Origin of the sequence: Stenotrophomonas sp. PUT21 (assembly GCF_052232875.1) — a bacterium.
Lineage (GTDB): Bacteria > Pseudomonadota > Gammaproteobacteria > Xanthomonadales > Xanthomonadaceae > Stenotrophomonas > Stenotrophomonas maltophilia_N.
On the sequence record NZ_CP197645.1, the window covers coordinates 2209228 to 2266011 of the forward strand.

The 56784-nt window shown below is 60.4% G+C and carries 51 protein-coding genes and 2 pseudogenes (1 of these 53 only partly in view); 22 read left to right on the plus strand and 31 right to left on the minus strand.

What is annotated here, in order from left to right; genetic code table 11:
• Window positions 1-28 precede the first annotated feature (28 nt).
• Complete coding sequence (locus ACTT2I_RS10185) at window positions 29-1147, plus strand: alpha/beta fold hydrolase (protein WP_421100717.1); 1119 nt, start codon at window positions 29-31, stop codon at window positions 1145-1147.
• Between the two features lie 883 nt (window positions 1148-2030).
• On the opposite strand, the gene ACTT2I_RS10190 is transcribed toward ACTT2I_RS10185, so the two are convergent.
• The 4 genes from ACTT2I_RS10190 to ACTT2I_RS10205 all read right to left on the minus strand — a co-directional run bounded on the left by ACTT2I_RS10190 (window position 2031) and on the right by ACTT2I_RS10205 (window position 6119).
• Window positions 2031-3329: an alpha/beta hydrolase gene (locus ACTT2I_RS10190; RefSeq protein ID WP_421100718.1), complete on the minus strand. Its 1299-nt coding sequence runs from the start codon at window positions 3327-3329 to the stop codon at window positions 2031-2033.
• A 351-nt stretch (window positions 3330-3680) separates the two neighbouring features.
• Entirely contained in the window at window positions 3681-4379 is a 699-nt protein-coding gene (locus ACTT2I_RS10195) for a hypothetical protein (RefSeq protein ID WP_088434056.1), read from the minus strand.
• A 58-nt stretch (window positions 4380-4437) separates the two neighbouring features.
• Window positions 4438-5298 (minus strand): MBL fold metallo-hydrolase, encoded by an 861-nt coding sequence (locus ACTT2I_RS10200; RefSeq protein ID WP_421100719.1) that lies wholly within the window; start codon window positions 5296-5298, stop codon window positions 4438-4440.
• On the minus strand, window positions 5295-6119 hold the full coding sequence (locus ACTT2I_RS10205) for an MBL fold metallo-hydrolase (protein ID WP_421100720.1): 825 nt from the start codon (window positions 6117-6119) through the stop codon (window positions 5295-5297). Before ACTT2I_RS10205 ends, ACTT2I_RS10200 begins: the two co-directional genes overlap by 4 nt.
• A 130-nt stretch (window positions 6120-6249) precedes the next feature.
• Between ACTT2I_RS10205 and gcvA the strand changes: the two genes are divergently transcribed.
• The 4 genes from gcvA (at window position 6250) to ACTT2I_RS10225 (ending at window position 10928) form a co-directional block, all read left to right on the plus strand.
• Window positions 6250-7194 (plus strand): transcriptional regulator GcvA, encoded by a 945-nt coding sequence (gene gcvA, locus ACTT2I_RS10210; protein ID WP_421100721.1) that lies wholly within the window; start codon window positions 6250-6252, stop codon window positions 7192-7194.
• An 824-nt stretch (window positions 7195-8018) separates the two neighbouring features.
• The gene (locus ACTT2I_RS10215; protein ID WP_421100722.1) at window positions 8019-8822 is read left to right on the plus strand and encodes a MipA/OmpV family protein; all 804 of its coding nucleotides are present in this window, start codon (window positions 8019-8021) and stop codon (window positions 8820-8822) included.
• Window positions 8823-8848: 26 nt separating this feature from the next.
• Entirely contained in the window at window positions 8849-9565 is a 717-nt protein-coding gene (locus tag ACTT2I_RS10220) for a response regulator transcription factor (RefSeq protein ID WP_421100723.1), read from the plus strand.
• The gene (locus ACTT2I_RS10225; RefSeq protein ID WP_443096630.1) at window positions 9552-10928 is read left to right on the plus strand and encodes a sensor histidine kinase; all 1377 of its coding nucleotides are present in this window, start codon (window positions 9552-9554) and stop codon (window positions 10926-10928) included. Before ACTT2I_RS10220 ends, ACTT2I_RS10225 begins: the two co-directional genes overlap by 14 nt.
• A 360-nt stretch (window positions 10929-11288) precedes the next feature.
• Here ACTT2I_RS10225 and ACTT2I_RS10230 read toward each other — a convergent pair whose 3' ends face one another.
• The 7 genes and pseudogenes from ACTT2I_RS10230 to ku all read right to left on the minus strand — a co-directional run bounded on the left by ACTT2I_RS10230 (window position 11289) and on the right by ku (window position 18472).
• Window positions 11289-11567, minus strand: coding sequence for a hypothetical protein (locus ACTT2I_RS10230; protein WP_253247729.1), 279 nt, complete (start codon window positions 11565-11567; stop codon window positions 11289-11291).
• A 181-nt stretch (window positions 11568-11748) separates the two neighbouring features.
• A complete protein-coding gene (locus ACTT2I_RS10235; RefSeq protein WP_421100725.1) occupies window positions 11749-13524 on the minus strand; it encodes a YbhB/YbcL family Raf kinase inhibitor-like protein in 1776 nt (591 codons plus the stop codon).
• A 138-nt stretch (window positions 13525-13662) separates the two neighbouring features.
• Window positions 13663-14472 (minus strand): OBAP family protein, encoded by an 810-nt coding sequence (locus ACTT2I_RS10240; RefSeq protein WP_421100726.1) that lies wholly within the window; start codon window positions 14470-14472, stop codon window positions 13663-13665.
• A 41-nt stretch (window positions 14473-14513) separates the two neighbouring features.
• Window positions 14514-16496 carry a DNA ligase D gene (ligD, locus tag ACTT2I_RS10245; RefSeq protein ID WP_421100736.1) on the minus strand — a complete coding sequence of 661 codons (1983 nt, stop codon included), beginning with the start codon at window positions 16494-16496 and terminating at the stop codon, window positions 14514-14516.
• A 198-nt stretch (window positions 16497-16694) separates the two neighbouring features.
• Window positions 16695-17108: pseudogene (locus ACTT2I_RS10250) on the minus strand (DNA polymerase ligase N-terminal domain-containing protein); the annotation flags it as partial.
• A gap of 12 nt (window positions 17109-17120) precedes the next feature.
• On the minus strand, window positions 17121-17297 hold the full coding sequence (locus ACTT2I_RS10255) for a DUF3606 domain-containing protein (protein WP_088434045.1): 177 nt from the start codon (window positions 17295-17297) through the stop codon (window positions 17121-17123).
• A gap of 212 nt (window positions 17298-17509) precedes the next feature.
• Entirely contained in the window at window positions 17510-18472 is a 963-nt protein-coding gene (gene ku, locus ACTT2I_RS10260) for a non-homologous end joining protein Ku (protein WP_421100727.1), read from the minus strand.
• A gap of 684 nt (window positions 18473-19156) precedes the next feature.
• Between ku and ACTT2I_RS10265 the strand changes: the two genes are divergently transcribed.
• The 3 genes from ACTT2I_RS10265 to ACTT2I_RS10275 all read left to right on the plus strand — a co-directional run bounded on the left by ACTT2I_RS10265 (window position 19157) and on the right by ACTT2I_RS10275 (window position 20802).
• Window positions 19157-19591, plus strand: a complete 435-nt coding sequence (locus ACTT2I_RS10265) for a low affinity iron permease family protein (RefSeq protein WP_421100728.1) — start codon at window positions 19157-19159, stop codon at window positions 19589-19591.
• An 80-nt stretch (window positions 19592-19671) separates the two neighbouring features.
• Complete coding sequence (locus tag ACTT2I_RS10270) at window positions 19672-20163, plus strand: YciE/YciF ferroxidase family protein (RefSeq protein ID WP_088434343.1); 492 nt, start codon at window positions 19672-19674, stop codon at window positions 20161-20163.
• A 525-nt stretch (window positions 20164-20688) separates the two neighbouring features.
• On the plus strand, window positions 20689-20802 hold the full coding sequence (locus tag ACTT2I_RS10275; protein WP_443096631.1) for a DUF6766 family protein: 114 nt from the start codon (window positions 20689-20691) through the stop codon (window positions 20800-20802).
• Window positions 20803-20809: 7 nt separating this feature from the next.
• On the opposite strand, the gene ACTT2I_RS10280 is transcribed toward ACTT2I_RS10275, so the two are convergent.
• Window positions 20810-21951 (minus strand): IS3-like element ISStma9 family transposase gene (locus ACTT2I_RS10280; RefSeq protein WP_087986239.1). Its coding sequence is split into 2 segments (ribosomal slippage): window positions 20810-21714 and window positions 21714-21951, totalling 1143 coding nucleotides; the frame shifts between segments, so codons are not numbered across the junction.
• 19 nt (window positions 21952-21970) lie between these two features.
• Here ACTT2I_RS10280 and ACTT2I_RS10285 point away from each other — a divergent pair.
• The 4 genes from ACTT2I_RS10285 to ACTT2I_RS10300 all read left to right on the plus strand — a co-directional run bounded on the left by ACTT2I_RS10285 (window position 21971) and on the right by ACTT2I_RS10300 (window position 24470).
• Window positions 21971-22564 carry a DUF6766 family protein gene (locus tag ACTT2I_RS10285; protein ID WP_443096857.1) on the plus strand — a complete coding sequence of 198 codons (594 nt, stop codon included), beginning with the start codon at window positions 21971-21973 and terminating at the stop codon, window positions 22562-22564.
• A gap of 19 nt (window positions 22565-22583) precedes the next feature.
• Window positions 22584-23129: a cysteine hydrolase family protein gene (locus ACTT2I_RS10290; protein ID WP_088434341.1), complete on the plus strand. Its 546-nt coding sequence runs from the start codon at window positions 22584-22586 to the stop codon at window positions 23127-23129.
• A gap of 137 nt (window positions 23130-23266) precedes the next feature.
• Entirely contained in the window at window positions 23267-23722 is a 456-nt protein-coding gene (locus ACTT2I_RS10295) for a hypothetical protein (protein WP_421100730.1), read from the plus strand.
• A gap of 94 nt (window positions 23723-23816) precedes the next feature.
• Window positions 23817-24470: a LuxR C-terminal-related transcriptional regulator gene (locus ACTT2I_RS10300; protein ID WP_246864034.1), complete on the plus strand. Its 654-nt coding sequence runs from the start codon at window positions 23817-23819 to the stop codon at window positions 24468-24470.
• A 68-nt stretch (window positions 24471-24538) separates the two neighbouring features.
• On the opposite strand, the gene ACTT2I_RS10305 is transcribed toward ACTT2I_RS10300, so the two are convergent.
• On the minus strand, window positions 24539-24718 hold the full coding sequence (locus tag ACTT2I_RS10305) for a hypothetical protein (RefSeq protein WP_210433878.1): 180 nt from the start codon (window positions 24716-24718) through the stop codon (window positions 24539-24541).
• 145 nt (window positions 24719-24863) lie between these two features.
• Window positions 24864-25310, minus strand: coding sequence for a BLUF domain-containing protein (locus ACTT2I_RS10310; protein WP_088434337.1), 447 nt, complete (start codon window positions 25308-25310; stop codon window positions 24864-24866).
• A gap of 557 nt (window positions 25311-25867) precedes the next feature.
• Here ACTT2I_RS10310 and ACTT2I_RS10315 point away from each other — a divergent pair.
• Window positions 25868-27667 (plus strand): sensor domain-containing phosphodiesterase, encoded by a 1800-nt coding sequence (locus tag ACTT2I_RS10315; protein WP_443096632.1) that lies wholly within the window; start codon window positions 25868-25870, stop codon window positions 27665-27667.
• 64 nt (window positions 27668-27731) lie between these two features.
• On the opposite strand, the gene ACTT2I_RS10320 is transcribed toward ACTT2I_RS10315, so the two are convergent.
• From ACTT2I_RS10320 to ACTT2I_RS10330, 3 genes and pseudogenes are all read right to left on the minus strand, one after another.
• Window positions 27732-28118, minus strand: coding sequence for a hypothetical protein (locus tag ACTT2I_RS10320; RefSeq protein ID WP_421100732.1), 387 nt, complete (start codon window positions 28116-28118; stop codon window positions 27732-27734).
• 121 nt (window positions 28119-28239) lie between these two features.
• Window positions 28240-28899 (minus strand): LysR substrate-binding domain-containing protein, encoded by a 660-nt coding sequence (locus ACTT2I_RS10325; RefSeq protein WP_354286412.1) that lies wholly within the window; start codon window positions 28897-28899, stop codon window positions 28240-28242.
• A 51-nt stretch (window positions 28900-28950) separates the two neighbouring features.
• Window positions 28951-29130 (minus strand): annotated as a pseudogene (locus ACTT2I_RS10330) (helix-turn-helix domain-containing protein); the annotation flags it as partial.
• Window positions 29131-29213: 83 nt separating this feature from the next.
• Between ACTT2I_RS10330 and ACTT2I_RS10335 the strand changes: the two are divergent.
• Window positions 29214-29798, plus strand: a complete 585-nt coding sequence (locus tag ACTT2I_RS10335; RefSeq protein ID WP_421100733.1) for a LysE family translocator — start codon at window positions 29214-29216, stop codon at window positions 29796-29798.
• 18 nt (window positions 29799-29816) lie between these two features.
• Window positions 29817-30539 carry an NADPH-dependent FMN reductase gene (locus ACTT2I_RS10340; protein ID WP_421100734.1) on the plus strand — a complete coding sequence of 241 codons (723 nt, stop codon included), beginning with the start codon at window positions 29817-29819 and terminating at the stop codon, window positions 30537-30539.
• A gap of 400 nt (window positions 30540-30939) precedes the next feature.
• On the opposite strand, the gene ACTT2I_RS10345 is transcribed toward ACTT2I_RS10340, so the two are convergent.
• Complete coding sequence (locus ACTT2I_RS10345; protein WP_088434332.1) at window positions 30940-31545, minus strand: hypothetical protein; 606 nt, start codon at window positions 31543-31545, stop codon at window positions 30940-30942.
• Window positions 31546-32288: 743 nt separating this feature from the next.
• The gene (locus ACTT2I_RS10350; RefSeq protein WP_293980111.1) at window positions 32289-32834 is read right to left on the minus strand and encodes a hypothetical protein; all 546 of its coding nucleotides are present in this window, start codon (window positions 32832-32834) and stop codon (window positions 32289-32291) included.
• A 284-nt stretch (window positions 32835-33118) separates the two neighbouring features.
• On the opposite strand from ACTT2I_RS10350, the gene ACTT2I_RS10355 reads away from it, so the two are divergent.
• Window positions 33119-34660 (plus strand): EAL domain-containing protein, encoded by a 1542-nt coding sequence (locus ACTT2I_RS10355; protein WP_443096633.1) that lies wholly within the window; start codon window positions 33119-33121, stop codon window positions 34658-34660.
• A gap of 443 nt (window positions 34661-35103) precedes the next feature.
• Window positions 35104-36684, plus strand: coding sequence for a sensor domain-containing diguanylate cyclase (locus ACTT2I_RS10360; protein ID WP_088434119.1), 1581 nt, complete (start codon window positions 35104-35106; stop codon window positions 36682-36684).
• Window positions 36685-36889: 205 nt separating this feature from the next.
• Here the strand turns inward: ACTT2I_RS10360 and ACTT2I_RS10365 are convergent, their stop codons facing one another.
• Window positions 36890-37324, minus strand: coding sequence for an ankyrin repeat domain-containing protein (locus ACTT2I_RS10365; RefSeq protein ID WP_088434120.1), 435 nt, complete (start codon window positions 37322-37324; stop codon window positions 36890-36892).
• A gap of 244 nt (window positions 37325-37568) precedes the next feature.
• Window positions 37569-37907 carry a helix-turn-helix domain-containing protein gene (locus ACTT2I_RS10370; protein ID WP_088434121.1) on the minus strand — a complete coding sequence of 113 codons (339 nt, stop codon included), beginning with the start codon at window positions 37905-37907 and terminating at the stop codon, window positions 37569-37571.
• A 111-nt stretch (window positions 37908-38018) separates the two neighbouring features.
• On the opposite strand from ACTT2I_RS10370, the gene ACTT2I_RS10375 reads away from it, so the two are divergent.
• The 3 genes from ACTT2I_RS10375 to ACTT2I_RS10385 are packed head-to-tail and all read left to right on the plus strand — an operon-like array spanning window position 38019 to window position 39492.
• On the plus strand, window positions 38019-38792 hold the full coding sequence (locus tag ACTT2I_RS10375) for a hypothetical protein (RefSeq protein ID WP_443096634.1): 774 nt from the start codon (window positions 38019-38021) through the stop codon (window positions 38790-38792).
• A 41-nt stretch (window positions 38793-38833) separates the two neighbouring features.
• Complete coding sequence (locus tag ACTT2I_RS10380; RefSeq protein ID WP_399622516.1) at window positions 38834-39139, plus strand: hypothetical protein; 306 nt, start codon at window positions 38834-38836, stop codon at window positions 39137-39139.
• Window positions 39136-39492 carry a hypothetical protein gene (locus tag ACTT2I_RS10385; RefSeq protein ID WP_443096635.1) on the plus strand — a complete coding sequence of 119 codons (357 nt, stop codon included), beginning with the start codon at window positions 39136-39138 and terminating at the stop codon, window positions 39490-39492. The genes ACTT2I_RS10380 and ACTT2I_RS10385 overlap by 4 nt, the downstream gene beginning before the upstream one ends.
• A 703-nt stretch (window positions 39493-40195) precedes the next feature.
• Here the strand turns inward: ACTT2I_RS10385 and ACTT2I_RS10390 are convergent.
• The 4 genes from ACTT2I_RS10390 to ACTT2I_RS10405 all read right to left on the minus strand — a co-directional run bounded on the left by ACTT2I_RS10390 (window position 40196) and on the right by ACTT2I_RS10405 (window position 46357).
• Window positions 40196-40774 carry a hypothetical protein gene (locus ACTT2I_RS10390; protein WP_443096636.1) on the minus strand — a complete coding sequence of 193 codons (579 nt, stop codon included), beginning with the start codon at window positions 40772-40774 and terminating at the stop codon, window positions 40196-40198.
• Between the two features lie 2207 nt (window positions 40775-42981).
• On the minus strand, window positions 42982-43200 hold the full coding sequence (locus tag ACTT2I_RS10395) for a hypothetical protein (protein ID WP_443096637.1): 219 nt from the start codon (window positions 43198-43200) through the stop codon (window positions 42982-42984).
• A 757-nt stretch (window positions 43201-43957) separates the two neighbouring features.
• Window positions 43958-45073 (minus strand): hypothetical protein, encoded by a 1116-nt coding sequence (locus tag ACTT2I_RS10400; RefSeq protein WP_443096638.1) that lies wholly within the window; start codon window positions 45071-45073, stop codon window positions 43958-43960.
• A gap of 142 nt (window positions 45074-45215) precedes the next feature.
• Window positions 45216-46357 (minus strand): IS3-like element ISStma9 family transposase gene (locus ACTT2I_RS10405; RefSeq protein WP_087986239.1). Its coding sequence is split into 2 segments (ribosomal slippage): window positions 45216-46120 and window positions 46120-46357, totalling 1143 coding nucleotides; the frame shifts between segments, so codons are not numbered across the junction.
• 68 nt (window positions 46358-46425) lie between these two features.
• Between ACTT2I_RS10405 and ACTT2I_RS10410 the strand changes: the two genes are divergently transcribed.
• Window positions 46426-46905: a GIY-YIG nuclease family protein gene (locus ACTT2I_RS10410; protein WP_443096639.1), complete on the plus strand. Its 480-nt coding sequence runs from the start codon at window positions 46426-46428 to the stop codon at window positions 46903-46905.
• A 74-nt stretch (window positions 46906-46979) separates the two neighbouring features.
• Here ACTT2I_RS10410 and ACTT2I_RS10415 read toward each other — a convergent pair whose 3' ends face one another.
• Window positions 46980-47822 carry a DUF5677 domain-containing protein gene (locus tag ACTT2I_RS10415; RefSeq protein ID WP_443096640.1) on the minus strand — a complete coding sequence of 281 codons (843 nt, stop codon included), beginning with the start codon at window positions 47820-47822 and terminating at the stop codon, window positions 46980-46982.
• Window positions 47823-47951: 129 nt separating this feature from the next.
• Window positions 47952-50867 (minus strand): MobF family relaxase, encoded by a 2916-nt coding sequence (gene mobF / locus ACTT2I_RS10420; RefSeq protein ID WP_443096641.1) that lies wholly within the window; start codon window positions 50865-50867, stop codon window positions 47952-47954.
• 74 nt (window positions 50868-50941) lie between these two features.
• On the opposite strand from mobF, the gene ACTT2I_RS10425 reads away from it, so the two are divergent.
• A complete protein-coding gene (locus ACTT2I_RS10425; protein WP_443096642.1) occupies window positions 50942-51445 on the plus strand; it encodes a GIY-YIG nuclease family protein in 504 nt (167 codons plus the stop codon).
• 1 nt (window position 51446) lies between these two features.
• Here ACTT2I_RS10425 and ACTT2I_RS10430 read toward each other — a convergent pair whose 3' ends face one another.
• From ACTT2I_RS10430 to ACTT2I_RS10445, 4 genes are all read right to left on the minus strand, one after another.
• Entirely contained in the window at window positions 51447-53174 is a 1728-nt protein-coding gene (locus tag ACTT2I_RS10430) for a type IV secretion system DNA-binding domain-containing protein (protein WP_443096643.1), read from the minus strand.
• A 456-nt stretch (window positions 53175-53630) separates the two neighbouring features.
• Entirely contained in the window at window positions 53631-53753 is a 123-nt protein-coding gene (locus tag ACTT2I_RS10435; protein ID WP_443096644.1) for a hypothetical protein, read from the minus strand.
• A gap of 441 nt (window positions 53754-54194) precedes the next feature.
• Entirely contained in the window at window positions 54195-54899 is a 705-nt protein-coding gene (locus ACTT2I_RS10440) for a hypothetical protein (protein ID WP_443096645.1), read from the minus strand.
• Between the two features lie 40 nt (window positions 54900-54939).
• Window positions 54940-56784 carry the 3' portion of a hypothetical protein gene (locus tag ACTT2I_RS10445; protein ID WP_443096646.1) on the minus strand. The gene runs 1047 nt beyond the window's last position, so only the last 1845 of its 2892 coding nucleotides appear in the window; its start codon lies off the right edge, out of view; the stop codon is at window positions 54940-54942.

Here is a 56784-nt window from a genome sequence, read left to right on the forward strand (position 1 = left end):
CTCTGTTCCCAAACGCTCTTCCATTCCAATGAGCAATCGAATCCTCTGGCTCCTCACTCTGACAGTCGCCGGGCTTGCGAGTCTCGACTCATCCGCCGCCCCTTGGCCTCAAAGCCGTAGCGATGCCGTAAAAGTGGTCGCGGAGATCCGCCGGGTGGTTGCGGACGAAGGCCTGGAGCGGCTGGAGAAAGTCCGTATTGGCGGCATCGACCAGTGGGTATCGATCCGCGGGTCGGATCGCCGCAATCCAGTGCTTCTCATGCTCCACGGCGGGCCAGGCTGGGTATCAATGCCCACCAGTTGGTATTTTCAACGCGGCTGGGAGGAGTATTTCACGGTCGTCCAGTGGGACCAGCGGGGCGCCGGCAAGACTTACGCCGCTAACGAGCCGTCCGTGATAGCACCCTCGATGACGCGCGAGCAGATGGTCGCCGACTCGGAGGAGATGGTTGCATGGCTACGGCGGGAGTTCGGAAAGGAGAAGATCTTCCTGCTGGGCCACTCTTGGGGCAGCTACCTCGGCTTGGAGGTTGCACAGCGCCATCCTGAGTGGCTGCATGCCTACATCGGTATCGGACAGATATCCAATGCCCCGGAGAGCGAGCGGCGCGGGTGGGCATGGACCCTTCAACAAGCGCAGGAAGACGGCAATGCGAAAGCGGTGGCCGAGCTCCAAGAGTTAGCCCCGTATGCCAAGGGCACTGCCCCGGTGCCCTTGCAAAGTCTCTTCAAACAGCGCAAGTGGCTTAATTACTACGGCGGCATGGTTCATAATCGCCGTGGCGGCGACGCGGAAGCTGCAGCAATAAAGCTCTCGCCAGAGTATTCCGATGCCGACGTGGCGGCGGTCTGGAACGGTAACGATTTCTCGATGGAACATTTGTTGTCAGAGGTCTTATCGCTGGACATGTCTTCGGTGCGACGCGTCGACACTCCCGTGTTCCTGTTCCTAGGCCGGCATGACCACAATGTTTCTTCGGAACTGGCCGCCGAATGGGCCGATAATCTTACGGCCCCGGAAAAGCAAATTATCTGGTTTGAACAGTCGGCGCACGAGGTCATGATTGAAGAGCCGGGCAAGACACTGCTTACCCTCGTCCAACAGGTGCGCCCCATTGCAGAGCGTGCAGGCGATATCGCACCTTAAAATGAGGGAACCTGCCCAAGAGCAAGTTCCACGCGCTTTTATCCCCCCAAAATCAGCCAGGGAAGGGTAACCAACCCTTGCGCGATCGCGTGGAGTTTGGCCGACAGCTCAGGCCGATCGACGCTAACAGTGAATTCCTGAAGATCCAACGCGGGACCAATGAACGCCGATGTCAGACGAGCGCCGTCCAAGTCCAAATGAATCCACGAGCCCACGCGATTGATGGAAAAAGCGCGTAGGGCGGCCCGCCCGCTTTCCGAGAGCCCGACCCTGAACTGCGGGTGCCCACTGGCCGCGTAGCCAAGAAATCGAATCGCGCTGAGCTCGACACAAGGTGGTATCAACTGCTGGGCCTTCTATTGCTTGGATGGGCCCGCCTCTTCCCGATGCGCCTCCCCGCCTCAAACGAATTTGCCCGTGTGTCTCCTGCCACGGACCGCTCAGAATCATCGCCCGTCAGTTTACGTTGAGCTCATCCGTGCACCATCTAACTTGCCGACTGATTCATTGACCGGATGCAAGTGAGCCGCGACGTGGGTAGGGAGAGGGGCCAAAGAGAAAGTGGCAGAGCGGTGCCATTTCACAGCCGAACGCAGGCGCGCGGTCGGTATCGGTGGCCAAGCAGCACGCCTTGCTTCGGTCGCTCAGAAATTTCCTGGACTGGAAGCTGGGCAAGCTGCAGCCCCAGCCTAGGTGGGCCCCGACATTGCCAGCACCGAGAATGGCAAGGCGAAGCCGTGGCCACGGGGGGTGGCGCTGCGTCGATTGCATACCAGCGGCAATCATCGCCGGCATGCCCAACGCCGGGACCTACAAAACCACAGCAGCCGCTATGCAGGTGGGCGAGCTACGGCAAAATCCACGATCGCCGTTTCACCAATCCTCATCGCTGCGCCTCAATCCAGCGCGCCACATCGTCGACCAACTGCGGAAGCACCTCGCCGGGCGTGTTGTACTCCTGCAGCGAACTCGGACCTTCGCCCGGGATCCCTAAGTGGTTGAGCGCCGGATATCGCTCGAAACTGGCTCGGCGCTGTCCAGCAAGGCTGCGCTTCCAAAGCTGCCAGTCGGTATCCACAACTTGAAAGTCGCGCCCTCCCTGAAGCAGCAGGATCGGGAGCGCGGAGGCCTTGGCGTCGGCGACGGGATCAATGTTCTCGAACGCGCGCCAGTAGGTTGCTGGCACGCCCAGCGGCAGGTCCTTGGCAGCAACCGGCTCGGTGCCGCGTGCGGCGGCGATCTGCGCGTCCAGCTTGTCCAAGAAGGCTTGGTCATCGGCGCTGATGCTGCCATCCAGGCCCAGCAGGTAGCGGTTCTGTTCTGGCAACACGGTGAGCAGCGAACGGGCCGGCGCCGACCACATGACCAGTCCGGCCACCTTGCCCGAGCGCTGGGCGATGCGAGGCGCCAGCATGCCCCCTTGGCTGTGGCCCATTACGTAGACGTGCTGCGGATCAATGCCGGTGGTCTGGACCAAGCTGGCGACGGCAGCTACTGCATCGTCAGTGGTTTCGTCATCCACCGTGTAATTGTCGCGATTGAACTCCTCTGGACGTGCTTTGGTGCGCTTTTCGTAGCGGAGCACCGCGATGCCGTGCGCGGCCAGGCCGCGCGCCACGTCCAGGAACGGTCGATTCGGCCCAATGGTTTCGTCGCGGTCTTGGGGACCCGAGCCGTGCACCAACACTGCCGCGCGGAACGGCCCTTTGCCCTTGGGCAGCGCCAACGTGCCTGGAAGGTTACCCTTGCCAGACACCACGTTGAAAGGCAGCTCCTTGAAGCTCGCATCGGCCGGCACGGACGGCGCCGGCGGCGCTTGGGCAGCCGCCGGTTTGAAATTCAGACCGGCCACGCGGCCACTGGCATCTACCGCCACTTGGGTGTCGATGTCGCCCACCGCGAACCTCAGCCGCTGCGTCACCAAGCTTATGTCTCCGCGCGCACTAACCTGCGCAGCGCCGCGCTCTTGAAGCCCGCCGAACGAATTCCATAAGTCCTGTAGCTGCGCTGCCGGCACAGCCTTGGACATCTCCGGGGTGAACATCTCCTCAGCTGCGCTCACGTCACCGGCCTGCAGGCGATCAAGGAGAGTGGCAGCCGTCTGCGCTGGCTGGGCAGCATGAGCCAGCGTGGCGGCGAAAGAGAGCATCAGGCTCATACCCCAACGTGTCAGCGCGCGCATGTCACTCTCCTTTCCCAAAGATCACCACCACCGACGGAACGGCCGGTTGATCGCGCTCACCGCTTGCCAGGCCAGCCCGCCCAGCCCGTTCCGTTCGTCCAAACTCAGCTTTCGCTTCGCGTGTCAGATTCGTTTCGACTCCAATAGTTGGGCAGCTCCAGCGTGTGACCACGGCTTGATCTCCATTTCGAGGTTGAGATGGGGCAGGCAAGCTGCCCAGCGCTGTTGATCTCTGATCATCAGTCATGTGGATTTACAGCGGAAGGCCAACCAGAGCCGGCGCAGCGTCCCCCGACGGCCTTTACCCCAAGCCCCAATCAGTCTGTCACCGGCCACGCTACGCTGCTCGACCTATTGGGCCTTTGCCAGCTCCGGCTCCGCCTCTGGCGCCAAAGTGTGAATCACGTCCCCTTTTGCATTGAGAAACTCAATGGCGCCATAACCTTCTTCGGTTACCGTCAGACGCAAACGTGGCTTGTCAGCCTTGTCACTCAAGGCGATTGCCGGCGTGCCATCAGCGCCCACCACCATTCGTATACGCGTGGACGTCTTAACCCCGGGAACCAAGCGATTCCCGAGGGCCGGTTCGCGCAGCAGCGGCGGGGCTTGGTTGATCGAGAACGCAACCTCGCCGTCCGGCGAGACACGCCAGCCGATGGCATCCATGGCCGGGTGGTCCAGGGCCAGAACCGCCATTCCCCCGGCCACATCGGCGGTGCCGAATCCACCCCGCTCGCTGCCTTTGTCATCGTAAAGCACCAGCCCGGCGACGTTAAACGCCCGTCGGTATTGAAGCCCATCGATGATCGGAGCGGGCGTTCGGCCCGAAAGAGTCATCCGGATGACGCCGTTCTCGTCGACAATATCGATGCGTTTCGTCGTTATTCGGTCATGGTCGGGCCTAGTAACTTTTGTTTCAGGACTTTGCGACTCAATGATGCGCTGCAGCGCATCCAGCGATGGCCGAGACGGGCTGGAATTTTCCGCCGCTTGCGACAGAGGGCAGGCCAACATGGAAGCGAGGAGAAAAGCAAAGGCAAGTATCTTCATGCAGGTTCCCGTGTGGTTAGTGGCTTTTCGCTGGACGCATTGACGCTGCTGCCGGATCTTACCGCCACGTCACCCACGCCCCTGGATGCACTGACTGGACGTCGATAGCGGTTCCCCGCGCCGCCCTGACCAGCGCGCCAAGAGGATCGTCCACTTCCTGATACTCATCAACTCCCGAGACGCCGTAGTGGATCGGGACGACAGACCGCGCGCCTAGGACGGTGGCGGCCGCGATGGCCTGCTCGGGGGTCAACACGCCCGGCTGTCCGCTGACGGGCTTGCGCCATCCGAACCTGGCGCCGTTGATCGGCAGGAACGCCACGTCGAAGGGCCCGAACTGGCGACCGATCTTCCACCAGTGACCGTGCCACATCGTGTCTCCGCCATGGAAGATCCGCCGGCCCGCGGCCGATACCACCCAGGAAACCTGCGTGTCGCCATAGCCATCCGAGGCCGGCACCGCCGTGGCAGTGAAGTCACCCAGCAGCTGGGGCTCCCAAAGGTGTGCGGGACGCGCCCGTGCACCCACAGGAACGGGAAGCGGATGCGTGCCCTCGGGGTAGATCAAGCTGCCACCGTTCCGGAGCGCCTGCGCCACAGCCCCAGCGTCGAAGTGGTCCGAGTGGACGTGCGTCAGCAGGACCGTGGCGTCCCCCACCCCACCCTCAACGGGAACCAGGATGTCCGGCAGTGCTTTGCCCCACTCTGCGGCATTGGTCAGCGGATCGATGAACAAGCTTGCGTCCGGCAACTGCAGGCGAATGCCGGCCCAGGCAAGCCGCTGAATCCGGACGCCCTCCGACGCGGGCCGAGCGGTGGCGTCGGAGACCGGCAAAAGCGCGGCCGTGGCGCCAGCGGCGAGCCCGGAAAGAAAGGCACGGCGGCCCATCCGCGCGCCATCGGGCAAGTAGCCGCTCATGCGACCTCCGCCGAATGGGCCAGGTAGGTGTCCAGCTCAAAGATGCCCTGGACTTCAATGGCCTCCAGATTGCGCAGATGCCATTCCCTTTCGAACGCGCTTGCCTCGACGCCGGGTGCGAGGCAGTCCTCGATCCGAATGGCGGCCAACCGTGACGCCAGCGATTCACCCTTTTCTTTCGCGCGCATCGCCACCACGTTCTGGCAAATTCGATCCAGATAGTGCAGCGCGTTGTCGAGCACGGCGGCGTCGAAGCGCCCCATGTGACCGCCAATGACGGTGCCGCGCCCGAACTGCTTCGCCCGGCCAATCGCCGTTCGAATCTGGACGGGGTCGGACTTGGAGAGGTAGACGATGTTCCCCACGATGTTGTCGCCAATGCAGACCAAGTCGGCGGTGGGAACATCCACGCTGATGTGATCCATCGTCTTGCCGGGGTTGTGCAGCAGCCGGAGCTCATGGCGGCCCCAGCGGATGCGCATCGCGCTGTCGAACACCACCTGCGGTTCGCGGTAGAACGCGTCGATACGGCGGTTCTGTGACAGGAAGGTTTGCCGGTAATTGCGATGCGCGATGGCCAGGGCGTCGGGAAAGGTCGAAAGCCCCGCGACGTGATCGCTCATGAAATGGGTGGATACGATGACGCGGACCGTTTTCCCCAGCTCGTCGCAGATCAGCACGCGCAACGCCGCCGCATCCGCTGCGCTTCCCAGTGAATCCACCAGCAGCACATGGTTGCCATCGACGAAAACCGTCGCAACGGAGTGGTAGTCCTCACCAAGGCACAAGAACACGTCCGGGCCCAACGGTTTCAGCTGCATGGCGGCTTCCCTTGAATGGTGGCCGCCATGATTGACGAGCGAACAGGCACCGACAAGCGAGAAGATTTCGCCTTCAGATTAGTAAAAGTAACCTGATAAGATCGTTCATCCCTGCTGGTAGGAGCGTCAGATGAAGCCGCGCCACGCCCCTCCCCTGAACGCCTTAAAGGCGTTTGAGGCAGCTGCACGATTCCTCAGCTTTCAGAAGGCGGCCACCCAGCTGTTTGTCACACCGGCCGCGGTAAGCCACCAGGTCAAACGCCTCGAGGCCTATCTGGACACCGAGCTCTTCGAGCGCGGCCATCGGGCGGTGATGCTTACCCCGCAGGGCGCCACCCTTGCGGCGTCGCTCACTGAGATTTTCAAAATGCTCGACCTCGCACTGGACCCAAGCGCGGCTGCCGAACCCGACCATCTGCGCGTCAGCACCCTGGAGTCGTTCGCCGCGAAGTGGCTGGCGCCCAGGCTTCACCGCTTCCACGAGGCCCACCCGGATATCCAGGTGCGGGTCCTCACGAGCGATCAGCTGGTCGACGTGGGCCAGGAAAACGTCGATGTCGCGATCCGATACGGTCTTGGCACATACCCAGGCGTGCAGGTTGAGAAGTTGATGGACGCGCCGGTGTTTCCGGTGTGCGCCCCAGGCACGTCCCGCAAAGACGGAAAGCCGATTGCATCGCCCGCCGATCTCGCCCACGTCGCGTTTATCCATGATCAAAGCGCCGAAGGGCGACCGGGCGTTCCCGATTGGGCGGCCTGGCTGCAGGCGGTTGGCCTGCAGGGTGTGTCAGCTGACGCTGGCCCGGTGTTTCCCAGCATCTATCTGGCCCAGGAAGCGGCGATCCACGGGCACGGCGTCGCACTGGGGTTGGCCCCGCTGGTGGAAGAAGATCTTCGGCGAGGGCGGCTTGTTAGGCCATCCACCGGCCAGTTGGCCAACGCGTATGCGTTTTGGACGGTCCGTCCGCTCGCCGCACGTCGAAAAAGCGCAACAGATGTCTTCTCTCACTGGCTGCACAGGGAAGCGGTCGGAACTTTCTCATCGCAGCTCCTTCAGGAGACGAATGCCACATGACTTCACTCTTCAAACCCATCCGAGACGAAGTGCAAATCGATGGCCGAGCCTAAACCCTGAAAATTGGCCTGAAGGTCTCAAATCTGGTGCCCAAAGCACGGCCAGGGGTTTGGGTCTGCGTTGCAATGACGTAGTGATCGGCGACGCAGCCTTGCCGCTACCCTTCAAAGGTCGCTTCCGCTCGCCCCCCCCGTTCGTCCAGGGCTGCTGATCGGGGTCGTATGGCCGCACGGGCCCCGTCCCTGTGCCGCCCCCCGCTGCGTTGAACGCTGAGGTCCATCACTACAGCCCCATCACGGGCCTGAGGAGATCCTGCGCTCAGTCCCCCTGTTCAGGAGCAGTGATGCCCAAGTCAGCATCCTTCATTGTGCGCTCCTTTGAGGCGATTTATGCCTCGTCGGGGGATGTGGAACGCATTCTCGCCCTCACCATGGAGTGTGGCGAGTGCAAGGCGACCTCATCCTCAAGAGCGGGTTCCCTGGTTGAGCTGCCCGGCGGTGCCCTATTCCGATGCGCGCATTGCGGTCGCCATCAAGCCGTCAGCAACGCTCGGCTCTCGGCCATGCAAGGTCCGACCGGCGGGAAGCCTTCGGCGGGAGCCGCGCCTGCCCGAGCAGCAACCTCGGCATTCAATGCGGACTGCGTCAGGCCATTGCTGCCGCTTGCATTAGCAAGGTAGCCGGTTCGTGTGGTCGCTGCGGCGGTTCACGGGCGTCAACGGCGGAGGGCGCTGGCTGAACCAACCGCAGCGGACCCTGCGTTGGTAAGTTCTCTGTAAGTTCGGATGATCAAAGCTCGTAGCGCCTCCCCACGACGCTACTCGCATGCTCAAGACCGTGTTAGCCCTTCCGCTGCTCCTTGTCCCCACCATTGCCATGGCCCAAGGCGTCTCCAGCAGCAGTGATTTACTCGCCGATGCCCAAGACGACCGATGGACCCTAGGCGTCGCCGTTTCTGTCCGCGACAGCCCCTATGTCGGCGAAGGCACCCGCGTTCGCCCTCTTCCCTTGGTGACCTTTGATGGGCAGCGCTTCTTTTGGCGCGGACTGTCAGGAGGTATCCACCTCATCCAACGCAAGAGCCTCTCTATTGATGCCGTCCTTTCTGGCCGCTTCGATGGGTTCGACATCAAGGACCTTTCCCGCGCCGGACTCGCTCGCAATGGGCTGGATGCTACTGCCCTGGAAGACCGAGACGACGCGCTGGATGCCGGCTTGGCGGCGAGCTGGCGAGGAAGGGCCGGCGAGCTTAAGGTCAGCGCCTTGGCTGATGTAACTGACGCCAGTGGGGGTTACGAGTTTGCTGTGGACTATGGTTATGCTTTGCAATGGGGGCGCACCACGGTCGTGCCTGGCGCTGGGGTTCGATGGATGTCCAAGGACTTGGTGAACTACTACTACGGCACTTTGGACGAAGAAATCAGCCGGGGCGTAGCGCCCTACCGGCCCGGCTCAGCCCTGGTTCCCCAAGTCAGCGTGGGGTTCTCCCGTCCATTGGGCGAAAAATGGAGGGTGCTTGGCGGCGTAGACTACAAGTTCCTGCCGAACGAGTTGGCGGACAGCCCCCTTCTGGAACCGGATTCGAACGGGTCCGCCGCAGTGCGCTTAGGAATCTCCCGGAGCTTCTGATCGTTCATACTTAGATCTCAGCCCCCATGGCCCCCTCCTTGCCAGCCCCGGCCGTTTCCAATCGAATTGCCTTGGTTGAGGACCATCCCCGCTTGGCCAACTTGGTCGAGCGAGGGCTGGGGGCTGCTGGCATCGCTGTAGATACGTTCGCTACCTTGGAGGCAGCTTGGCATGGGCTGCTTCATCTTCCCTACGCCTTGGCCATCGTGGATCGCGGGTTACCGGATGGCGACGGTTTGAACCTGATCCGAAGATTGCGCGCGGCTGACAGCAAGCTCCCGTGCCTGATGCTGACCGCCAAGGACGCTCTGCACGATCGGGTGGCCGGGCTGGACGCGGGAGCGGACGACTACCTCCCCAAGCCGTTTGCCATAGAAGAACTCACAGCGCGCGTGCGGGCGCTGATGCGTCGTCCCGCAGAGTTTCGCGAGCTTCAGCCGAGCTACCACGGGCTTCAGATCCTGCCCGAACTGAGCTGCATGCGGCACCACCAAGAACAGGTCAGCTTGGCACCGGCAGAGCTGCAGCTCATCATTCTGATGGTGAGGGGCGCTGGACAGGTGGTTCGGCGCACCGCGCTGGAGGCGGCGGCCTGGGGCGTTTCAGACGCCGTAACCCCCAACGCGTTGGACGTCGCCTTGCATCGCCTGCGGAAAAAGCTCGCCGCGATCGACGCCCCGCTTTCTCTCATCAACGTGCGCAACCTGGGCTTTTCTTTGATTCCCTCTGATGCTGCCGAGTAGCCTGACCGCGCGTATGATGATCGGCACCATGCTGGCAATGTTGGTGGCGGCACTGGCAGCCGTTTTGGTCATGCTCGCCATGACCTCCCCAAAGCTGCCCGATCGCTTGCTCCGCACGGAACTGCAAGAGGAGCTTGATCACCTGATCGAAGGTCTAAGAAGAGATGCGGAAGGCAACTTCTCCGTCGACCTGAAGCCACAGAACGTCAATGCATACGACGCCATGACCAAGGACTCCGCCTACTGCATCGTTGACAGCGCTGGGGCCGCTGTTCTGCAAAGTTCGCCCGGCCCGGCCCTGGAGGCCCTAAGAGTGCTGCCCTGGAGCTTTGACTCGATGACGGTGGCGAGCAATGGAACGACCATTCGCCTGCGAGTCATGCAAGGGCCAGTGGAAATCCAGGGCCAACGCTACATCGTTCGTGTGGCGCGCAGTGATCGGCTGGTGCTTACACTCAGTGACTACGCTGGCACGCTCTACCTCAGGGCGGGATTGGTCACGCTGCTGTTGGCGCTGTTGACCTTCGCAATCGTCGTATATTGGACCATCAGGCGAATGATCGCTCCTCTCCGCGAGGTCTCAGCGATCGCTGCGCAGGTTAACCCGAGAAGCCTAGGCACCCGCCTCCGGGGCCAGGGGCTTCCCACGGAGGTTGCTCCATTGCTCGATGCCTTCAATGCCGCCCTCGCCCGCCTGGAGAACGGCTTCCGCGTGCAACAGGAGTTCCTGGCATCGGCGGCGCACGAACTGAAAACACCGCTGTCGCTGTTGACGGCCGAAATTGAACTGAGCAGCGCAACCAACAGGGAGGTGCTGCTGCAGGACGCCGGGCATATGGCGCGCCAGATTCATCAGCTGCTGCACCTTGCCGAAGTGAGCGAGGCACACAACTACACCTTCGCGCCGGTTCGCCTTGCGCAGATCATCCAGGATGCGGCCGACTACCTGGTTCGCGTGTCCGCGCAACGCTCGGTGAGCGTCGATGTGCACGACCAGGCCGGCGACGTGCTTCTGCCGGCAGATGCGTCGGCGGTGTTCGTGCTGGCCAAGAATCTGATTGAGAACGCCATCCACCATGCGGCCGCGGGCGGCCAGGTGCGCGTTGACGTGTTCCCCGCGGGTTTGAGCGTGCAGGACGATGGCCCCGGCGTGACGCCGGCGCACCAGTCACTGCTGTTCAAGCGCTTCTGGCGCGCCAATCCCCGTGACAGCACCGGCGCCGGGCTGGGCTTGGCTATCTGTATGGAGATCTGCCTCTCGCATGGATGGGGCCTGCGCTATGATGCTGCTCAAGCTAAAGGCGCCCGGTTCGTCGTTGACACGCGAACGTCCGCCGCATTATCCCCTTCTCTACGGTCGTGAGCGCGTCCGGTCCGCGAAGATAGCGGCGCGAGAACGCGTCACACGCCCAACCTCCCTTCGCCCCAACAAAGAGCCAGCGCCTCAGTGCCGAATACAGGTCGTTTCCACCTTCTGGATGTTGAAGGCGTAAGAAGTCAGGACGGTCGGCTGTTGGAGCTGAGCCGGGTTTACTGCCGCTGCCTCCAATGCAGTGCAGCGTTCACCGCCACTCCGGCCCAAGGGCTTGAACCTTTAGAAGGAGGAGCGACCCTCAAGTGCCCCAAGTGCGGCGAGCACCAAGCCATCAGCCTCTTTCGGTTTGAAGACTTCTCCCGCCGACACGGAACGGACATTTCTTAGCGCTCCGCCCGGGCGACCTCGCTAGAACGGGTCGGGCCGCTCAAAGGGTACCTTTCTTGCACTTGACTGGGACCGATAGTCCAAGGTCACGTCGTTGATTAGGGAGGCAACGGCGGTTGCCAATCTCCTGCCGTCCGAAATCGAACCGTAGAAACGGATAGAGGGACCTTCCACCTCCACCCCAGCCACCCCCAGATCGCTCTTCAACGCGTCCAAGCGGTCATTAAATAGGGCAAGCCAGGCGGCATGCGGGGCCACGTCCAACATGGCAATGATCGCCTCGTCTTCGGACTGGTCCACGTTCTCCTGTAAGTCGGGGACGTCGAATCCAAGAAGCCTAGGCGCTTCGTTATCTGGGGGTGAACTGCTCATGCTCCCATGATATCGCGAAGCGCCTTTTTCCGCCGCATCCGGCCCTTCCCACTGGCGCACCCCAGCGGACTATCAGTCCATGGGATCAGCTGCCCTACCACCCGCTGTGTCACTTCAGTGGCGGATCGGTCTGTTGATAGGTGCCGACCACGACGCCTTTTGCCAAAACGTGGCCCTTTACGGCCTTAAGCACCTCATCACGCGTCGCCCCCGGACGAACATCGAGCGCCCTGTCCAGCGCCAGCACTTGGAAATGATAGTGGTGCGGCGGATCCCCCACCGGCGGCCTGGGACCGTAGTATCCAACAGAACCACGGCTGGTCGCCCCCTGCAGGACGCCCTCAGGGTCGGTCAGCCGGGGCTGGACCTGGACGCCCTCGGGTAAGCTGGTCACGGAGGCGGGGATGTTCCAAGCGACCCAGTGCACGAACGGCTTGATGGGCGTAGAGTCCGGATCCTCCGCGATGATCACGTAAGTCACCGCCTTCGGAACGGCGTCCCACGCAAGCGGGGGCGACAGCCCTTCGTGATATGCGCTGAATCGAGAAGAGAGCGCCTGACCGTCTTGGAACGCCGGCGATCGGATGCCGAACGACGCCGCCTGCGATACGCGATCGAGAGCCAAGGGGACACCCGTTCCTTCAGTCAGCTGCCTTTCCAAGGACTGCTTCGGGATGACGGTCGCGGTCGCAGCTGCCGCCTTACCTGCACCGTAGCTCACCCGATATATCCCGCCGTTGGCGTCGTCGCCCACCAGGAGCGCCCCGCCCCGCGTGACAGCCAAGCCCACCGGGCGTGCGATGTGCTTCTGACCGCCATCGGTCAGGAACCCGGACAGGAATGGCTCGAACGTCACCGGTTGCCCGTTACGGAACCGGATCCGCACCACCTCATAACCAGAGGCCGGCTTCCGATTCCATGACCCCCGCATGGTAACGAACGCGTCGCCTCGGTAGGCGGCAGGAAACTGGCTGCCGGTGTAGAAGACCAGTTGCATGGGGGCCGCGTGCGCCGTATAGCCCAAGACCATGGGCTCGCTCATCTGGGCCCACTGGGCCTTCGTGATTTCTCCTGGCGGCGTGCTCTGCGGATTCTGCCCATTCTTTCCCCAGATGTGGGGCCAACCATACTGCTTGCCTTTGACAATGTGGTTGAGCTCCTCCGGTTGAACATCATCGCCCAGGAAATCGATGCCGTGATCCATCCCCCACAGTTCGCCGGTCTTCGGATCCCAAGCGAAGCCCAAGGTGTTGCGCAGACCACTGGCGAAAATCGTGCGGCTCTTGCCGTCCGGCGAGGCGCGCAAGAGGGTTGCGTGTTCAGGATTGGACTCATTGCAAGCATTGCACGACGATCCCACGCTGATATACAGCATGCCGTCAGGGCCGAACGCCAAGGTTCTGTTGGGATGCTGCCCACCGTCCGGCAGATCATTGATGATTCGCTCTATCGCACCCAAGGAGCCGTCGGGATTGAGGGGGGCGCGGAATACTTCTGTAGCAGTGGCCATATAAAGGTGGCCGTCCCCGATAGCCAATCCATGGACGCTGGGACGGTGCGCCACAGTCCGCGGGGCTTCATCCAGGACCCCGTCCTCATTGGCGTCCTTCAGTAGCAACACGTCCCCTTGGTCACGGCGGGAAACGTAAATGTCGCCACTGGGCGCTACGGCAATGATCCGGACGTTCTGAAGATCCTTCGCGAAGGCTTTCACCTCGAACCCCTGCGGCGCCTTCAGTCCCGCAATGCGCTCGCCGGTCGCGGGAACCTTGTCGGGTTTGAATGTGTTAACCCGTGCGGGGACATCCGTCCCGTCTCCCTGTTGGGCCAATGCAGGCCAAGCGAGTGTCGTGAGCAGCGCGACGTATCCGAGTGTCCGTTTCATGGGCGCACGTCCGAGAAGGTTAACTGGAAGCTGAAGAATCGCCCTGCGGCGATCAACCGCCTGCGAAAACAGCGCGAGCGCCGCGTGAGTTCCGCCAAACCAGCAACGCGGCGATCGAAGGACCCGGCAGCATTGCGGCTACTTGCCGGAACTCGCGCTAGAGGTGGCGTTCTTCTCTGCGTCGGAGGGCGCATCCGTTTTCTCCTTATCTGTGTGACCATGGCCAGCGCTCGGGTCCTCGATTTGGATAACGTTGCCCTTCTGCCATGCATCCGCCCCCGCATCGACTGGGGGCGCGGCGATGTTGGCACGGCGCTTTCGCTTGTCCTCACTGCTGACGCCCAGCCGTGCGTCCCGGGCTGCCACCATCGCCGGGTCCGCTTGCCCATCTGCAGTGAACCCCATCATCAGCTGCGGCATGCCGCGTGGCAGGTCTTTGTCCAAGTCTGTGTGCCAGGTGTGCCAGGTCTTGCCATAGGTGTGGATGAGCTTCTCCATCAGCGCATGCTCGGCCACCTCGGGAATCCCTGGAGCGATGAGCTGACCCGATTTCACCTCCTGAACGTGGCTGTGCCATAGCGCTTTTTCCTGCTCAGGAAGACCTGCAAACAGCTTCGCGCTGATGATGTATTCCACCCCCATCAACTTGGCATCTTTTACATTTCCGTCGTAGATCGTGCACTGGATAACATCCTCGTTGAGGATGGAGCAGTAGTGGTGGGCCTCCATTTGGACCTTCATCTGGCCGTTGTAGAAATGAAACCCGTCCAGATAGGCATTGATGGCGTCGACCGGCGGCCTGTCCTGCAGAACGGCGGCGCCGGTCTCCAGCGCTTGGGTCTTCGCGGTTTCTTCGGCCCCCGGCGCTTGGACGCTGGACTCTGTGTTGCCGCCTCCGCACGCAGAGAGTGCAACCGCGACGGCGGCGCAAACGATGGATCGGCGCATGATAATTTCTCCTGAAAGGCGACGGCAGCAGGTGAGCGGGATCAGTCGTCCTGTGCCCACCGTGCAAGATTTTGTTGGATGGATTCGATGCCTTCCCAAGGGTCCTTGCGCCTGCGTTTGAGCTTGGGGGGAACGTCCTTCATGGTGAAGGTATCTGCCCGAGTGAGCTTTGCCAGCTCGCTCCACGCGATGGGCATGGCCACGGGCGCACCAGGCCGGCCTCGCAAGGAATACGACGCCACCGCGGTGGCGCCTCGGCCGTTGCGCAGGTAGTCGACGAATATGCGTTTGTTGCGCAAGCTTTTGGTCGACGTCGCCAAAAACCGGTGCGGCTCGGACTGTGCCAAAGCGTCCGCGAACCCGTGGGCGAACCGCTTGGTCAGATCCCAATCGCACCCGGGATTCAACGGCACCACCACGTGCAGACCCTTGCCACCGGACACCCGCAAGAAGGACTCCAACTCGAGTTGCTGAAGCAGCTTTCGGATGTCGGTCGCGGCCTTCTTGACCTCCGAGAATGGCACGTCCGGGCCGGGGTCTAGATCGAACACCACGCGATCGGCCCGGTCGGGGGAATCGGCGTGGCTGCCCCAAGGATGGAACTCCAAGGCATTGAACTGCACGAGCTCCAGAAGGCTGGCGGCGTCTTCGACCACCAGGTAGTGGGCATTGATTCCACTGTCTTCCTTGAGTTTCACCGAGCTCACCAACTCCAGCCCCGCGGTGTGGTGCTTCTGGAAGAAGCACGGCCTGCCAGTCCCAGCTGGACACCGGATGATCGACAGTGGACGCCCAACGATCTCAGGCAAAAGATAATCCATGACCGCGCTGTAGTAGTCCCACACGTCCTGCTTGGTTGCCTTGATGTCGGGGAAGATCACCTTGGAGGGACTGGAAAGCTTGGGGGGCGCACGCTCTCCCGGAACGCCCCCACCCTTGCCCTCCCTAGTTTTGACGGCGATACCCCGCACCGGATCAGTCATTCCTCTCTCGCCCCCCTGAGTCGGCTTGGATGACGTCGCACGGCCTCGGAAATCGCTCCGATCTGAGTCCTTGAGATCGGCCACGTCTTTGTCGGGCCGCACGGCTTTCAGCGACGCTTGGCGCAGCAGTTGCTGCCCGCCGATGCCCCGGTAAAACACCTCGACCACGAACCGGGGCGCAAACCAAGTGGCGGCCCGCAGATCGGTGTCCATGGTCGGCACATACGCCGCGGGCTTCTTCCCGCCGGCGGTGCCGATCAGCGCCGTCAGCTCCCCGATCAGGGCGTCCGAGAACCCGGAGCCGACGCGCCCGGCGTAAAGCCACCCATGCTTGGGGTCCGGCTTGGCCAGTAGCAACGATCCGAAACCCGTGCGGCTTCCTTTGGGCGCCGTGTAGCCGACAACCGCGAATTCATCGCTAGCAAGTTGCTTGGTCTTCCTCCAATCCTCACCCCGGCCGCCGTGATAGCCGCGATCGGCGCGCTTGGAGATGATGCCCTCGAAATGCTGATCCCCCGCGAGACGGTAAGCCGCCTCGCCATCGCCGACGATGTGCGAGCTCATGGCCAAATGGGTCGGGGTTCCCTTCAGGACTTCCTCCAACAGCGCCTTTCGTTGCAGCAGCGGCGCGTCGGCGATGTCCACGCCATCGATATGCAGAAGGTCAAAGAGCGCATACGACAGCGCCCCCTGTCGTTCACCAGACAGGGTTGCTTGTAGCAAGTTGAAGTCTTCCTTCGTCCCGCGCCCTGCAATCAGCTCCCCGTCCAACGCGCCTGACTTCAACCCCAAGGCAGCGATCGCGTCGCGGATCTCCGGAAGCTTGCTGGTCCATTCCAACGCGTTGCGCGACCATAAGCGAACCCCTCCTTCCGCCACGGTCGCCAGGATCCGGTAGCCGTCCCATTTGATCTCGTGCACCCACTGATCTCCCTTGGGTGGCGACTCACCCAGCTTGGCCAGTTGGGGCTTGAACGGCGCCACCGGGGCCTCGGCCTTTTTACTATTGGTGAGCGCCAGCGCCTTCTTCGCCCAGTCCACGCGTCGAGCAACCTTTGCAACGGGAATCGCCTTTAGGCGTTTTTTGTCGGCCTTCCCGCTGCCGGCCCGCTTAAGGTCTTCAGCGGGGGGCGGGGCGACATCTCCCAACAGATCGTCTGCGTCGACTTGGCTTGCATAGGCATCGTCTTCCTTGAAGAGCAGCCACTGCGGCTGGCGCGCCGGCTTGCCGGAGCGGACCAAGTGCCATCCCCCCTTAAGCTTGGCTCCGAACAATTCAAAGCGCAGGTGCCCTTTGGCAAGCTGGGTCTCCGGATCTCCTTCCGTAGCCCACACCCCGTGATCGAACTGAGCAACATGACCGCCGCCATACTCGCCTTTGGGGATCTCGCCCTCGAAACCAGCGTAGTCAACGGGATGGTCTTCCACCTCGACAGCCATCCGCTTGACCTTCGGGTCGTAGCTTGGCCCTTTGGGCACAGCCCAACTCTTGAGAGCGTCACCGACCTGTAGACGAAAGTCGTAGTGGCGCCGGCTGGCGTGGTGCAATTGCACGACAAAGATGGCCCGCTGCCCCGCTGGCAGCACCTTTCCAGGCTCGGGCTCCTTTGTCCTGCTAAAGCTCCGTTTGCGCCGGTATTCGGTGAGGGACATGCCCCGCGCCCGTCACTTGCCCAGGTGCTTACGAACCGCAGCCGATGTGGGACCGACGGCCTTGACCGCCTCTTTGAGCTGAGCAGCCGTGATGCCCAACGCCTTGGTCCAATACTGGACCTCGTAGTCTTCGTTGACATTGATCCGGTCACGATCGGGCGTTCCAGTCTTCTTTTTGTCGTCGCTCATGGCGCTGTAACTCCTTGGCAGGTAGACCGTTTCTAGCCCCGCCTCCGTGGGGTCACCGTGAACCGGCCTTGTCTATCTCTTCACGCCTCTTCGCGCCGCTAGGTTCTCCGCGCGTCTGCCCAGAAGCTGCGTCACGCTAGCGGCTTGCCCTACTTCGCTCTCGCCGCTCAGGCAGACTTGCGCGTCCTCTTGGCGGGCGCCTTTCTCGCCGCTCAGGCAGACTTGCGCGTCCTCTTGGCGGGCGCCTTTTTGGTGGCTTCTGTCTTGGGTGAGACCTTCTTCGACGCCCTTTTTGCCGGTGCAACCTTCTCCTTCTCCTTGCCCGACCTCGCCTGGGACTTGGAGGCCGTTTTCACCGGCAGGCTTTTGGCAGGGGTGCGCTTATTTGTCTCCAAGCTCTTCTGCAAGAGAGACATGAAGTCGACCACGTTCGTGGCAGCATCCTCTGGATGCACGGGCTCTTCAAACTTTGTGGTGGCACCGACATCTTTTACTCGCTTTTGAATGATCGCAGATAGCCTCTCGCGGAACTCGTCGTGATAGCTGTCAGGTGCCCACTCGCTGGTCATAGAGTTGATCAACTGCTTGGCCATCTCCATTTCCTTCGGCGCGATCCTATAGTCGCCAGTCTGCCCAGCCGGAAGCTTGTAGTCATCGGGCGCTACTAATTCCTGCGGATACCGAAGCAGAATCAGGACCAAAGCGTCCCCTTCAGGCATCACCGTACACAGGTATTCGCGGGTGCGGATCACCACTCGGGCGATGCCAACCTTTCCGGTTTCTCTCAGCGTCTCCCGGAGCAACACATAGCCCTTTTCCGCCTTCTTTCCAGGAACCAGGATGTATGGCTTCTCAAAGAAACGCAGACCAATGCTGGATGCATCGACGAACGCCTCTACATCGACGGACTCGTGGGTCTCTGGAGCGGCCGCAGCGATGTCTTCCCTCTCGACGACGACGTAACTGCCCTTGTCATACTCGAAGGCCTTAACAATGTCCTTCCACGGCACCTCCTCCCCCGTGTCCGCATTCACCCGCTCAAACCGAATCGGCTTCTTGTCTCGGGAGTCCAGCATCCGGAAGCTCAGATCAGTGCGGCGCTCCCCCGACATCAGCGAGACCGGGATGTTCAAGAGACCAAACGACAAAGATCCACTCCAGATAGGCCTAGCCATAACGATCCTTTTTGGCCGTGATTCGGCCGCTTTCCCTTGTATCGTCTGTGTCGTCGCCGCCCCGTGAACCGTCTATTGAGGGCGTCTCAGCGCAGAAACCAACCTTGTAACGAGGGCGGTAAACGGGGGCGTCTGCCCGCCAACTCCCGCCTGCAGACGGCTGGGACGGACCACCTTCCCTCACTGTCCCGATCCACGTCCCAATCATCGCCTTCGAGCGTCTCCTCCAAGTCGCTTGAACAGCTCGCAACCTGGAAAACGGCATCTGCCACCGCCTCCATCTCATGCTCGAACCAGCGGCAGCCGTCGGCTGAAACCACCGAGGGCCCGTCCCCCAGGCTTGGGTATCCAGGCACTAATTCCTGCAGATGCTCTGCGGCCTGGCCAACGGTAAGACGGCGAAATCCCTTCATTGATGCCCAAATCTCTAACCGACGCACGATGGCAGGATTCATGGCCCGGCCCTCATTTCGTTTAGGAATAAAAGGTTCGTTCCAAGGGCGTCACAAACGAGCGATAACGTTGTAAAAATTTCCTTAAGTTGGAGATGGAAGACTCAAATCCGTGACCTACTTCACCCAAGCTGAACCATTTAGATTGTTCCCTTTTCCTTGCCGCCGTGCTCACTGCGCGAAGACGACCGAACTCCTATGGTCCTGCCACCACAGCCGATGAATGAGCACTATGGGAAACGTCTTTTTTAGCCGGATCGCCTGCAGCGTTTCCAAGGCTTCTGGTTCGCTGAGCGCCTTTGTCGCTGCTTTGGGCGTTGTCATCGTCTGGGCAGGAAGCGGCCCGCTGTTTCGTTTCAACAACACTTGGCAGTTGGTCATCAATACGGGCACGACGATCGTCACCTTCCTGATGGTGTTCCTGATACAACACACCCAAAACGCCGACACCGCAGCAATTCACATCAAACTCGACGAGTTGATTCGCGTCACTCATAACGCCAATGACGAACTGCTCAACCTTGAACAAATGGATCAGGACCGGCTGGAAGAGATCCGCCTGCGTTACGAACAGCTCGCTAAGACCGCCGCGCACTTGAAGGCCAAGAAGGACCGATGCATGCCCGGGGCCTGCGATGAAGAAACGGAGGAGCCGGCTGGTGTGTAGCCCAGCTTCACGATAACCAGATGAAAACTAACACCACGAAGCATAGCGTCTAACACCCACCCATCCGTAGGAACGCAGACATGGCGATCAAGACTGCCGAAGACCTCTTCATCCACGAGCTGTCTGACATCTACAGCGCTGAAAAACAGCTCACCAAAGCTCTGCCTCGCTTGGCCCGGGCTGCGTCCAACCCAGAACTCGCCACCGCTTTCGAGACCCATTTGGAGGAAACCCAAGGCCAGATCGAGCGCATCGACCGGGTTGTCGAACTTCTGGGAATCCGGCTCAAGCGCATCAAATGCGCCGCGATGGAGGGATTGGTAGAGGAGGGCAAAGAGGCGATCGACAGCATCGAAGAGGGACCAGTCCGTGACGCTGCGTTGATCGGTGGGGCGCAGAAGGTCGAACATTACGAAATTGCCTCCTACGGGACCATCGCAGCCTTGGCCAAGCAGTTGGGTTACAAGGCCGCTGTTCCGCTTCTTCTAGAGACACTTGAAGAAGAGAAGGCCACCGACGAGAAGCTCACCCTGTTGGCCCAGTCCGGTGGCAATGCTGCAGCAGTCGCATAGTTCTGGACGCCGTCGCAATGCTGCGATGGCGATTTTTTGTCTGCCCCCTTTTGGAGTCAGTCATGGAAAGAGATCAGAAAGACCCACCCCTTCCGGGGGAAAACAACGCCAACGAGTCGCCCGCGGAGCAACGAGCCCGAGAGGCGCGCACGCAACGCAACCATGAAGAAGCACTGGAAGAAACGTTCCCGGCGAGTGACCCCATTTCACCATTTGTGCCCGCCAAACCCCCGGTGGACGACAGCACCTCGGACTCCTCCGACGCTCAGCGCTCAATTGGGGACCGCCCTAGCCCTGGCCAGGGCGTCAAGGGCAGCGGAACCGGGTCGGGGAGTGCTCCCGATCCGTCGGGAAGCACCCAGCCGAACTTCGGTGACGTTGGCAGCTCTGGAGGAACGCCAGGCTTTGCAGGTTGATTAGAAAAAAGGCGACGCTGAGGTGTCGCCTTTTCGTTCAGCCCCCTGTTCCATCGGCTCCAAACCTCCCCACGGTCTGGCAGACGCACAACATTAGGCACTACTGGCCATGTGGAAAAGAAACGGATTATCGATAGTCCTGTTCCTATTACTGATCTGCTTCTTGTTGGGACAGATCTGGACCGGGTTCTTGGCACACAATGAATCGCCCAGGGTTTTGTAGACAGTCGTCAGCCGTTTAGTGCGTACTGCTTCTCGAACTCTACCGGGGACAGCCCGTCGTTGGAACTGTGCCGCCGTTTTGGGTTGTAGAACATCTCGATGTACTGGAAGACGTCGGCCCGTGCCTCGTCGTGATTGCTGTAGATCCTCCGCTTAATACGCTCCCGCTTCAGTAGCTGGAAGAAGCTCTCCATCGCTGCGTTGTCATGGCAGTTTCCTCGTCGACTCATGCTGCACACGATGTCGTGCTCGCGCAGGAAGCTCTGCCAGTCTTCGCTGGTGAACTGGGTTCCCTGGTCGGAGTGAAGCAGAAGCCCGGGGCTTGGCTTGCGCCGCCACACTGCGGCCAATAGCGCCTGCAAAACCAGGTCCGTATGTTGAGTTGGTCGGGTTGCCCATCCAACGACCTGACGCGAAAACAGATCAAGCACTACCGCCAAGTACAGGAAGCCGTCGTACGTGCGGATGTAGGTGATGTCCGTGACCCACGCGCGATTTGGCTCATTGACTTTGAAGCCGCGAGCCAGAACGTTCTTGGCGACTGATCCAACAGGGCCGCTCAATGGGCGTGGTCGCCGACCGTAGCCGACCATTGCCCGCAGCCCCTCGCTCTTCATCAAGCGTGCCACGCGATGACGACTACACGTCTCGCCAAGCTCGCGCAGATCTGTGGTCACTTTGCGGTGGCCATACACAGAGCCGCTTTCCAGCCAGCTGTGCTTGATTAGGCCGAGCAATCGCTGATCGTCCTTGTCGCGAGCGCTTGCCGGCTCTTTTAGCCAGGCGTAGTAGCCACTGCGATGGACGCCAAGCATCCGACACATCGCCGCGAGGCCGAACTCATCTGCGTGTTGCTTCATGAAGGCGTACTTTGCTCTTACCCCTTTGCAAAGTACGCGGCGGCTTTTTTTAGGATGTCTCGCTCTTCAGTGACCCTGCGTAGCTCAGCCTTGAGGCGGCGCACTTCCGCGTTCTGGTCCTGCTCGACACGCCGGCCAACATCGCCTTTGCCTTGTTGCCGCTTCCAGCCGTAAAGACTGTGGATCGACACGCCCAGTCGCTCGGCAACCTCCGCTACCGGACGGCCGTACTCAACAATCTGCCGTACCGCCTCGATCTTGAACTCATCGGTGTACCGCTTCGTGCTCATAACCACCTCCGCCTAAGCCATAGTTTATGGCTGCGAGGTGTCTACGGAACCCTGGGCGATTCACAATGAAGAGCTCAAGGAAGCACATAGGCCCCTGTTGGGACTATGGGATTACCTCCACAGCGGCCACTTCGTTAGCGCCACCTTCGAGAATTGGGAAAGTGAGTTCTTGCAGATGGGGATGTATGTCCTTTTGACCGTAACCCTTCGCCAGAAGGGGTCGGCAGAGTCCAGGCCCCTCTCTCCCGATGAGGAAGAAGAGCGTGTTGAAGACGGGCCCACGCCATGGCCCGTGCGACGCGGGGGAGTGTGGAAGGCTCTCTATGGGCATTCCTTAGCTATTACTTTCGGGCTCCTTTTCTTTATGAGCTTCTCTCTCCACTTGGCCGGCAGCTTGCGCGCTGAAGTCGACGAGATGGCCTTCAAAGGACTTCCGCCTCCCACGTGCTGGGAACACTTGTGGAGCAGCAGCTTCTGGTTTGAGTCGTTCCAGAATTGGCAGAGTGAGTTCTTGGCAGTGCTGTCATTGGTGATACTGACAATTTTCCTTCGCCAAAAGGATTCACCTCAGTCTAAGCCTATGGCTGCCCCCCACAGCCAAACGGGCGATTGAGCAATTCCGGGAGCCACGCATGAAGAAAACGACGCCCGCCCTGCTCATCGTTGACATGTTCAGTCGGTTTGACTTCCCGGAGGCCGACTTGATTGCGAGCAGCGCGCTGAATGCTTCAAAAGCAATCGCCCGCCTCCGGCAGCACTTCAAAGCCGAGGGCGATCCGGTGATTTACGCCAATGATAACTTTGCAAACTGGCAGATGGACTTCAAGGAGTTGGTTCAAGAGTGCTTGGCTGCGGACGGCGTCTCGGCGAAGATTGCAACTCTGCTTCGCCCTGCTCTTGATGATTACTTCGTTCTGAAGCCCAAGCACTCCGCGTTTCTGGCAACCCCCTTAGCTGTCCTTCTCGCAAAGCTGGGATGCAATCAATTGGTGGTGTGCGGGATGGCCGCGGACTCCTGCATTGCCTCAACTTGCTTTGACAGCAACTCCCGGGAATACGAGACGGTTGTCGTGCCAGAGGCAATCGCGGGCATCGGAGCAAGGAAGGCAAGAGCGCTGCAACTGCTGGAGGACTCTCAGGCAGCAAAGGTGGTGCCGATAGATCGCTACCTCGGTTAGGGTCCTTCAGCCGCAGCCCAAGATGCCCTGCCCGCGCAACCAATGCTGGCTTGCACTGAGAGGTGTCGCCAACTCATTGGGAAAGAACCTCTCCTACCCACGAAGAGATTTGGAGACGTTCATTAACGATGCGCTTGATGGCGGTCGTAGTAGGTGGCACATTTTCCGTACGACACGGGAGCTTGCAGTTGGCATTAGAAGAAAAAAGCCTTGACCTAATGGCGGACCTGAGCATGGTGGCACAGGGTTTTCGCCCCTCCCCTTCGCGGGCGGCTGAGCTCGTGGATGCAGGATTTGTATGGGTAATGATTGCCAAACCGCCACAGCACGGCCTTACCGCCTTGGGCAAGACCACGCTGATCTCCCTCGTCTGCGACGACGCCTCACTTGACCTCGCAGAGCTGGCGACGGCGGCTGAACGTTTGACGCCCTCCGTGACTGACTTCGCGTCTGGCACCGCGTTCTTGGATGAGCTTGAGTCGCGGGCCCGATCAGGTCAAAAAATTCGCCCTACTGTCGAACAGGGCGCCTTCTTGTTGTGGTTGCTAGCCGAGATGCCCAGCACAGCGCCCACCCCGCCGGCCCCCGTCTAGCTGCCAAGCACCAATACCCGTCCCCATGCCCTTTCCCCCTAGTCACCGGGTCTGCTAGCTTGGATACCCCCGACCGAGGAACGCTGCAGTGGATATGGTTTGTAACCCGCCGGAGCGTAAGCAGTTCGGTAGTCTTCTGCTGGTCGACGGGCACACACTCGTGGCGGAGGGGATCGCAAAGCTACTGGAAAGCCGGTTCTCACGCATCTGGATTGCTTCAACGGCGGCGCGCTTCCAAGAGCTTGTCAGCCAAGTCCGCCCGACCCTGGTGATAGCCGATCTCTACTTGCCTGGCGCAAGTTGCATAGCTCTGATGGACGGGATGCTTCAGCAGGAGGGGGCGCCGGCCTTCATCTTTCTCCCAGCAGAGGCCGGCCCAGACACTGTGACCCACGCGATAGCCGCCGGCGCGAAGGGATTTCTACACAGACGCTGTAGCAGCCAAGAGCTGTTTCGCGCGATCGATTGCATCATGGACGGATGCACGTATGTAGCAGCCAGCTTTCTTGCCTCGCAGGCGGAAGCGGAAGCTGCAGCCCCCAAGAGACGGCAGGCGATGCTGACCGCCAAGCAATTGCAGGTCCTGGAGCACGTGGCTTTGGGCATGAGGGCCCAAGATGTCGCGCAGAAGCTTCATCTTTCCACGCGCACGGTGGAATCCCACAAACGCGCCATCATGCGTCAACTGAATGTGGGCAACTCGCTGGAGATGGTTCGAGTGGCCCGGGAAGACGGAATTCTGACTTGAGCGTGTCCTGATACAAAAAAGGCTCGGCCTGGACGGCCGAGCCCTTGGCTCGTCAACGCTTGGGAAGCTTACTCTTCCTCGTCCTTGCCGCCCTGCTGGCCGGACCGCTCGCGCTTGCCGTTCTGGTCCTGCTGCTGTTGACCCTGGCGCTGGGTATCGCGATCCTGCTGCCCCTGCTGCCCCGGCTGGTTCTGCTGACCCGGTTGGTTCTGGCCGGGATTCGGACTCTGCTGATTCTGATTGCCCATGATCATTCTCCGTGTTCGGCATCACCATGAAGCCGATGGGCAAACCCTACGTTGCTATCAGTTAGGTTTCCGTAGCCTGACACGTGCACGCCTAGACAGGCCGCGCACCTTCCTAACTCGTTCACCATCCGAGCGGGATGGGCCTTTACGTTGTCGGAGGGGCCTGGACCGACCAGAACTCGGCCAGCAGACGCAGGCCTGGGTTGTGCTCAGCATCTTCTTCCAAGAAGGGGTGACTGCGCTCGCTCCAGCGTGCGGCTTCTATCTTCTGGATCATGGACGCGTCGGCATGCTGGCAAGCCATCGACCAGTTCCAGAAGTAGCGTTCTGGCACTTCACCACTGGTGAGCACCCGGATATCCGCATGCCGCTTGGACTGCTTGATGCGGTCAAAAACCGAGGCAACTCCCTCCTCGGGGCCTTCCAGGTATTGGAGAAAAGTTGTGCCGTCGTAGAGCAGCACCCCCGTCACGTCCGCCATTCGATTTTGGGCCGACGCGTCGACGAGGATCTCTTCCAAATCCGAATTGTCGAGATTTGAAGAGGAGCGGCTGGCGTAGGCCAAGGCGTAAATAGGCGGGCTGTCGGTCATCCCCGCTATGATATCTCAGCGACTTCGGCCAACGGAGCGGAGTCCTCTGCCGGCGAATGGAACGCTGAATTGTTCACATAGAAGCCCTCATCGGATTGATCGGGCCCGTGAAAGGTTGATCATGGCTAGGGTGCCCATTGCTTGAGGGCTGAGCGCCACGATGCACAGATAGAGGAGATGCCGACGTGCTTGTCACTGAAAGATTCATCATCACCAATGTCACCGAGGCCAAGCGTTTGACGACCAGTGCAGTTGCTGAGCAGCCCGTATGGCCTGGGGCTGAAAGCATGGACATTGAGTGTCTGTCCTGCCACGGTCGCTGGGTGGCAGTGCTGACCGGGGCGGACGGCTTCGACCGTCGAGAGGGCGCAACCATCGTTTGTTGCCCAAAGTGTGGAGCAGCCGAACCGGTGCCGGACGTGGCGCTCCAGGACGAAGCGACACGGTAGTCATCAGAACCAGCGGGGTTGGGCCCAACTCATCAGGATTTCATGGGCTGTGGTTCGAATTAATGATATAGAGCTAACTTACCGTCGAATGGTTGCCGCGCAGTTGCTATGAATGTGCCTATCACCGAAGCTCAGGAACGGATGGCGGTTTTGGGAGCGATGCATGTTTTGGACTCGGAGTCCGGGCCATCCTTGGATCGCATCACCTCGCTGGCCGCGTTCGCCTTCAATGCTCCAGTGGCGTTCGTCTCAATTGTCGGAGACGACAAGCAGCGATTTATTTCCCGAATCGGCTTGCCGGTCGGTGAGACGGATATAAGGTTCTCCATCTGCGCCCATGCGATCGCCTGCAACGAGGTGATGGTCGTCCCGGATCTTCGGGAGGACCCGCGCTTTAAGAACAACCCATTGGTCGTCGCTCCGCCCCACCTGCTGTTTTATGCCGGAGCGCCCCTTGTGGCGAAGAACGGTGTCGCTATAGGCGCCATGTGCATCATGGACACAAAGGTGCGCGAGTTCTCAGAGCCAGAGCGCGCCCAGCTGTCCACTTTGGCCCAGTTGGTGATTGCGCAACTTGAGCTGAGAAACATGTCCGGCCGCTTGGAACCGGTCAGTGGAATTCCGAATCGACACCAGTTCCAGATTGACTATGCCGGCTTGGCGGAGAGGCACAGCGGCCGGCGAATGTTCGCGGTTCTTTTGGACGTGTTTGATATCCCTCGCGCCAATGAGGCCGGCCAAGCCCTCGGCATGCGGCCGCTGGAGGTCTTGATTCGTCGAGCAGGCGCCCGGCTGAAGTTAGCGCTGGAAGGTTTGGCGGACGTCTACCACGTCGGTGTGACACGCTTTGCGTTCTTGGTCGACCTACCCAGTCCAAAGGAATTGGAAGCGCTGGTGAACGAGCTTCGCCAGCGCATGTCCCGGCCGTTGATGGCAGCGGCAGTTCCGATGTCTCCGCGCTTCCACGCGGGAATCTGCGCTGTGACTCTGGGCGCGGACACCGGTGACGATGTGATTCGTAAGGTATTGATCGGGCTGCATGAATCCTTCGAAGCGCGGCAGCCCTTCGCCTGGTATTCCGAGGAGCGTGACAATCGCATGCGTCGGGGATACCGTTTGGCCGCTGACGCAGAGCGCGGGCTCCGGAAGGACGAGTTTTATTTGCAATATCAGCCGCGCTACCGCGCCTGTGACCTTCAGCCGGTGTCGGCGGAGGCCTTGCTTCGCTGGACGCACCCCCGCTTGGGGCCTGTGAGCCCAGGAGAGTTCATCCCGATATTTGAGCGGACCGCCTTGATGGAGGCTGTCACCCCGTGGGTGCTCGATGCCGCGCTGGATCAACTGGTCGCGTGGCGCGCCGCACGTCACTATTTAGCCCTCTCCATCAATCTGTCCGGCGCTGACCTTTCCTCTGAAGACGCTTGGACAAGACTTCGTTCAATGCTTGAGGCGCGCCGCCTGCCCTTTGACTGCATTGAAATTGAAATTACGGAGGGCGAGTGGCTACGCGCCGACTCGGTCGCCGGGCGTCAGATCAGAGCAATGGCCGATGCCGGCATCAAAATTGCGATTGACGACTTCGGGAGCGGCTACAGCAATTTCGGCTACTTGTCTGACCTGCCGATCGACACCATTAAGATGGATAAGTCCCTGATCGACAATCTGGAGACCGATCCCAAGGCCAAGCCCAAGGTCATGGCGATCATTAACCTAGCTCGCGAGCTCGGCTACCACACTGTGGCAGAAGGCGTAGAGACACCGGCTCAACTCCGCTTTCTGCAGGAGCATGGATGCGATCAGATCCAGGGATATCTCCTCTCCCGCCCCCTCAATGCCGAAGCGCTACTTCAGGTTTTCAGTGACCGCGGAACCGGAGAGAGCGAGGACAAGGCCTCCGTGAATTCTTAGAAACCCTACCCGACGCGAAGTTGGATTCGTTTCCGTCGTGAACCTTTTGCGGCAGCGACCTAACCTACACCTGCAACGCATGTACCGCAGCACCTTCCGTGTAACGCTGATCCGCAATGGGTGTCGGCGTTTCCTTTTTGCTGGCCGCTCTCGGCTTCTTAGCTGGCCGCGGGCCGCGACCAAGGTCCCTTGAGGAGGCGATCAGTTGCGCCACACGGTGGTGAATGGCGGAGCCGCTGCCTGCCCCAAAGCCCACGAAGAAAAGCCAATACCCGTCCAAACGCACGGCGACCTCCTCCATGCCCGGCGTCGAATCGACGATACGGCAGAGGCCCTCCACCCACTCGGTTGGCGGTTGTTGGTCGAGCTGGGCAACAACGGCCACTTCGCCAGCGTCCAAGTCCATCACTTCAATGCGCACAACTTCGGGAGCCGGATTGCTGCTGGCCATCGGGGCTGTCTCTGGGGGGTCTTTGGCCGGAGTATCCACAGTGATCGCCAAGGCGTCGTCAACGCCTCATGACAGCGGCGTCAAGGCACAACCAGTGCTGCTCCCCGCGAAGCGCCCCATCTCACGCGGCCTGTTCCTTGAGCCAAGCGACCACAGTGGTAATGGCATGGCGGCGTGACCGTGCGTCAACCGACAGGTTGGGACGGACAATCCAGTAGGCATTGGGGACACGCACTTCCTTCGAACCAAAGGGCCTGAAGAGGGTTCCTTCTTTCACTGAAGCCTCAGCCAATCGACCGCGGGCAAGCGCCACCCCATGACCCAGCTCGGCTGAGCGAAGCACAAGATCGGAAGAGGCGAGTCGAGCCCCGCTGGCCAGTGACAAGGTTGAGGGACCATACGTGCGACGCCACTGCTCCCAGCTTGCGGAAGGATCCCGGTCATGAAGCAGGTTCATCTTAATCAGGAAATCTTTCTCGGGATGGTGCGGCTGATTGCTCCAGATCGTCGGGCTCACAACCGGATAAAGCAATTCATCCATAAGGGGCTCGCATTGCAATCCAGGCCAAGGGCCTCTACCCATGCGGATCGCCAAGTCCACGTCCTGGAACGAGTTGTCCACGCGCTGATTGACCAGCACGGACAACTCCACTCTTGGATGCGCTCGCGCAAGGGAAGGCAGCCGGGGAAGCAGCCACCGGGTGGCAAAGGACGGCGCGACGCCCACCGTCACTGAATAGACGGAGTTCGCCTCGCGGGCCGCCTCGACGGCATTGGCCATCTCCAGCAGCTGGGTTTGCAGACGGCTAGCCAGTTGCGCGCCTTGGGGCGTAGGGGCCCAGGGCCCGGAATCGCGCTCAACAAGTGGTATGCCCATCCAAGCCTCGAGCTCGGCGAGGTAACGACTGACGGAGGAATGGGAAACGCCCAATTCGCGAGCCGCCGCCCGCACACCACCGTGGGCACATGCCAGAGCGAACGCGCGAAGGGCATTGAGAGGCAAGCGGTCCATGGCCTAAAGAATAGACCAGGTCGGTGCAGGCGCGCACCAGTATCTAGCTCAAGAATGGGCGTATCAGATGAAGGCGCAACCCTATGATCTTCAACTCATTCGCCGGTGCTGCGAGCGTGGTCTTGGTGGCTGCATTAAGCCCGGGGCCGAATAATGTCGTGGTGCTTCGGGCAGCAGCGGCTGGAGACGGCTCCCGCGCCTGGCCGGCCATTGGTGGCGTTGTCTGCGGGGGAATCGCGATGCTGGCAGGGACCATTGCGGCGGGTTCTGCCGTGCTAACGACGCCTCATTTTCGTTTGGGCGTCGCCATTGCGGGCGCCACCTACCTAGCTTGGCTAGGACTCACAATGATGCGTGGCTCGGCGAGCCCAGGCAAAGACTCTCCCCTGCCAGCTGGGTTCTATGGCGTGTTTGTATTCCAGTTCTCGAATCCCAAAAGCTGGGTGATGGTTCTGTCCCTCGTTGCCGCATTTCCACCAATGGGTGGGGCAATGACGTTTGCCTGGCTGGCGCCCATCTTTGTGGTGATTCCCACCGCATGCCTGCTCTTGTGGGCGGTAGCAGGTCGTCGTCTTGCCGGGATTCTGCGCACACCTGAGTCGCAGCGTCGACTTGACCAAGCGATGGGCGCTGCGTTGATCACGGCTGCGGCCCTTCTTTTGCTTTGATACCCAAGGAGCCACCCCATGGCATGCCCCGCTACTTCAATCCACGTCCTCGCTGTCGCTGGCAGTCTGAGACGGGACAGCTACAACCGACAACTCTTGAATGCGGCCGCCCAGATGGCACCGCCTCAGATGATCTTGAAGGTGCACGACACCATTGCCGACATTCCTATGTTTGACGAGGATCTGGAGGCCACGGGGGAACGCGGACTAGGCGGGGTTGCTCGTTTGCGCGAGGCCATCGCGGCAGCTGACGCGATACTGATAGCCACGCCCGAGTACAACCAGTCTCTGCCAGGCGTCCTGAAGAACACCATCGACTGGCTTTCCCGGAGCGGCGCAGCCGGTCCAGCCTTCGCGGGAAAGCCTGTGGCCATAACAGGAGCGACCGTGGGGCCTTGGGGCACCCGCTTGGCACAAGCACAGCTGCGGCACGCCCTGACGGCCGTGGGTGCCTTAACGATGCCGACGCCCCAGCTCTTCATCGCAGACGCCCCGCGCTCGTTCGATGTCCGCCAGGGCAATTTGGACGGTTCAATGGAGCTACGTCTCAGCAATTTTCTGCTGGCTTTCGAGAAGTGGATACGGCGCCTGCGCCCTGCTGTGCGGCCGACTGATCAAACAGAGGCTGGCCCTCGATATGAGAAGCACAATTGCCCAAGGGCGGCGTTCTTCCATATTCAGCCACCGAGTCAGTGGGATCAAGCCCCTAGAGCGGCGGCGACTCTGCATGGCGGAGAGTGAGACACCTGTCCAACGTCATAAGTATGGAAAAGGACTGCCAGAGGATGGTCAGGGCAGACAAAGAGCACCGCACTGCGCAAAAGATCAGTCGCCAAGCTACCGGTCATTTCCTTTGGTGCTTTCCCGCGCAGCCCGTATGGCGTGCCCCGCGAGAGCCTCGGCTGCCAAAAGCGCGTCTTTCAAAGACGGAAACGGGCGCCTCAAGTCCAGAAGAGCGCGGCCTGCGTCCGGAGTAACGGCAAGCAGTACCCATCGATCAGGGGCGTCTTGCCAAACTTCGGCCAGATACCCTGTGTCCTCCGTCGCCAAACGAACGGAGTAGAACCGTTCATCCGATTGATCTGTCCCCAAGCCACCCTCCACACGTAATTGGGCCGGCCCCACCCCTGGGCCCAGCACGTCACTCAGCCGATTGTATCGCCCAAGAAGTGTGTCCCAACACATCGAGCACGGCCTCCGCCCCGCCGGCGGCGTCCCAGATGTTAAGCAGGCCTTTGTTGACCTCCGCCGCCACCTTCTCCAGCTGAACTAAGTTGTGGAGCGGTCGAAAGTGCCGCTGCACTGCCGCGTGGACATCAAACCTAGGATCTGCGTCCTCATCCACTGACACGTCCTCATCCAGCGGGACTGGGCTTGAGCTTGGAGTCAGGAGCTGGCGCTTGGCCTCGAACAATGCGCTGACGTGTATCCACGGCTCTTGGTTGTAGTCCACGTCCACCCCAACCTCGTGGCCAATCAGTTCCAGCTTGCGGAGCACGGCCTTCTCCACAAGGGGCTTAGCGCCCGAAGCCCAGCGGTCGGGGAACAAATCCGGTCCCAGGGTCTGGCAGAACGCCTCGACCGCGAAAGCCGTCAGAACGACGGCGCCGGTAACCACATGCAGCTTGGATGCGCCCTGTTCGCGGGCTGCCCGTCTCAGAACCCGGGCAGCGTGGTTCAGCTCTGGCCACGGGTGATAGGAAGCTTCACCCACCGCTCTAACCTTCTTCTTGATGTTCACTTGCATGCCCCCCTTTCCGGCGGCGGGAGTATGCCAGACGGCATGGCGCTTCTCACCCCGGCCAGCGGGCGATTCCCTTCAAAAATGTGACGCGCATCGCCTGGGTTTTTAGCGGCGCCGAGCACCAACGTCACTTTCGGAAGACCCTTCCGATGGGCCCGGTTTGACATCTTGGTCGCCTCAGTCGGCGTTCGGATTCCACGTTCCATTACCCATCAAGGCAGACGCTAGCCCGCTCCAACCTGCATCGTCAGCTAGGCGGTCGCCGAGTCCGTGGTCCGAAAGAGGGCTGTGTCGGTTCCCAAGCTGTCGAGAACACGCTCGTTGCGGCTCTTTGGCGAACATCGTCCGGGGACTGCCCACAACCCTTCTTTGTTTCTTTCAACCTCCCAGTCTGCCCCAGCCAAGGACAAATGATGGAGGTGAGGCCGACGGGCAGCCCGATGGATGGCATCGGCTAGCGCTTCCATTTCACTTCCAAACCAGCGGTAACCGTTGACGCAGATGGCGATGGGCTGATCCGACGGATGCGGATAATGCGGGAGGATCTCCTGCATCTGCTCGGCGGCTATCCCGACGGTGAGGTCCAGGAACATGGGCGTAGAAGCCCAATGAGCCATCGCGGAGCGGGCACTGGGGGTCATAGCTGATCCAAAGGGAGACCGGGGATGAACGGCAATAGTCCGATCGCGGGAGTACAGAGGCCGTGAGCGTCTCCATACTGGATAACACCGCTTCGGTGGGGCGACTCATCCCCCTGCCTCGTGACCTTCTGTTTCCCCCGCTTCCGGCGCCGAGGCAGCCCCTCCTGTGTTGCCCTCGGAAGGACCCTTCTTCAGTCCCTGCAGTTCCGCCAAAACTACCATCAAACCTTGATCGCTCTCCAAGGCCAGGTCATAGCGACTGCGCCGGGAGTGGTCGCGCTCGCTTATCCATGCCCGCCCACCCACCCCCAAGATGAAGTCAGTTGCGTCCATTAGCGATTCAAGGCGGGCGGCACGTGACTTGCGATCCAACTCTGCCTGATGGGCTTCAACCAGGGTCAACCTGCCTGAGAGAAACCATTGCCGTGGGCTGCCCGCCACGGCCTCGTCCCCAAGTAGCCTTGCCGCAAGGCACTCCAATAGCTGAGCAGTATCCAAGAGCCTCAGCCGCTTTTCTTCCCGGGTCAGGTATGGGGTTCGTTGTCCAGGCACGAATGGGCCCGGATGGGTCTCATCCAGCAAAACGGACGCTCGTTCACGAGCCTTCTGACACAGCGTTGCTTTGTCGCTGCCTGCGTAGGGATTCTTCATGCTGCGATCCTGACTTTACTGCTGGGGGCACAGTGAAGCGGCCCGAAAGCAGTGGCCGGTCTATCGCCGCCGCAGAAAACCTAAATAGGCCACCGCCTGCCGACCACCAACTTACGGCCAATCCCCACTGCCTTCAAGCACCGGGCGGACACAACCCGCGACACCCTACTCCCTGACACTCAAGAGAGCGCCCCCTCCTTCCACCTGGCGGCACAAAGTGCTATCAAATACCAGCGTTGGCGAGCACCTCCAAGCACATCCATTGCTTCCCAAGGCTCAAACAGATGCGCAAACGCAACAGGACCCAAGACGGCTTAGCTTTGGCAGCGGCCGTCGGGTTGACGATGTTGACCACTCTCGTAATCGCGCAGGCGGTTCTCTACGTGCAAGACGTCGAACGCGCGTCTGCGGCCGCCCGACTGGCAGTTGGTCAGGCAGAAGTGATCGCGCGCAGCAGCGCCGCAGCCGCCAAGCAAGCCTTGGCAACACGCGGAGAAGATTGCTCCGACACAGACCTGCGAAACCTCAAAGCCATCGCCTTCAGTTCCAGCTACATGAGCGACGTGGGAAAGGTTCGCGACGGCCAAATCGTCTGCACGGCCCTATGGGGAGCCTTGGAGCCCCCCATGGTCTTGCCTGCCCCCAGGTTTCAGCGAAACGGAGCCGGCATTTGGAGGTCGTCTGACGTGCTCCATTCCCCCTACATCGCCACGAACATCGTGGTCCGGGGCAACGTCGCTACGGTGACTTCCCCGTCTGCATTTGACAATGTAGATCCGTCCAGGACCAGCCGCATTGTGATCGCCACAGCCAATGGCGAATACACGTTTAGGTCAGTTGAACCTGTCGCTAACGCACGGGACTGGCATCGAAACGACACGCTTGAGCGCAGCTATTGCAGCGACACGGTCGGAGTCTGCGCAGCAGTTACTTCACCGCGCACCGCGCTGTGGTCGTTGCCCTCCCACCTGCTCGCGACTTTTGCTGGCTTGGGACTGGTCACCGGCCTGTGCTTGGGGTGGATGGCAATCCGCTATCGCAACTTGGAAAGGAGCCTAGAGCAACGCCTACAGAGTGCGATAGAAAGCGGTGAGTTGACCGTCGTGTTTCAGCCCCTTCGAAAGATATCCGACGGATCCACCGTTGGCTTCGAGGCGCTCGCCAGGTGGCATATCTCCCCCGAGGAGGAGATCGGTCCGGACATCTTTGTGCCCCTCGCCCAAGTCAATGGCTTTGGCCCTGTGCTTTCAAGATACGTCCTCGCCACCGCGCTTGATGACATCGAAGGAGTTCTTCTACCGGATGCCGAGCTCTACGTCTGCATCAACGTGGAGCCGGAGGATATTGCAGATGGCTCCTTCCCCGACTACGCGCTGAGCCAAGTTGAGAGTCGGCATTTGAGGCCGTTCCAAGTCTGTTTTGAAGTGACCGAACGCAACGATATCGTGACGCCAGAATTTTTCAAAAACATGGCGCTCCTTCAAGGGGCAGGCTTTCGATTCCTCATCGATGATTTCGGAACGGGCCATTCGAACTTCTCCCACTTAGCTCGCACGAGCTTCAATGGCATCAAGATTGATCGTTTGTTTACGGGGGCCATTACGACCGACTCTCCGCTTCGTTCTGTTCTTCCCGCCGTTTATGAGCTAGCACTCAAGTTGAACCTGGACGTGACCATCGAGGGCATTGAAACGTCGGCCGAGGCGGCCATGCTCCGCAGCCTCGCCCCGGAGGCGATTGGCCAAGGGTGGTTCTTCGGCCGGCCCGTAAATGCGCGAGAACTCGCCAGCCGACGCGCGCCACTGGACGCAGTGCTTGACTCTTGAATGAACTCCTCACCGCCTTTCCACGCTCTGTCTACATCTTGGATGGAATGATCGATACTGCCTTGGGTCATCCAACTTAGACCCGAGGCCGGCCGCGCGCCGCTGGATTGCCCGCCCACGATGTTCTCCCCCAGATGATCGTGGTGAGTTTCAGGCAATGACGCCCCATTGGTGGCCGTCGTGACCAGCGGGCGCGGCACTTTTTTGCAAGGCTGATCCTGCACCCGGGGTCTCAACCGCTGTGTGCTTAACCATTAAGGGCTAGATCGCGTCAGTGGCGTTGCCGTTAATGCCGTTTGTTCATCGTCTGTCAGTCATCGTAGGCTTGAGTTAGATAAGAGACGCAGCCGACACCCCATTGCCTGGCGCCCCTGCCCTCAACACCGAATCTTGTGCTGCTGGCCTGAGGCAATTATGGAATCGTACGAAGGGACGCAGGACATATGAGGAAGATCGCCAAACACCTTAATCTCCAACGGTTGATCGTCGGGCTCGCCATTCTCTCAGCTGGGGTCATGTTGGCAAATGCGGTGTTTGCGGCGTATCAGGTCCAACGCGAGCAGCTGATCAATAACGCACTTGAGTCCAACCGCGTCTATGCCCACAAGCTCGCGCAGACCACCCATAATTTTCTGGTATCGACCCAGCAGCAGCTGGAATACAGCGCACGGGCCATTGGAGCCGGAGGCATTGGCAGTGGCGTCGATTCCGCAGAGGCACATCGACTGCAATCCCAGACAAATGCGTTCAACTCGGTTGTGGTGGTGGACAACCAAGGACGAGTGACGGCATCTTCCCCGACCCTACCGCAGATCGACGGCCAGGTTCTTTCCAGCTTAGCCAACTCCTTAGCGATCGCCAGTCGCGCCCCGCTCGTGAGCAACCCCTACGTTTCTGCGACCGGCAAGTTGGTCCTGACCATCTCGCAACCAATCTTTGACCCGTCTGGGGGTTACCAAGGCTACATCAGCGCTTCAATCCACTTGAAGGAGCCCAACGTGCTCCATACCCTACTTGGAACGCACTACTACCGGGACGGGTCGTATCTTTACGTCGTAGGCCAGGACGGAAAGCTTCTCTATCACCCCGAACCTGACCGGGTGGGCGAATCGGCGTTAAAAAATGAAGTGGTCAAGGCCGTTTCTCGCGGAGAAGCCGGTGCCATGCCCACGATCAACAGCCATGGGGTGCATATGTTGGCCGGGTATGCGCCTATCCCAGCCGTGCATTGGGGCATCGTTTCTCAACGTCCCGTCGAGGCTACCCTGCGGCCGCTGACACGCCTGATGAACACTGTGCTGCTCAACGCCGCCCCTCTGGGCATCCTCTCGCTTCTGCTGATCTGGGTGGTTTCCCGGCGCATTTCACGGCCGTTGTGGCAGCTGGCATCGACGGCCCAGAACAGCGATGTATCTCAGGCGATTCTGACCGTGACTGCGGTTGATACTTGGTATTACGAAGCAGATGAACTACAGAAGGCCGTGCTGATCAGTTTCAATGCGTTCAACGACCGAATTGGTCGGCTGGACCAGGCCGTACTGACCGATCCTCTGACCGGCTTGCTCAACCGCCGGGGTCTGGAAAGAGCGCTAGGTTTTCTGTCCAACTCTGGAACGCGGTTTGCGATCATTGCCTTGGACATTGACCATTTCAAGAAGGTCAATGACCGCCACGGTCATGAGGTAGGCGACGGGGTAATTGCGGGTGTGGCCGATCTGATGCGGCAAAACTCCCGGGCAGAAGATGTCCTCTGTCGCATCGGGGGCGAGGAATTCTTGCTGCTGTTGCCCGACGTGAGCGCTGAGACCGCTGAGTTCGTCGCCGAGCGGCTCCGCAGAAGCATCCACGACCACGCATTCCCCATCGTCGGCAGCATCACTGTCTCCATGGGCGTCAGTCATTTCCCAGAAACACACGAGGACGCCGACCACGCCATTCGGCAGGCCGACAAGGCCCTATACAAGGCTAAGGGCGAGGGGCGCGATCGGGTGGTCAGCTATCGCCGCAGGAGGGCGGATCGTTAAGTCAGGGGCCGCTGGCTGCTGCCCGCAAGCTCATGCGGTAGGTCCAGCACGTCCGGCGCTGCTACCGCTGAACGCCGCTGTGCATGACGTGCGAGGCGCCGGTCCAAGCGCCTCGCCGTCGCTGCCAGCAATGCCCGCTCATCTGGGAGGGAGCCCGCCCTAGACAGCAACAACAGCGCCTGCGCGAGGTTGAACAACCACATGGTCACCCTGCTCCACGGCTTAACAGAAAAGCAACGAACTGCGTCTGGTCGGCCTCCTTGGCGTGTTCCAGCGGATCACCTTCATTGACATCCGCGCCGCGGTCGAGCAACAGGGTCGCGAGCCTGATCTTTTCGTCAGTGTTCAAGAGGTCGTCTCGAGCGAGCCACACCAAAGCCGGCTCGTCGTCTTCGTCTTCGGTGCAGGGGTATGCGTCGGCCGCAATACCGGCATCCAAGAGGGCAGCCACCAGGTGCAGATCTGCGCCGAGGCATGCGTGATGAAGCTGGGGGAACGGAAGCTCTTGCCCCCTGGCGTGAAGGGGCGGAGGCAACCCGTCCAAGGCCTCGTGCATCTCGTCGAAGATCGCTTTGAAATCGGGATTTGTCGCGTATGCCTTGCCCCAGCCCGATATTTCAGCTCTTGCTTCCATGTCCATCCGACGCTCCCTATTGATTGTCACAGATACAACTTGGCTCAGCCCACGAACTGAAGACTACCGCTCATGGGCCCGACGAAGCCCTTCTTGCCGTAACGTTCCCGGGCGCCTCATCGACTAACGGCGGCAGATAGGGGTTTCTTGAGGCAACACCCGCCCAAGCCGTATGCAAGGCCGAGGGAGGTGGTTCACAACACAAGCCTTTTAATCGGTCCTGCTGCAAGAAGCCGCAAGCGGGCGAACCTCAGCCCTTGGTCTTGCCAGCAAACTCCTTGAGCTTCTCGAGGGCCTCCCTTTGCTTGGCCAAGGGCAGCTTACTCACGAGCAAGATCACCTCGGCCAACACGTCTGATGTCGCGTGGAAATACGCGACCGGCAAACCGAGCGCTTTTGCCAACGCCTCAGACGTAGCTGGATCCGGGTCGTGCTGCCCGGTTTCGTAGCGGCTCACCCTGGTCGCCCCAGAGACTGAGTCCACCATCCCAATGCGCTCGGCCAGTTGTGCCTGCGTCCAGCCTCGAGCAATCCGCGCACTGCGCAGTCGTTTGCCGTAGATCGTCGAGGGCGTCTTGGGTTGCGGCATCCGAAAACTTGCACCACAGCTGAATTCCCTCTCAGTTTGACGGTTGGAACTCGGTTGCACATCTGCGATTATCGTAAATGCCGCCGGGTTGGCGGTCTACAGGGGCTGCATATGAAGCACTCACGACACGGAGCGGTCGCCTCGCTCCTTGCACTGTCTTTCTCCCTCCCCGTCCTCGCCCAGGAAGAGGTGCCGGCGGCTCCGAACAAGCCCGGCTTCTTCCGTCAGCTTGGGACCAGCCTCAAGGACGCCGGGCAGCAGGCCATCGGCGTCAAGTCCTCCCCCACGAACCGGGCGCCCCCTGGACGCTCGAACGGCTTGGGAGCTGCCTACACGCCTCTCAGTGGAGCTGGCAAGCTGCCCAACCTCTTCAGGGCGGACAACCACCAACAGGCTCAGCTTGGGAAGCTTGATTGGCCGAGGGTGGCGCTGACCTTCCAGGAATGGGGTGCTTCCCTGCCGTGTTGGACCATTGAGGCCAGGATTTGGACAAGCCCGACTGCGTCGACCACCGAGACATTTAAGGCATGCTCGGATGCCCCACTGAAGGAGACCGACGACCTCGGTGAAGTCGCCGAGCTCAACGACGCGGCGCTTTGGAAGGGGAAAGACACCCTGCGCGGCATCCGTGTCCTGCCCAGCAAACCAAACACCGGTGCTCAACGGTCGACCGGACCGAACCCGCCGGCGCAGCCGTTCCAGGTCAATGTGAGCCGCGACGCCGTCGCCAATCGTGCGGTGGAGCTCTCCCTTCGCGTGGCTTGGGTCACTGGGCTCGTCCAGACCGCTGACCTTCACCCGGGTCCCTCGGGAATCCTGACGCCATTCAAGGACACCAGGATGTGGATCGCGGGGTTCCGGCCCGATGGCAACCGCGACCGTTGAACACCGGGCCCTGAGCGCCCACCAATAGGAAGAGAATCGACATGAAGGCATGGATCCTGGCCGCTGCGGCGGCCCTCTGCTTGACCGCCTGCAGCGGCGAGCCCTCCGCGGCAGAAGCCCGGCAGGCCCTGGCTGATCTCATGGCGCAAAGCGCCTCGGCCCCCGTCGTCATGATCGACGGGTTCACCCTGACCGGCTGCAAGAAGGCCGACGACATGGAAGGCTACCGGTGCGACACGCGAGGCACCGTCGTGATGGACATGATGGGCAACCGGGTGCCGCTGCCGATCAACAAAAACCTGCGCTATGCGAAGGCAAACGGCACTTGGAGGGCCTACGCTCAATGAAGAGCCGTCCTCTTTCCTCCCACTTTGACGGGCCGGCGTTGAATGCGCCCCGGCAGAAGAAGCTGATGACCCCACGAAGCCGCTTCTTCGTGTGGTATGCCTGCTCCCTCATCCTGCTTGGTCCGCTTGGCTTCGTGGTGGGACCGCTCGGGGCGAGCTACATGACCAGGCGCGCCGAACGTGCATTTCCCAAAGAGGCCTACGCGGCTAGAGAAGGCGATTTGGGATTCAACGTGGGGCAGTGGTGGATCATGGGTCTTCTCACCGTCCTTGGCGGCATCGGAACGCTCGTTCTGCTCCAAGCGCTGCCCATGCTCGCATTGGTGCTGTGGGCGCAGTTGGCTAACGGGTGAGCAAACGGGGCCAGACAAAGTTCGCCCGGTCTCGGTGCACTCGGTTGCCGGGCCGGTCACCCACCCTTCCCCGCCGCTAGCCTGCGCAACGTCACGCCGTGAACCCCGAGAGCTCGGCGTGACGGGAGGGCTTAGACACAACCGCGCCGAGCAGAGCACACCAATGGCAAGAAGCCAACAGCTGCTGCGCGGCTCGGTGTCTTCACAGACGACGACACAGAGTTGACCGAACACTCACCGTTGGCAAACTTGCCAAGGTGTCTACTCCACGCCAGTTCGTCGAAGCCCGACGAGAGGCCACCGCGAAATGCCATATACAGGCCTTTTCCTCCTGCGCCATGCGTCCGCCGACTGTGACCGCGAAAGTGGCCTGGTAAGTAGGGTCACCGCGGTGAAGGCGACCTGCCTGAGTTGCGAGCGACTGATGGACGCCACCGACTCCCCGGATCTGGAAATCGTTACTGGGGGTGCGATTCTCTATTGCCGGGGCTGCGGGACTCGCCAGGTCATCAGCAATGTGCACTTCGATGAATTCTTGGCTCGCACGCGGAGGGACTGAACCTCAGATGGATGTAGCTGCCTTGCAACGGGCCTAATTTGTGGCTTGGTCGCCCCGCCGCGAGTATGAGCGAGGGCTTCGGCGCGTGCGTTCGCAAGGGACGCCGGATTGGCTTGAACCAGATCGGCTGATGGCGTCCTAGCATCAGATTGCTGCCACATCGGTGATGATCGCCTGTCCGTTGCGCAGATCTGCCACCAGCAGCCGTCCCCCAGCCACGGTCCGACCCACGCTCTCGTTGAGGTAGTCCGCCTGCAGGCGGCCGGCCTCCAGGACGGCCTCAAGTTCGAAGCTGTCCGGACGCCCAGGCAATGGTTCCCCAGGTGACGCTACGCCGCCTTCCAATGGCTGCACCCGTGCCGGACCACCGCCCGCATCCTTGGCATAGGCCGTGGCCATCATCCGGCCGTTCTTTGGTGACCAGCCGCCCAGAACAAGCTCGCTGTGCAGGATGTCCCGCGTCATGCCCGCCTCCACGGCTGCCTGAAGGTAGTACGGCCAAAGGTGGTCCATGACCAGCCCCAGCTCAGCCATGAGCTGCTCCATCGTGAAATCCGCGCGGAAGCTTGCCTTAAGGCACAGCTCGTAGATCTTCAAGAAACACTGGGCGGAGCCACGACTGGCCAGCACCAAGTTGTGCTGAGGGATCAGCAAGAGCTTGGCGCCTGCCGACGGCCTATGAGTCAGCGCGTCTTCGGCCCACGTATCGACCGCGATGAGCACCCGGGAAGCCGACCACTCCGATGTATCAAGCTGCTCTGCAGTAGGGATTGAATATTGTTAGGGAGCAAGTCACGGAGTCGCTTGAGTGGCGCCCATAAGGGCACAGCTAGTCCGCCAGTCGCCCATCGCTTCTTCGGATAACTTGCAAAATATCTAGGACGGACTGACTGCCGGTCGCGCTGCCACCGAACAATCCCGCGCGTGGTGGTTACGGGAGCGGCCCAAACAGCGCCCAGGCACCGACCAGAGGCCTTCCTCGTTAAGCTAAACGTCCCAATCTGAGCCAGCCAGGTTCTCACCGAGACTAGCGGTTCTCCGCGTAGCCCGACGGACGGCGTCAGCAACCGCCTCCATTTCGGAACCAAACCACCGATATCCGTTGACGCAGATGGCCACGGGTTGGTCGCTGGGCTGCGGATAGCCAGGGAGGAGCGCATTCAGCTGCTTGGCCGCTTCGCGGACGGTCAGCTGGCGAAAGCCGGGATGCGCTGCCCAATGATCGAGAAGAAGCACAGCACCAGGAGTCATGGCGGTTTCCTTCACTAGCCGGGCACTCAACACTCACGCTCTGCCGGTAAAGGGTGTGCGAAATTTGTGCTAACCGTGATTCACATCTTTTTCTGCGTCCCAGCGTGTTGCCATGCTGAGCCGCCCCGACGAGGGCGCCTTCGTGCCAAACACAGGCCTTTTCTACCTATATGAAGTGTCAGGCAAGCCTCGGCGAGCCACTGAGGTTACCTGCGAATCGATCAGCTCGGTCCGCGCAGAGTGCCTTTCCTGTCACGAGATGATCAGCATGTCCTCGCCGCCCCTCCTGGTGAACATTGCCGGAGGTGGAGCAGCCCTTCAGTGCCCAAGCTGCGGCGTCAGGCAGGCCGTATCCGGAGCGAGATTTGCGGACCTCATCCAAAGATCTTCCGCTACGCCTCCCACAAGCAATCGTCAGACTTCGTTAGATCAGCTGTGACGTAAGCCAGAGCACATGCAACGGGTGACGAGTCTGGCTGATTAACCCAAGCCGCCAGCCTGAGTCGAAAAGCCCCCCACGTCGTTGACGAGATTTCCAACGATCTGCTTGGCCAGAGCTTCTGCGGCAGTCAAAGCGCCCAAGCATGACGAGGCTCTCCAGTTGATACGATCGGCCACAACGTCTCCGACCTTGAGTGAGAGCAAGGTCCAATCCGCGGCGCTGCTCCTCCAAAGCTCTGCGGAATAGCAATAGCCATCGACGGACAGCTCTACGGTGTAGCAAGCCTCATTGGATCGAGTGCCCATCGGCGTCCTTCGCAATGTCATGATCCGGAAGGCATCTAGTCGACTTTCCCCGGCGTAGCCTCCATGCACGCTCAGCCAATCCCGCAAGACCCAATAAGCAAGCAAATAGCGACGCAACTCCCAGCAGACTGATCAGCAACTTCATGGGGCGCCTCGTGGCGGAAATTACGTTTCTAGAATCGAAATGGATCTCCCGACGAGTTCGAATGTAATTCCAGGACCCCCAATGGAACTGAGACCTGCATCACCATTTCTCGTATGAGATACAAGGAGGCGCCAAAGTTTCGACTCATGGTTCGTCGATAGGCCCACCACTGGGTGAACCTCCTTGGCTGTCTGCCGGATACGCGATGCGTAGGTGCGAAACACGCCACCCTCCATGTGACCTAAAACGGCCACTGTCTCCAGTGACTGCGTATCTCACCGCAAGAAGTGCGGCTTTTCCCTTACCCACGTGCCAAGCCCGAATCTTGTCGTAGGCATATCTGTAACGCGCAACATGCATCCGCATCTGTCCCAGTCATTCGTTTAAGCACTGCTCGAGAATAGGCGAGCTCCGACACATCTTGATGTATCGGAGCTAACTTCCGTCAACACTTTGACGCAGCATCCGATCCTCCAGCAGGTCTTGCCAACAGGTGGCGAGAGCCGTGCGATGGCGATGCTGCTGACCAGCGAGCCGCCGGCGATGGAGGAGTACCGCGTCAGCCGGGCCGTGAACACCCCGCGCAACAACGCCGAGGCGCTGCTGCGCCAAGTTGCCTGACTTACCTTCCCACCTCGACTGCGTCCGGCCGAATGGCGCGGAGCAGGCCCTAGCTGCCGCCCGACATGGATGCCAGGCGTTGCGCTGATGCTCATCGTCGCCCCGAAGACCAGCGCCGCTCCATCGGACCGACGGATGTCCGACATCGGCAGGTAGCCCGAGGTCTTCACCCTGCCCAGCCGGCCGGGTAGATGTCCTCCCACGCGATTCCCGCGAACAGGCTCGCCACGTCGGCCGCCGTCATCAGGCGCACGCGCTTGTAGCTGCCGTTGTAGGCCAGCACCGAGCCCATGGGGAAGTGCGCTGCTGTTTCAGGATCCAGCGCATCAATGGAGGAAAGCGTTGCCGTCCCACCAACCTCAGCGTCGTCCTCTAGCTCTTCCACGCCCCCATTGTCGATGAAGCAAGGTATCCACATTGTGGTGACGCAGATGGCCTTGGAACACTTCCAGCACCTCGTGGTGGCCTGCACAGGAGGGCGTAACTTGGGGCGACAAGGTTTAGATGGGTCATCAGGCAGGTCGGCGTATCCGAATGATTTTGACTACCGAGACGCCAACGCCTGGCAGCCCGAAGCCATTGATAAACCAATTTTTTTGGAACTAAATAGATTGGATCCATGCCGCGAAGTTTGGCCTGACGCGGGCGACCCTAGAGTTTGCATTAAGAAATAAATCCCCGCTCATTTTTGATTGACGTTTAGAAAGCCCGTCGTATCTGCACTTCCATTGTAAACAATGGAAGCAAGGCAGTGACGAAGTCGCAGACCGAAATACTAAATAGCTACATCGAAGCACCCGATGGTGGGTTGGTCTTGGAAGGCCTCCAGGTTGGCCGTGTGAAGTTCGGGAAGATCACAATATCAACCGGTGAGGGTGCCTTCAGCGCCCAAGACCTAATCACGGCGGGCCGTCTGGACTTGCTGCACCCAATCAACCAGGTTCTGGACCGAGTCAACGCCTCGCTCCCAAATACGGGCAACTAGAGCATTGCGATCGATCTGCGGCGCTGAGCTAGCACGCTCCGCAAGCGCGCAGACATGAGCCATTACCTCAAATGTTAGCGGTCGCTGCTCCCCTACTAGCTGGGCTAGCCGGACTAGGTTAGACCCATGCTTGATAGCTTCTGGTGCGCATCGCGCATCACAGACAATTCCTTGCCGAGGACGAAGTCGCCAGGAATACTCGACAATTCTTGTCTCGTCTGCCCCCAAGGCTGTTCAAGTGCCGACTCGGCCGCGAACTCGTTACAAGTTCGGTGCAGCTCATGCAACCGCCGGAGTCTTCGATCAGGCCTTCGGGGCCTGCAGGGGTCTCCCAAGAGGCATCTGCGAGTGCGTCGGACCCGAAATGCGGCGCCGCCAGCAGAATCTTGGCTTGATCGATTGCGGCTTGCGGCGCGTCGAGGCTGTCGGAGAACGTAAGGTCGAGCATGCCGGTCAGCTCAACGGCGCGTTGCCTCCAGTCCTCCAGTTTATTAGCAAGGTCAGCCATCTCCCGAATCAACCGGTCCCGATCGTTCGGCAACAGCGTCTCGTTCTCGACACCGGCCCAAGCGTGCTGGTCTGGGACGCCCATTGTGCGGGCACGGTCAAAAAGATCCTGAAGCAGCTTCTGGTTTTCTCCCACTCTGTCCCACGCCCACTCGAGCGGCGAATCGAGTCGGATATGCGCTGTGACATGCCCCTCCCGACGCAGCCGGACAAGGTTGCCGAACACTTCGTAGGGCGTCAGTTTCGACGGCAGGAGTTCTTGGTGCAGGCGCAAGGCATGGGCGTTAAGCAAATCGCGCCGCTCAGTGAGCTGACGAACGATCGGACCGCTGTCCTCCTCGGCCAGTGGGCTCAAATTCCATGTGAGCCGTAGTTCTTCGAGCAGGGCTCGCTTGTTCGCCTTGTTGCTGTGAAGCTCAAGACACGCGGCGCCGAGGCGAACTTGGTCCAAGCGCCTCTTCACAACTTCCAGTGCCGCCAGCTTTTCCGCCACGAACAACACGCGCTTCTTCTCGGCAATCGCCCCAGCAATAATGTTGGCGTTCGTCTGGGACTTGCCGGTGCCCGACGGCCCTTGGACCACAATGCTCCGCCCCTTAAGCACATCATGGACGACGAGGGACTGGGAGCTGTCGCTGTCGACGACATGGCGCATATGCTCCGGGTCAACAGTAGCGTCAATGTCCTCATCGTTGGTGGAAATAGCCGCGCCGGAGAAGCCGTCCGAAACTACGCCAACAAGTGCGAAACGGGAAACATTGCCCATACCTAACGCTAAGCTCGTGGCGTAGTTGTAGCGGCCTCTGACTTCTACGCTCTCCCGGCGGTCGCGAAGTACCGGGCTGGTCCCCATTTCTGGGCGCCCAGGGCTTGCTAGTTTGAATCGCCCAGGGTTTTGTAGACAGTCGTCAGCCGTTTAGTGCGTACTGCTTCTCGAACTCTACCGGGGACAGCCCGTCGTTGGAACTGTGCCGCCGTTTTGGGTTGTAGAACATCTCGATGTACTGGAAGACGTCGGCCCGTGCCTCGTCGTGATTGCTGTAGATCCTCCGCTTAATACGCTCCCGCTTCAGTAGCTGGAAGAAGCTCTCCATCGCTGCGTTGTCATGGCAGTTTCCTCGTCGACTCATGCTGCACACGATGTCGTGCTCGCGCAGGAAGCTCTGCCAGTCTTCGCTGGTGAACTGGGTTCCCTGGTCGGAGTGAAGCAGAAGCCCGGGGCTTGGCTTGCGCCGCCACACTGCGGCCAATAGCGCCTGCAAAACCAGGTCCGTATGTTGAGTTGGTCGGGTTGCCCATCCAACGACCTGACGCGAAAACAGATCAAGCACTACCGCCAAGTACAGGAAGCCGTCGTACGTGCGGATGTAGGTGATGTCCGTGACCCACGCGCGATTTGGCTCATTGACTTTGAAGCCGCGAGCCAGAACGTTCTTGGCGACTGATCCAACAGGGCCGCTCAATGGGCGTGGTCGCCGACCGTAGCCGACCATTGCCCGCAGCCCCTCGCTCTTCATCAAGCGTGCCACGCGATGACGACTACACGTCTCGCCAAGCTCGCGCAGATCTGTGGTCACTTTGCGGTGGCCATACACAGAGCCGCTTTCCAGCCAGCTGTGCTTGATTAGGCCGAGCAATCGCTGATCGTCCTTGTCGCGAGCGCTTGCCGGCTCTTTTAGCCAGGCGTAGTAGCCACTGCGATGGACGCCAAGCATCCGACACATCGCCGCGAGGCCGAACTCATCTGCGTGTTGCTTCATGAAGGCGTACTTTGCTCTTACCCCTTTGCAAAGTACGCGGCGGCTTTTTTTAGGATGTCTCGCTCTTCAGTGACCCTGCGTAGCTCAGCCTTGAGGCGGCGCACTTCCGCGTTCTGGTCCTGCTCGACACGCCGGCCAACATCGCCTTTGCCTTGTTGCCGCTTCCAGCCGTAAAGACTGTGGATCGACACGCCCAGTCGCTCGGCAACCTCCGCTACCGGACGGCCGTACTCAACAATCTGCCGTACCGCCTCGATCTTGAACTCATCGGTGTACCGCTTCGTGCTCATAACCACCTCCGCCTAAGCCATAGTTTATGGCTGCGAGGTGTCTACGGAACCCTGGGCGATTCAGATCCGTGAACTGGAAACGCAATCAAAAGTACCTTCCTCGACCCAGGCGTTTGTATGCCTTGTTCTTCAACAATGGCTGTTGCTATGTGGGGCAGACTGTTGACCGCGCCCAGCGCGAGAAGCAGCATCGGAGCAGCCGCGGGGGCTGGCAAGGCAAGCCCTTCACCTTTGTCCCACTGGGCGTCATGACGGGCACGCAGGCCGACGCTGAACTGCATGAATACGCTTGGCGCTACAAGGCCTTTCAGAAAGGCTGGCGGATCTACTCCAAGCCGCCGGGCATCCTCATCCGTGATCCCCGTCGGCGGACGACATGGCACATGAAAAACCTGGCGCATGGGCTCACGTGGCCCGCCAACACACCTGCACCAGGAGGGATGGCAGGCACGAGCGGCGGCCTGCTCTGGAGTGGATTCAAATGGCTATTTCTCTACCCCGTCTTGCTCGCATTGGCGCTGTCGGCGTCACGCATCGTCCTGAGCTAGGTATGCCGCGCCTACAGGGCCACTGCCATTTCGGCGCTCGCAGTTCGGGCACCACCAAGATCAACCTGCTGACGTCACTCTTCTCGGAGCGCCTCGTCGGCCATCCGCTCATCAAACGCGGCGAAGCGCTGATACAGCCCTTCCACATCGGCCGGAACGCCAACACCCAGATGGTTTGCGAGCCGCTGTATGCCCACGAAAACATAGCGGCACGACGTCATCAGAAGCTGATCAAGATCCTTTTCCTCCGGACCTATGCGTATCAACTCTAGAACGTCTCCATTTGTCACCAGCAGGCCTTCCAAAGACTTCGGGGAAAAATGAAGCGCCTCAGAGGCCATGACGAACCTGCCATACATCAGGTGATCCACGCCACCTATCTGAGCCCAATCAAGTGTCTTGATGTCACGGGCCGTCCGTCCCTGCTGATCTTTGAAGTCGGTCAAACGGTTCGTAGCCTCTACTATTTCCTGCCGCAACTCCTCATCCGACGGCTCGCGGACCATCTCAGGGGGCCAGTCCTGGCGGAAGTTGAGGATGTCGCCCAACATCTTCTTCCGATTCAAGACGTCTTGGATCAGATAGTCCTGAAGCAACTCAGGGCGAGCTATTAAAGCCGACAGACGGGCCAGCGCCTCCATTAAGCTTCGTTGGTGCCCCAGCGCTTCGGTGTAGAACCCGTTCACTGCCAAGAGGGCCAGCGCACGAAGCCCTGACACCTGCCTGATGAGAAGGCAGGTAGGGATGAGCTGATGCGGATCGTCGGCCGATATCTGAAGTTTGGCGACAAAGAGCTCACCAGCGGTTGCAAGCGAGCACGTGACTTCTAGGGACTCAGCATGTCGGTCAAGCATTTTTTCGACATGTGGACCACGGCGACGGACGGGATCAGCATACTGGGATGGCATGGGTTCCATTCCTCCTTCCTTTGAAGCGGTGGGTGCCCGACTGTCCGACATCAACCACTGAGGATAGCTCGAGTCAGTGAAATCGTGCCGTTCGGCTGTGCTGCGGCCTCCGCGAACTATAATGCTCTCACTCGTAGGTTAGCGCCCCAGTCCCTGCTGTAGCCGTGGGGCCGGAATCTGGGACCCTTCCAGAGATCCTGCCCGCATGGGCGCTCGTTGACGGCCCTGATCGAAAACCTCCAAGGGCCGACGGGCCTTGCGCTCGCTGTCGCTCATTGCACGTCGGGTTCCTTGCCCTTCTTTGTGCTCGCGGAACAGCGCATCGAGCTTGCTTTGAAGAACCCCGGCCTGCGTCCCAACGCTCTGCGCTGGCGGGCTGGCCGCAGGCTGCTCTCTGATTCCGGCATCGAGCACGGTGGCCTTCAGCCGCTCCAGCCCCAGGCGCTCGTTGAGCCGCTCCACGTCATGGTAAGTGCCGTAAAGCTTGTAGCTGCCTTTCGTGAGCCGAGTGAAGGCCACCAGGGATGACGCGTTGTCCATCATCCCCAAGTTCATGAGATGGAACACCTCGCGCTTGCCCTGCCCCTGAGATTTATGAACGGTCACCGCGTAATCGTGGACCAGCGCTTTGTGCTCGTGGGTGTTCCACACCACCTTTCGCCCGTTTTCCTTGGGATTCTCTGACCGCAACGTGCCGGTGATGTCATAGCCGCCTGAGCGCGAGGGCTTGATGGATTGGATGGTGGCCTGGGTGCCGTTGACCACCCCCAGGTCTTTGCTCTTGGCGGTGAACATGATCCGGTCCCCTTCCACCAGGGCCAGATCAAACCTTCGGCCATTGACGCGCCCCTCGACCACCACCTCGTCTGTGCCGATCTCGCCGCGCTCCTTCAGCCCTTGGCGAATCCCGGCGTTGAGCGCGCCCACCTCGGCCCGGCTATGCGCCAGCACCAGCTTGTCGTCCAGCACGGCGGGGTTCTTGAAGAAGTCGTTCACCAAGCGCTCGATGGACTTCTCTTGGGAGTGCGCTTCCACAATGGAGTCTATCAGCCGCTGCTTTTGCTCCTCGCCCATATCCAGCGTTTGTTGCCGGCTGCGGGCGCCCTTCTTCACGTCTATCACCTTGCCGCTCTCGTCCCGAGCATAGAATCCCATCGCCGTCTCGCGGTCCTCCTGCCGCGCCTGCCGGCGAATCTCGGTCAACTTCACGTCGCCCACCGCCTGCTTGGTGAGCTGAAAGCCGGACCCGGCCCCGATGGGCTGCAGCTGCTCTGCGTCGCCCTGGAGGATGACCTTGGCCTTCGCTTTCTCTGCATAGGCCAACAAGACTCGGGTGTCGCGGGTGTCCACCATGCCGGCCTCATCGATCACGATCACGTCGTTGGGCTGGAGCTCGCGTTTGCGCTCTGCCAGGTCGTGCAGCATCTGGGCCATGGAAACACTGGGCATCCCTGACTCGGCTTCAAGCTTCTGGGCGGCCTTGTTCGATACACACACCCCCAGGAGCACCATGCCCTCGGATTCCAAGGCCTCTTTGTAGAGCTCGGAAATTGTGGTTTTTCCTGTGCCTGCCAAGCCGCTCAAATTGGCCACCGCTCCACTGTTGAGGCAGATGTGGTCCACGGCCACCCGCTGCTCTTGCGACAGTTGGAGGCCCTTGGCCTGTTCGTAGTCCGCGATGACACGCTTCACAGTCTCCGGGCTGGCGTGGTGCTGGGTCTCCTTGGCTCGGCGGTTGGCAATGTCCACCACCGCTTGCTCGGCTTCCAGCATCCACGGGGCGCAGAACCGATCCTCGGTGTGCTTGCGGGCGAGCGTGAGGCCCCTGTCCTCCTCTGCCAGGCGCTCGGCGTTGACCAGCACCAGGCCATTGTCTTGCTTGAACTGTTCAATGCGGGAATCGAGCCCGGCCGCGTCCAACTTGCCGGCGAATTCCATCCCCAGCACTCGCACCAGGTCGATGTCGTTAAAGACCGCCTCGTTCTGATGCAGCAGCTCCAGCAACTCTGCGTCGCTCTTGTGCTCCACTGCGTCCAGGTTGCCCTGCGCTGCTTTGAGCGTCTCGGGAGTCAGTTCGAATCCTCTCAACGCTTCCTGCCAGTGCTCCACCAGCTCGGCATACGTGGGCTCGTCCTTCTGCTTGCGGGTAGCCTTGTTCGCCTGCTGATTGCTGACCCCGTGCTTCTTGGCGTAATCGAGCAGCGCCATGCGGCGCTTGCTGAACGCGTCGATCACGTCTTGGTTCGCACCGGCCAGGCGTGCGTAGGATCGGTTGGTTTCTTTGCCGTCGTCGTCCAGCTCCCGGACGTGCTCGACCTGGTAGCCCAAGTCCTGAAGGTTCTTGTAGAGCTCCAGCTTGTAGATTTCGTCCATGGCCCGGGCATGCCGGTAGATTTCGACGGCATCGAAGGTCGATTCCTTGCCGTCCTCGCCCAACGCCACCCCGTAGACCAGGTGGTGGGTGTGGAGATCCATGTCCAGGTCTCGCCCGGAAAAGTGCTGGTGGCTGGACCACACCAAGCCGCTGACGCCGATCACGTCTTTGCCGCCTTTCCCGCGGCGGGTCTCGACCATCGATTCCAGCCGGTTCATCGCCGTTGCAGAAGCGGCCTGGTGCGCATTGAGCACGGCGTCGCGCTTTTCGGGCGACTCCATCGCAAACAGGATCCCCACGTCCTTGGGCGCCGACACCGTGACGTCGTATCCCACGCGGTGACCACCAACCACCACGACCTCGGGCCTGCCTTGGGCATCCAGGACGGGATCCCCGTTCTTGTCTACCTTTGCCCGGACTTTCCCTTTGTTTCCTGCGTTCTGGCAAAGCGCTCTCCCCGTCAACGGGTCAAACCCTTGGGCGAGCTTGCCCATTGTCTCGCGTGTGACCGCGGTCGGCAGCAGGTTGAGGTGTGCGGCCATCTTGCCGCCCCAAGCCATGGTGTCCTGCGCATTCCCATCTTTGTCGAGGTAATACTCGGTGAGCATCAGATACTCGACCACGGCGGCGCCGGACTTGTCGTCCGTGCCTTGAGAGGTCAATGTGATGACGTTGAACATGGGGCTCTCCTATGCGGGTGTTCCCCAATGCATAGCAAAAATGCTCAAATCAGCAATGGGAATCGGAGGCCTGGATGATCTATTTCTTCATTGAAGACACCGACGAGATGGTCAAGATTGGCCGAGCCAAAGACATCGAACGGCGCCGTCGCAATCTACAAACCGGGAACCATCGCAAGCTGTTGCTGCTTGGCTGGATCCGCACCGACGACGACGTCCGCGTGGAGAGAGAGATCCACGAACACTTCAACGTTCAGCGAGGCCGCGGCGAGTGGTTTCACATTGACCCAGCGGATGTCCTCCCAATCCTCTCGCACTTTGGCATTGACGGCTTTGTGGGGGGGACGGAGGACTCATTCGCCATCGTCGGTCATGACCGAGATGGCATACCCGAATACATGGGCGTCTGGAGCTGGGGTGACTTGGAGTTCGAAGAGTGCTGCCCGTTTTGCGGATCTTTCTGCGGCATGCATTTCCAAGAGGCTTCTCACATGTATCACTGCATCAACTGCGACCGGCTTGAGAGCTTCGAGTTCTTGTCACCAAGCTACGGCCAGGATGAGGAAGAGCGAGATTGATCTACTTCCGGAAGATGAGTTCCAGCTCATCGTCACTGACGGCGCGGAGCTTCGGCGGCGTTAGCCCCCGCTTCTGAAGCTCTGCGCTGGCTTGATCGGCGGTCAGTTTCAGGACGCGCTGGACCTCCGCGGCGCTCTGCGCGTTGGCTTCGGGCAGGGGATTCTTCTGCACCGGTTGCGCTCCCTGCTTGGTCCACTTCGCGCGTTTCTGGCCATCTCGGACCTCCGGGTAGCTGACGCCCGGCCAGGACAGCAACAACAAATCGCCGGAGCTCTGCACGATGGCCCGGATGCCCCAGCGTTCCTTGCCGTAGTCCTTCCCTTTGCGGAAGCCTAGATCGTCCGTGAGCCGGCCTGGTGAAACCACCGCCCTCGATTCTTCGTGGAGCGTGGCGTTCTTGTCATGCGTGCGCCAGGCAACTGTTCGCTTCCCCATCTTGCCGGCCAGCTCGATTGCGGTTGCGCCTGCCGTTTTGCAGCAGACCACGGTGCCGATCATCGACTCGAACGCTTGGGCGGCCTTGTCTCCGTAGACTTCCTGGACCTGACTCAAGTCCTGCACGCAGGCGACCAGCGAGACGCCCTTGCTTCTGCCCACGGCGATCAACGGCTCAATGTTCAGCTTTCCGGCCGTGGTCAGTTCATCAGAGTAGAAGCCCAGGTGACGGCCTCGCTCATCGTCTTTCAATGCCAGGATTTCAGGAACAACGGTGTTGACCATCGCGCTGATATACGCGCGCGCGAGCAATGGATCCGGCCCTGATTGCACGATCAGCTGTTTGCGTCCTTTGTATTCGTCTTGGATCCAAGCCACCATTGAGAAGCTCCGCTTGGGGTCTCTCCTTGGCCATGCAATCGCCAAGCGATCAATCACGGCGGTGCCGTTTGCCACGCAGGCGAGGACACTGCTGGTCGTATTGGATTCCTCCGACGCGATCAGCATCGCAGCTCTAGGGAAGTAGATAGACATGGCCTCGAACATAGGTCTGGCCGGCCTGGAGAGCAAAGCAGCTAGCTCCGGCCAACCCCAGTCGCGTTGCCGAGTGGCCTGAAGCTCACGAATGCACCCTTCCAGTATCGTCTGCGCGGCCGCAGCCCAGAACGCGCCGGCTCCGGTTTCGGGCTGGATGATCGACTGTGCAAATGCTGCGGCTTGTGTCTGCGTTGCAACATCTTGCCCCACGTCCCAGACGTAGCTCCGCTTATCAAACGGGCAAACGATCACCGGGCGCCGGAAGATAGACGTGAAATCCCCCTTGATGTCATAGATGAACGCCTTTTTGTTCTTACCAATGACCTGGGCGAGGATGTGCTTAAGAATGACGGATTTGCCTTGGCCCGTTCCGCCCCAAATGAACATGTGTTGGGCCCAGTCCTTTTTCGACCGCATCCACTCGGGGTGGATCGAGACAGCGTGCAGCTCAGACTTCGACTCTTTCTTGGTGAGCGAACGCCGGCGAGCTTCAGTCAGCGCATCTTTGCCCTGGAGCAACTGAGCACCGGATACGTGCCAGGTGTTCGAGCGAGGGATGAGGCCCCGGCGGGTGACCCACGCCGACGCCCACCCGGCCAACCCAGCAGCGACGCCAACCCGGGCCAGTGTTTCGACAGTCGCTTGCTCGCGGACGACTTCCCAGAACGCGGCAGCTGGCTCTCTAAGGGAGATGGTGCCGGTGGCGAGGTTGGCCAGCGCTGCAACGCTTCCTATGAGGGCCTGCACGAAGTTCATCAAGGAATGGGAGGATGGGATTTGCCAGCCAACCCAAAGCGCTGCGGGGTAGCTCAAGCCAGCTACAACGGCGCCGCTCAGCAAGGCTTGGGACCAATAGCGGACCGGCCGTGTAGGTGGGATGTGAGAGGGAACGGTCCACGACCAGCAGTCATAGGCCTTAGGCACACGCCGCTCCCCGCTGGAGTGGCGTTTGGACCGGGGCACGGACCGCCCATGCAGCCACACCGCCGCCCCTCAGGGCGGGACGCGCCCCCTGGAGCTTAATTCTCCTGGCGCCGTGTCGATGGGGATGTGCTGAGCTATCCATCCCCCATGTGCATACCCGATTTTGAAGGATTGGCAATCAGCCGCAGATCTTGGCCATGCCACCCAGGATGATCAATGCAGCGACTTGAAGTACGAACGACACGTTGTGCATGTCCAGTTGCTCCAAGTCTTCTCGAATCCAAGCCATCATGCCAAGTAGCCGGCAACGTTAGCGCCCACGTAGCTCACCAGTGCAAACCCACCCAAGGTGAACAACAGGTTCGCCACGTTGTCCACGGCGTAGTCATAAGCGTCAGCGACAATAAACATTCTTGATACTCCCGGCTGTGTCTACTCATTACATATAAGCACAAGTCATTACATTCACAACCCGAGAAATTCCGACCAATCGACATATTTAAATATTAGCCAGATATTTCTTCATGAGCGTTCCAAAGCTCTTGCGAGCAAGCGATTGACCGCCTCGGAAAGAGAGAGGCCTTCCTTCCTGGCGAACGACTCCAATGCCAGCCTGCACCGGCGCTCTATCCGAGCATTGATGGTGTCGGGCCGGAGTGGCTTGAAGCGACAAACTGGTCTTCGCGTAGTCATGTTTTCAGAATGGCCCCGCTTCGCACTTTGTCAAATTGCAGAGCATTCACCACCCTTTGAGCACTTTCGCACCCCCTTGGGTAGATCGGAGTACATGCTATAGAACCCAGCCAGAAAGAGCAGGGCCCCGAAGGGCCCTCGTGCGGAGATCAGCATCGGTCACTGCCGCCAGATGTTCTGACGCTCTCGATCTTGCTTCTGCCAATCGAAGTTGGCCTCATCCTGCTTGAATCTTTGCTGCTCCCCCAACGCGGTAGCAGCGAAGGTCGCCCCGCCCCACTTTCCGGCTCCGAAGCTGGGGTAGTCCACCCGGACCTCCTTGTCCTTTTGGCGCTCTTTGCGCCACGCCTGAATGCGAGAACTGGGCGTTTCCACTTCGCCTTCGCGCTCCTGCTTCTTCTGCTCCTGTTCCGAAGGCATCATCCCCAGGCGCTGTCGCTCTCGCACGGTCTCATGAAGCTCCTCCTGCATAAGCTCCATGCGCTGTTGGTGCTTCATCACTTCGCCTGGCTCCGAGCGGCGCGCCCAGTCCCGGATTTCCCGACGCGTCTCCTTCACGCCGGCCTCCAACGCCCCCATCTTCCTGTCGTACTCTGCTCGCTGCTTGAACATAAAGGCGCTGGGACGGCCCAACACTTCCATTTCATGCCTTTGTTCATTGAGTTCCTGAAGCTGCTCCTCCAGCTGGATGACTGGACTTGGGTCCAACCGCTTGTCCAACGATCGCTGGAGCTTCTCGACCCCCTGTTTCTGACGCTCTGCCTGTTGGTCCAAAGCAGTCCACAGTTTGGCCTCCGGCGCATTGCTGGCGGCCATCCTCTCGCGGAACTGTTGGTCTTTTTGTTGCTGCTCAATACTGCTCATGCTTTACCTCCTGTCTTGGGACGATTGGTGAGGAAGCGACCTACGCTGCCTCTCTCTTTTCATTGATCGCTTTGACGACTTCGTCAACCCTGTCCAAGGGAAGGTATGGCGTCTTGCAGATGTCTGACCGACGCACCCCCGCCCTGTTGAACCACAGGATGAAGCGGCCTTGTTGGTTCAAAAGACCCGTGAACTCTGCCTGGGTAAACAACGGTTGGGCCTCACGGTGGCCCGAAGCTGGCACTTCAATGTCCTTGGTCGCCTTGACACCCTTCTGCTTCTGGCCGACCCATCGAGTCTTGGTCACCGGGTCGACGTGGGTTGCGATCAAGCGGCCTGCTCCTGCCCGGCGCAGCTGTTTCATCCCCGCAGCATTGGGGTGGTCCGGGTCAAACAGAGCGTTGTCCATCGCCATCTCGATCCCGCCCGCATAGTCCAAACCAACCGCCTTCTGTTTGTACGTGGTCATTTCCTCAACACCGAAGCGGCTCTCCGCGTACTTGTAGCTGGTCGGCGTCGTTCTGCCCAATGCATAGTTCTGAAAGCTGCCCAAGAACTGATCGGCCGAGTCCCCTGGCAACTTCACGCGGATTCCGTCCACGTTTTGCGTGGCGTAGAAGCAGGCCATCTTCGTTTGGCGACAGATCGGCAAGATGATCTGGTCTTCGCGGCCGATGAGGTTCTGGCACTCGTCTTTAATGAGGATGACCGGCAACTCTCCGCGCGCCCTCCACTCTTCCTCAGGTACTTCGTTGCGCAGTTTGATGCCGTTGTTAAGGCGCTGTGCGATGAGGTTCTGGACCAGGATGCCGGCGGTTCCATGCCGGGTGTCCGGCACGTTGACGCCTAGGGAGACGCCCTTCAACACGTCACTCACGTTGACTTGGCCGCGCTCGATGCTGTGCCAGGGGACCCCGGCGGAGTCCACCAGATATTTGCCTCTCATCAGCGGCGTAATCCGGCGGTCCACGTTCGCCATGAAGCTGCCGCGGGTCTCTGCCGGGTAAGTCGGCCACCTCTTCAACACGAACTCGAACGACATTTGGAGCAGCGAGCCGCTGATCAGCAGATCGGGGTGGATGGTCTCACGCGCACTTTCCAAGCGGTGTGCCCAATCGACCTTGGCGGCTGCGTATTGCTCGTCATTGCCCAGATGCAACGGGTGAACGCCCAGAAAATTCGCGGCCGCCAGCAGGCTCTCTCCTGGCAACGCGCTGGTGTTGGTGGTCCGGATGTCGTTGATGGCGATAAGCACTTTGTTGAGTCTCTGCATCGTCCATTGCCACTCGCGCTCCTGTGCCAGGGCGTCCTTTCGGACAGCCAACCGCTGTTCCAGATCTGCGATGGCTTGGTCAAGGTCGGACGTTTCAATCCCACTGGCCTCGTCGCGGTCTTTCACCAGCAGAAGGCCTTGGATCTCGTTCTCCAATCCGAACTTCGCCGAGGCGTCCAGCGCGCGAATGAAGAGCTCATGCTGGTGCAAAGCTTCCAAGATCACGCAGGCGTGGTCGATGAGGTCGGCCGATACGCTCTTCCAAATGTCCCCGTCGTCGTCTTCCATGCGGGTGTTCGTGAGCGCGGCCTTGACGCCCTGGGCGTCCAGACCTTCGATAAGGCCCAGGTGCACCCCCGTCTCGATCACTGTTTCAAGCATGCCGCGCACCTCACCGGCCAGCGCTCCTTTGCCGCAGAAGACGGCAAAGGCGCACGGGTAGCCCGACTTCAAGATTTCAGCCATGAGCCAACGGATGTAAGCGGACTTACCCATGCCGCTCTCGGCCCAGATCATGGTGTGCATGAACATGTCTTCGATGGTGATGCCGGCCGGCGAGTTCGTGTCGTAACAGAACCGTGCCCCTTTCTTCTTCTGGTGACCAAGGGCCGT

Coding starts and splice junctions, on each gene's coding strand:
- ACTT2I_RS10350 (WP_293980111.1), bottom strand. CDS start 32,834: ATGAAGAATCCCTACGCAGGCAGCGACAAAGCAACGCTGTGTCAGAAG.
- ACTT2I_RS10205 (WP_421100720.1), bottom strand. CDS start 6,119: ATGCAGCTGAAACCGTTGGGCCCGGACGTGTTCTTGTGCCTTGGTGAG.
- ACTT2I_RS10315 (WP_443096632.1), top strand. CDS start 25,868: ATGAATGTGCCTATCACCGAAGCTCAGGAACGGATGGCGGTTTTGGGA.
- ACTT2I_RS10355 (WP_443096633.1), top strand. CDS start 33,119: ATGCGCAAACGCAACAGGACCCAAGACGGCTTAGCTTTGGCAGCGGCC.
- ACTT2I_RS10425 (WP_443096642.1), top strand. CDS start 50,942: ATGATCTATTTCTTCATTGAAGACACCGACGAGATGGTCAAGATTGGC.
- ku (WP_421100727.1), bottom strand. CDS start 18,472: ATGGCTAGGCCTATCTGGAGTGGATCTTTGTCGTTTGGTCTCTTGAAC.
- ACTT2I_RS10300 (WP_246864034.1), top strand. CDS start 23,817: ATGGTTTGTAACCCGCCGGAGCGTAAGCAGTTCGGTAGTCTTCTGCTG.
- ACTT2I_RS10225 (WP_443096630.1), top strand. CDS start 9,552: ATGCTGCCGAGTAGCCTGACCGCGCGTATGATGATCGGCACCATGCTG.
- ACTT2I_RS10195 (WP_088434056.1), bottom strand. CDS start 4,379: ATGAAGATACTTGCCTTTGCTTTTCTCCTCGCTTCCATGTTGGCCTGC.
- ACTT2I_RS10325 (WP_354286412.1), bottom strand. CDS start 28,899: ATGGCCAATGCCGTCGAGGCGGCCCGCGAGGCGAACTCCGTCTATTCA.
- ACTT2I_RS10305 (WP_210433878.1), bottom strand. CDS start 24,718: ATGGGCAATCAGAATCAGCAGAGTCCGAATCCCGGCCAGAACCAACCG.
- ACTT2I_RS10440 (WP_443096645.1), bottom strand. CDS start 54,899: ATGAGCAGTATTGAGCAGCAACAAAAAGACCAACAGTTCCGCGAGAGG.
- ACTT2I_RS10430 (WP_443096643.1), bottom strand. CDS start 53,174: ATGAACTTCGTGCAGGCCCTCATAGGAAGCGTTGCAGCGCTGGCCAAC.
- ACTT2I_RS10435 (WP_443096644.1), bottom strand. CDS start 53,753: ATGTTTATTGTCGCTGACGCTTATGACTACGCCGTGGACAACGTGGCG.
- ACTT2I_RS10290 (WP_088434341.1), top strand. CDS start 22,584: ATGAAGAAAACGACGCCCGCCCTGCTCATCGTTGACATGTTCAGTCGG.
- ACTT2I_RS10385 (WP_443096635.1), top strand. CDS start 39,136: ATGAAGAGCCGTCCTCTTTCCTCCCACTTTGACGGGCCGGCGTTGAAT.
- ACTT2I_RS10340 (WP_421100734.1), top strand. CDS start 29,817: ATGGCATGCCCCGCTACTTCAATCCACGTCCTCGCTGTCGCTGGCAGT.
- ACTT2I_RS10400 (WP_443096638.1), bottom strand. CDS start 45,073: ATGGGCAATGTTTCCCGTTTCGCACTTGTTGGCGTAGTTTCGGACGGC.
- ACTT2I_RS10295 (WP_421100730.1), top strand. CDS start 23,267: ATGGCGGTCGTAGTAGGTGGCACATTTTCCGTACGACACGGGAGCTTG.
- ACTT2I_RS10360 (WP_088434119.1), top strand. CDS start 35,104: ATGAGGAAGATCGCCAAACACCTTAATCTCCAACGGTTGATCGTCGGG.
- ACTT2I_RS10255 (WP_088434045.1), bottom strand. CDS start 17,297: ATGAGCGACGACAAAAAGAAGACTGGAACGCCCGATCGTGACCGGATC.
- ACTT2I_RS10270 (WP_088434343.1), top strand. CDS start 19,672: ATGGCGATCAAGACTGCCGAAGACCTCTTCATCCACGAGCTGTCTGAC.
- ACTT2I_RS10220 (WP_421100723.1), top strand. CDS start 8,849: ATGGCCCCCTCCTTGCCAGCCCCGGCCGTTTCCAATCGAATTGCCTTG.
- ACTT2I_RS10335 (WP_421100733.1), top strand. CDS start 29,214: ATGATCTTCAACTCATTCGCCGGTGCTGCGAGCGTGGTCTTGGTGGCT.
- ACTT2I_RS10345 (WP_088434332.1), bottom strand. CDS start 31,545: ATGCAAGTGAACATCAAGAAGAAGGTTAGAGCGGTGGGTGAAGCTTCC.
- ACTT2I_RS10240 (WP_421100726.1), bottom strand. CDS start 14,472: ATGCGCCGATCCATCGTTTGCGCCGCCGTCGCGGTTGCACTCTCTGCG.
- ACTT2I_RS10415 (WP_443096640.1), bottom strand. CDS start 47,822: ATGGAACCCATGCCATCCCAGTATGCTGATCCCGTCCGTCGCCGTGGT.
- ACTT2I_RS10365 (WP_088434120.1), bottom strand. CDS start 37,324: ATGGACATGGAAGCAAGAGCTGAAATATCGGGCTGGGGCAAGGCATAC.
- ACTT2I_RS10375 (WP_443096634.1), top strand. CDS start 38,019: ATGAAGCACTCACGACACGGAGCGGTCGCCTCGCTCCTTGCACTGTCT.
- ACTT2I_RS10320 (WP_421100732.1), bottom strand. CDS start 28,118: ATGGCCAGCAGCAATCCGGCTCCCGAAGTTGTGCGCATTGAAGTGATG.
- ACTT2I_RS10200 (WP_421100719.1), bottom strand. CDS start 5,298: ATGAGCGGCTACTTGCCCGATGGCGCGCGGATGGGCCGCCGTGCCTTT.
- mobF (WP_443096641.1), bottom strand. CDS start 50,867: ATGTTCAACGTCATCACATTGACCTCTCAAGGCACGGACGACAAGTCC.
- ACTT2I_RS10380 (WP_399622516.1), top strand. CDS start 38,834: ATGAAGGCATGGATCCTGGCCGCTGCGGCGGCCCTCTGCTTGACCGCC.
- ACTT2I_RS10190 (WP_421100718.1), bottom strand. CDS start 3,329: ATGCGCGCGCTGACACGTTGGGGTATGAGCCTGATGCTCTCTTTCGCC.
- ACTT2I_RS10265 (WP_421100728.1), top strand. CDS start 19,157: ATGGGAAACGTCTTTTTTAGCCGGATCGCCTGCAGCGTTTCCAAGGCT.
- ACTT2I_RS10185 (WP_421100717.1), top strand. CDS start 29: ATGAGCAATCGAATCCTCTGGCTCCTCACTCTGACAGTCGCCGGGCTT.
- ACTT2I_RS10235 (WP_421100725.1), bottom strand. CDS start 13,524: ATGAAACGGACACTCGGATACGTCGCGCTGCTCACGACACTCGCTTGG.
- ACTT2I_RS10215 (WP_421100722.1), top strand. CDS start 8,019: ATGCTCAAGACCGTGTTAGCCCTTCCGCTGCTCCTTGTCCCCACCATT.
- ACTT2I_RS10310 (WP_088434337.1), bottom strand. CDS start 25,310: ATGACCGACAGCCCGCCTATTTACGCCTTGGCCTACGCCAGCCGCTCC.
- gcvA (WP_421100721.1), top strand. CDS start 6,250: ATGAAGCCGCGCCACGCCCCTCCCCTGAACGCCTTAAAGGCGTTTGAG.
- ACTT2I_RS10370 (WP_088434121.1), bottom strand. CDS start 37,907: ATGCCGCAACCCAAGACGCCCTCGACGATCTACGGCAAACGACTGCGC.
- ACTT2I_RS10275 (WP_443096631.1), top strand. CDS start 20,689: ATGTGGAAAAGAAACGGATTATCGATAGTCCTGTTCCTATTACTGATC.